This window comes from Sphingobium sp. PAMC28499 (assembly GCF_004795815.1).
GTDB classification, from domain to species: domain Bacteria; phylum Pseudomonadota; class Alphaproteobacteria; order Sphingomonadales; family Sphingomonadaceae; genus Sphingobium; species Sphingobium yanoikuyae.
In genome coordinates, this window is record NZ_CP039248.1 from 3,718,024 (window position 1) to 3,775,309 (window position 57,286).

Sequence of the window (57,286 nt, forward strand, 5' to 3'; positions counted from 1 at the left end):
GCACCCATAGCTCAGCTGGATAGAGCGTTGCCCTCCGAAGGCAAAGGCCAGTGGTTCGAATCCACTTGGGTGCACCAAACCTCGCATAGATCGGCCGGCTGACGCGCAGTTTCCTATTTTAGCGTTACGGAACGCTGGCGCCGATTGGTCGATTTCTGAGCCGTGATGCGATCAACGCATGATGACGAGGCGGCCTAAACCGATCTCGCTCCGGCATCGGCAAGCGGCATTGGCGCGAACGAAAAAAGATTGTCCCCGCCCTGCTCCAGGTCGAGCAGATATTTCTTGGTCTCGACGCCGCCGGCAAAGCCGGTGAGCGCGCCATTGCTGCCCACCACCCGGTGACAGGGCGCGATGATCGAGATCGGGTTGCGGCCATTGGCGGCGCCGACGGCACGGGTCGCGGTCGGGCGACCGATGGTGCGGGCGATGTCGGCATAGCTGCGCGTCTCGCCGAACGGTATGTCGAGCAGCGCGGCCCAGACCTGGCGCTGGAAATCCGTGCCCTGAAAATGCAGCGGGATGAAGAAATGCCGCCGCTGGCCGGCGAAATATTCCGATAGCTGGGAAGCCGCGTCGCGCAGCACCGGGTGGTCGGTCGCTTCGGACCGGGCGCCCAGGCGGACGCGGGCGGGATCATCGTCGGGCCACAGGACCGCCATCAATCCTTCGTCACTCGCGACCAGCGTCAGGTCGCCGACCGGCGAGGGCATCGTCATACAGGCCAGGGTCATCGTCATCCTCCATGCGTCATCGCTGGAGATAGGCGATGATCCCCGCCCCCGCTTCCTGCCGCTTGCGGTCAAAGTCCGCAAGCGGCAGGAAGCATCATTTCAGGCCGCCACCCATGGCGCGATACAGTTCGATCATGTTGGTGAGCCGCGCCAGCCGCGTCGTCACCAGGCTCTGCTCCGCGCTCGACAGGGTCCGCTGCGACACCAGGGTCGGCAGGAAGCCGTCGACACCCGCGCGGAAGCGGGCCTGCGTCAGGTCATAGGCCTTGCGCGCAGCATCGCGCTGCGAGGTCTGCGCCTCGACCTGATCGGTCATCGTGCCGCGCCGGGCAAGCGCATCGGCGACTTCGCGGAAGCCGGTCTGCACGCTCTTTTCATAAGTGGCGAGCATCGCGTCATAGGTCGCCCTGGCGTAACGCAGATTGCCCTTGTTCCGGCCGAAGTCGAAGATCGGCAGGGTCGCACTGGGCGCCACCGACCAGGTATCGCTGCCCGACTTGAACAGGCCGGACAGGCCAAGGCTGACCGTGCCCAGCGCCGCCGTCAGCGACAGCTGCGGGAAGAAGGCCGCCCGCGCCGCACCGATATTGGCGTTGGCCGCGATCAGTTGATGCTCGGCCGACGCGATGTCGGGCCGGCGCAGCAACAGGGTCGAGGGCAGTTCCGCCGGCAGATTGTCGAGCGTGACATGGCCTTCCGGCAGGGCCGAGGGCAGATCCTCGCTGCCCAGCGTCGTGCCCGCCAGCAGGTTCAGTGCATTCTGGTCCTGCGCGACCAGCGTGGTAGCGCTGGCGATGGCGGCCCGCGCCTGATCATAGCTGGTCTGTGCCTCGCGCACTTCCAGTTCGGACGCGATGCCCTTGTCGAAGCGGGCCTTGTTGAGGTCCAGCGTCTCCTTGAACGCGGTCGCCAGCGTGCGCGCGATCGACAGCAATTCCTGATCGGCGGCCATGTTCACCCAGGCCGTCGCCACTTCCGCCACCAATGCGGTCTGGGCCGCATTGCGGTTTTCGACCGAGGCGAAATATTGCTCCTGCGCCGCCTTGGTCAGGTTGCGCACCCGACCGAACAGGTCGATTTCCCAGGACGAGATGCCGACCTGCGCCTGATAGACGTCGGTGTTGAGGCGCTGGCTCTGGCCGAACTGGACCAGCGGCTGTTCCGAATAGGTCGCCGTGCCGGTGGCCCCGACGGTCGGCAACAGATCGGCCCGCTGCACCTTATACTGTGCCCGTGCCTGCTCGACATTGGCCACCGCGATCCGCAAATCGCGATTGTTGGCGAGACTGGTCTCGATCACCCGCACCAGGCGCGGGTCGGTAAAGAAATCGCGCCAGGCGGTATCGGCCGGTACGATCGCCGCGCCGCCGTCCGCCGCGGCCGCATAGGCCGGCCCCTGGGGGCTGGCCTGCGGCACCGGCAGTTCGGGGCGGGCATATTTGGGCGCCATGTCACAGGCGGCCAGCGTCAGCGCCAAAGAGGCGACCGACATTGCTTTGATATTACGCAACATTCTTATGCCTCCTGCGGTGCGTTCGGCGTTTCACCGTCGGCGTTACGCTGTTCTTCCCCTTCATGATGTTCGCGGAACAACCGCTTCACCACGGTGAAGAAGACCGGCACGAAGAAGATGGCGAGGACGGTGGCGGACAGCATGCCGCCGACCACGGCCCAGCCGATGGCGTTCTGGCCACCCGCACCCGCGCCCTTCGACACGGCCAGCGGCAGCACGCCGAAGATGAAGGCGAAGCTGGTCATCAGGATCGGCCGCAGACGCAGCTTGCCCGCTTCCAGCGCCGCCTTGGCGGGCGGCAGCCCTTCGCGCATCTTCTCTTCGGCAAATTCCACGATCAGGATCGCGTTCTTCGCCGACACGCCGATGGTCGTGATCAGGCCGACCTGCAGATAGATGTCGTTGTTGAGGCCCGCCAGCGTCGCCGCGATCACCGCGCCGAGCACGCCCAGCGGCACGACCAGCATGACCGCGATCGGCACCGACCAGCTTTCATACAGCGCAGCCAGGCAGAGGAAGACAATCAGCATCGAGAGCGCATAGACATAGGGCGCCTGTCCACCGGAGGTCTGCTCCTCATAGGAAATGCCGTTCCAGGCATAGCCGATACCGGCCGGCAGCTTGGCCGCGAACTCTTCCATCGCCTGCATCGCGGTGCCGCTCGACACGCCGGGTGCCGGGGCGCCCTGGATGTTCATCGACGGCACGCCGTTGTAGCGCTCCAGACGGGCCGGGCCCTGGACCCATTCCGTGGTGGAGAAGGCGGAGAGCGGCGCCATCACGCCCGTGCTGCCACGCACATGATAGGCGTTGATCGCGTCGGCCGAGGTACGGAACGGCGCATCGGCCTGGACATAGACGCGCTTCACACGGTCGCGGTCGATGAAGTCGTTGACATAGGATCCGCCCAGATTGGTGCTGATCGTGTCATTGACGTCCGACTGGGCGATGCCCAGCGCACCGGCTGCGGCCTGATCCACATTCAGCTTCAGCTGCGGCGTATCTTCCAGGCCATTGGGACGGACCTGCGCCAGGCGCTTGTCGCCCATCGCCATGCCCAGCAACTGGTTGCGGGCTTCCAGCAGCTTCTCATGACCAAGATTGGCCTGATCGAGCAGCTGGAAGTCGAAACCGGACGCATTGCCCAGTTCCTGCACGGCCGGCGGCACGAAGGCGAAGGCCATGCCCGAAGAGATCTTCTGGAACGCCATATTGGCGCGCAGGGCGATCGCGGGCACGCGATTGTCCGCACCCGACCGTTCATGCCAGTCCTTCATACGGGCAAAGACGATGCCGACATTCTGGCCCTGGCCCACGAAGCCGAAGCCGGCGACCGTGAACACGGCCGAGACATTCTTCTTCTCGTCGACCAGATAATGGTCGCGCATCCGTGCCAGCGCACGCTCGGTCTCTTCCAGCGTCGTGCCCGCGGGCAGCGACACCTGGTTGATGATGATGCCCTGGTCCTCGTCCGGCAGGAAGCCGCTGGGCAGGCGCAGGAAGATGAAGGCCATGCCGACCACCACCAGGCCATAGACCAGCATGGTCCGGACCCAGCTGCGCTCGACCTTCTCGACGCCCTTGCCATAGCGCACCACGCCCTTGTCGAAGGTGCGGTTGAACCAGTCGAAGAAGCGGCCGAGGATCGAACCGATCGGCCCGTTCCAGCTATGCCCGTGCGAGGCGGGCTTGAGGATGGTGGCGCACAGCGCCGGGGTCAGGATCAACGCGACCAGCACCGACAGGATCATCGACGACACGATGGTGATCGAGAACTGGCGGAAGATGACGCCGGTCGAGCCGCCGAAGAAGGCCATGGGCAGGAACACCGCCGACAGCACCAGGCCGATGCCGATCAGCGCGCCGCTGATCTCGTCCATCGACTTCTTGGCCGCTTCCTTGGGGCTGAGCCCTTCATCCTGGATCAGACGTTCGACATTCTCGACGACAACGATCGCGTCGTCGACCAGCAGGCCGATCGCCAGCACCATGCCGAACAGGGTCAGGGTGTTGATGGTGAAGCCGGCTGCGCTGAGGATTGCCAGCGCGCCCAGCAGAACCACCGGCACCGCAATCGTCGGGATCAGCGTCGCACGCCAGTTCTGCAGGAACAGGAACATGACGACGAACACCAGCAGCACGGCTTCGAACAGGGTATGGACCACCTGCTCCACCGACAGCTTGACGAAGGTCGAGTTGTCGACCGGGAAGTCATATTTGACCCAGCTGGGGAAATTCTTCGACAACTGGTCGACGCGCGCCTTGACCGCTTCCACCGTGTCGAGCGCGTTGGCGCCAGGTGCCAGCTTGATGCCGAAGCCCGATGCCGGATGGCCGTTGAACTTCACGCCGAAACCATAGGTTTCCGCGCCCAGTTCGACCTTGGCGACATCCTTCATCAGCACGACCGAACCGTCGCTGTTGCTGCGCAGGCGGATATTCTGGAATTCCTCCGGCGTGCGCAGGCGCGACTGGGCGGTGACGGTGGCGTTGAGCGCCTGGCCCTTGGGCGAGGGCGAACCACCGATCTGGCCGGCCGACACCTGGGCATTCTGCGCGGTGATCGCCGACTTCACGTCGCCGGTGGTCACGCCCAGATTGGCCATCTTGTAGGGGTCGAGCCAGATGCGCATCGCATATTGCGAACCGAACAGCTGGGTATCGCCGACGCCGGTGACGCGGCTCAGCGGATCCTGAAGGCTGGACGCGATGAAGTCCGCCGCGTCCTCCTGGTCATGGATACCGTCGTCCGAATAGGCGGCCATGATGAGCAGGAAGCTCGACGTGGACTTGCCCACGCGCAGGCCCTGCTGCTGCACTTCCTGCGGCAACAAGGGGGTCGCCTGCGACAGCTTGTTCTGCACCTGCACCTGCGCAATGTCAGGATCGGTGCCCTGCTCGAAGGTCAGGGTGATGTTGAGATTGCCCGAACCATCGCTGGTGGACGAGAAATAGCGCAGATTGTCGATGCCCTTGAGCTGTTGCTCGATGATCTGCGTCGTCGTGCTTTCCAACGTCTGGGCGTTGGCACCGGGATAGGTGGTCTGGATCGTCACCGCCGGCGGGGCGATTTCCGGGAACTGCGCGACCGGCAGCGACCGGATCGCGAGCAGGCCCGCCAGCATGATGACGATGGCGATGACCCATGCGAAGATGGGCCTGTCGATAAAATAGCGGGCCATGGCTTAGTGCGCCTCGCCCGCGTTCGACGCGCCTTGTGCAGCGGCCGGCTTCGCGCCGCCCTGGGCGGCAGCGCCGCCTTCAGGCGCAGTCACCTGCTGCGGCGCACCGGGCTTCACCACCGTGCCGGGGCGCAGATTGACCAGCCCCTCGACGATCAGCTGATCGCCCGGCTTCAGGCCGCTGGTGACGATCCACTTGTCGCCGATCGCGCGGTCGACGGTGACCTGGCGCATTTCGACCTTGTTGTCCTTGCCAACGACCATCGCCGTAGCCCGGCCGCGCGCGTCGCGCGAAATGCCCTGCTGCGGGGCTAGGATCGCCTGGGTGCGCTCACCCTCGATCAGCTTGGCGCGGACATACATGCCCGGCAGCAACAGGCCGTCGGCGTTGGGGAAGATCGCGCGCAGCGTGACCGCGCCCGAGCTGGAATCCACCGTCACATCGGCGAACTGCAAGCGGCCTTCACCCGGATAGACGCTGCCATTGGGCAGGATCAGCTGGATGCGGGCGCCCTGCGCCTCACTGATGCCGCCTGCCTTCATCGCCTGCTTGAGGTCAATGATCTGCGCGGCCGACTGGGTCACGTCGACATAGACGCGGTCGGTGCGCTGGATGGTGGTCAGCGGATCGGCCTGGCCGGTCTGGACCAGCGCGCCCGGCGTCAGCAGCGAACGGCCGATACGGCCCGAAATCGGCGCGCGGATGCGGGTGAAATTCTGGTTCACCTGCGCTGCCTGCACCGCGCCCTGCTGCGCCGCAACATTGGCGCGGGCCTGCTGGGCCGCGGCCGCCGCGTCATCATATTCCTGCTTCGACACCGCATTGATGCCGACCAGATCCTTGTAGCGCTGCGCCTGCAGCCCGGTCGAGCGGATCGCCGCCTGAGCATTGGCCAACGAGCCCTGGGCCTGGGCGAGCGCCGCGCGATAGGGCGCGTCCTCAATCTCGTAGAGCAGTTGCCCGGCCTGGACATTGCCGCCTTCGGTAAACAGGCGGCGGCGGATCACGCCGCTGATCTGCGGCCGGACTTCAGCCGTTTCAAAGGCCGAAATGCGGCCCGGCAGTTCGTTCAGCAACGGTGCCGACTCGGTCTTGAGCGTCACCACGCCCACGCTCGGCGGCGGCGGTGCGGGCGGCGCTTCCTGACCGCAAGCGCTCAGCGCAAGGGCCGAAACACAGGCCAGCAATCCGAAGAAGTTCCCCTTTTGCATCAATTTTCCCAATCCGATAAATATCGCAGGACCGGAATGAACGTTCATTCCGCTTGCCGCGCACCTAAGAAGCTGTCAGAGGGAATTCAAGAGAAAAACAATTTTCCGAGGGTAAAATGGTTGCAGCGCAGCATGAAAAAAGCAGTCGCGACCGTGTACTTGCAGCGGCGCGAGACCTGTTCAACAGCCATGGTTTCCACCAGACGTCCATGGCCGAACTCGCTTCCGCCGCACAGGTATCAGTGGGGCAAATATATCGGCTTTTCAAAGGAAAGGAAGATATCATCGAGGCTATCGTCCATGCCGACGCCGACCAGTGGGCGGAGGACGTTGATATCCTGCGCAAACGACTCGACAGTGGCGAGTTGAGCATCGACGATACGTTCGAGCAACTGATGCTGCACGTCATTGACGAAAAGGATGAGGCGCTGTCGTTCGACATCCTGGCCGAAAGCTTCCGCAATCCGACGGTCGGCGAGATGATCGGCACCATGTGCGGCCGCTTCCGCGACGATATTCGTGACTTTGCCTGCGCCGCCAACCCGGAGCTTTCGGGCGAGGCGCTGGACGGCGCGGAGGAGATGATCCTGGCCTGCATGTTCGGCCTCGGCCATCGCAGCCTGTCGCGCCCCAATCTCAGCCCGGAGGCGTCGGCCCGGCGCGCCGCCCAGATGATCGTGGCAGGCCTGAAGGCCGTGCGCTGATCGCAGCGAAAGCCGGTTCACGCCGATCGTGAACCGGCAGCGGCGGATCACTCCACCAGTTCGCCGCCCTTCACCACATCGCTGACATGCTGCAGCAAGGTGACGTCCTTGAGCGGATCACCCTCCACCGCGACGATGTCGCCATAGCGGCCGACGGCAATCGCGCCGACATCGGCTTCCCAGCCCAGCGCCCTGGCGCCGCTGACGGTCGCCGCCTGGATCGCCTGCATCGGCGTCATGCCCCATTCAACCATCTTGGCGAACTGCTTGCCATTGTCGCCATGGGGATAGACGCCCGCATCGGTGCCGAACAGCATCGGCACGCCCGCCTTCACCGCCTTGCGAAAGGTTTCCCGCTGGAGACGCCCGATCAGCTTTTCCTTGTCCAGGCTTTCCTGTTCGGTGCCATTGGCCGTGCCGGTCGCCAGGATATAATCGTCATTATAGATATCCATGTCGAACCAGGTCTTCTTGCTGGCCGCCAGCTTGATCGTCTCGTCATCGGCCAGGCTGCAATGTTCGATCGTGTCGATCCCGGCCTCGATCGCGGTGCGGATACCGTCATTGCCATGGGCGTGCGCCGCCACCTTGAGGCCCAGCATATGCGCCTCGTCGGCAATCGCCTTCATCTCGTCAAAGCTCAGTTGCTGGGCACCAACCGCGTCGCCCAGCGAGAAGACGCCGCCGGTCGCACAGATTTTGATCACGCGGGCGCCATATTTGTGCAGCCAGCGCACCTTGGCGCGGCCCTCTTGCGGGCTGTCGACCACCGAGGGTTCCTTGCGGTCCATCGAGGGCGGCAGGCCGCCGCCATCGCAATGGCCGCCAGTTGCACCGATTGCATAGCCGGCCGGAATGATCCGCGGCCCGACAATCTGCCCCTCCTCGATCGCCTGCTTGAGGCCCACATCGGCGAAATCGGCCGACCCGACATTGCGCACCGTGGTAAAACCGGCCTTCAGCGTGATCCGCGCATTCTTGACGCCCACAGCGGTCCAGAAACTGTCGGTGTAGCGGAGCCCCTGATAGCCGCCCACTTCCGCCAGGCTGGTCAAATGGACATGCATGTCGATCAGGCCCGGCAGGATGGTCTTGCCCGACAGGTCGATATGGCGGACGTCGCTGCCCCAGCGCACGGTGCGCGCGTCGGCAATGCCGGTAATGCGACCATCGGTGATGAAGATGGCCGGATGATCGACCGTCTTGCCGGCCAGCACATCGACCATATGGTCCGCAGTGACGACCACCTGCTCGGCAAGCGCCGGCGCGGCAGCCAGCGGCAACAGGATGGTGGTGGCCATGGCCGATGCCCGGACAGTCTTCAACATGCGATGTAAATCCCCCTGGGCGATCGATGTCCAGACCGTGCATGGCCGGATCATCATTGCCCCAAGCCCCTGACCTAGCGACCAAGGCCAGCCGGCATCAAGGGCAAAGATGGATGGCGGCATCGCGCCGCCCACCCCCGTTTCACCCCCGTCCACCGCAAGCCCCTGCCCTGCCCGCAACCTGTTGGCGCCCCGCCCATTGGAGGATCAATCGAGGGAGGTATTTCATGGATCTGGAAGCGAATTTCGGCCGCGCCTATTTCGAGCAGCGACGCGACCGCAATCGCCAGTTGGCGGCGCGATCGGCCACACCGGCGCTCCGCAACATGCATCTGGAATATGCGCGGCTCTACGAGCAATTGCTGCAGGCGGAGGACGCGCAAACCGCCTCCGCCTGATCCAGCCGTCTATTTGGCAGCGACGCCCTGAGGCAGCACCACGGCCGACCAGCTCTTGCCCGGCACCAGATATTTGGTCGCCAGCGCCTGGATATCGGCCGGCGTGACGTTGAGCAGATCCTGGCTCATGGTCTGCATCGCCTGCACATAGCGGGGATCATGGGTCGATCCCTCCATCTGCCCCATCCAGAAGGCATTGCCGGTGCTGGCGCGCATCAGCAACTGCCGCATCGGCGCCACCGCCCGTTGCAGTTCGTCGGCGCTGATCGGCGTCTTCGCCAGATCGGCAGCCGTTTCCTTCACGACGCTGTAGAAATAATTGACCCGGTCGGGCCGCACCTGGCTGGTCACCAAGATATAGCCGCCGCTATCATAGGAGAAGGGCCAGCTATTCTGCACGCTGGGCGAATAGGCAGCGCCCTCGGTCGAGCGCAGCTTGTCGAACAACCGGTCATTGAAGATCTGGGTCAGGATTTCGAGCTGGCGCGCCTCCTTCGTCAGCGCAAAGCCGCCCGAAGTCGGCCAGGCCATGACGGCGGCCGCCTGCTCCTTGTCGCCATCATGGCGCAGGATGACCGGCTGTTCGACATGGGCGGGGAAACGCTGCACCTTGTTCGCGGCCGGCACCGGCACGTCCGGGCGAGCCGGCATCGCGCCAAAGGTCGCCGCCACGGCCTGGATCGCTTCTTCGGCCTTCACCTGGCCGAAAATCTGGATCTCGATCGGCCCCGAAGCCAGGATCGGCTCCCAGGTCTGGCGGAAGCTTTCGGGCGTCAGCGCGTTGATTTCCGCCTTGGACGGGGTACGGAACCGCACATCCTTGTCATGCAGCAGCCAGTTGAGGTCACGCCCCAATACGCCATCGGGCGCGCGCGACATCGCGTCGTAGGCGACCGAGGCTCCGGTCTTCACCCGCGCGATCGGCGCGGGATCCCAGCCGGGCTGGTACAGCTTGGCGGCGAACAGGCGCAACTGGTCCTTGTAATCGGCCGGACGGGTCACCGCCTGCAATTCGAACGCGTCATCGTCGGTCGAAAACTGCATGCCCATGCGCCGGCCATTTGTCAGGTCGTCCAGCTCCCGCTGGCCCAGCTTGCCGATGCCGCTCGCTACCAGCGCATAATCGCCGGCCCAGCTTGCCATCGGCTTGGTGGGTGAAAAGGCCTGCTGCCCATGACCGAAGCGGACATTGATGCGCACCTTCTCGGTCTCCGCATCATTGGCAAACAAGGTCAGCTTGACGCCATTGGAGAAGGTGATGCTCTCCATGCCCTGCAACCCAACCGGCGTGCGCGACACGACGGTCGCGGGCGCACCGAATTTGGGCAGGTCGTCCATCGTCACCGCCTTGTCGGCCAGCCGAGCATTGGTCGCCGCCTTGACCGGCGCGGCGAGCGCAGCAGCCAGCTTCTGGTCCTGCCCCGCCTCGACCTTGCCGGTGATCAGCATCGCCCGGAACACCCCGGCGGAAAAGAGGCGGCGGGTGCAATCCAGTATCTTCTGCGGCGTCATCGCCGGCTTGCCAGAACGGAAGATGTCGAGCGCCGCCTGCGGGCTGACCGTGGTTTCGCGAATGTCCACCGCGCTCACCAGATCGCTCGCCTGCTTCGCCCCGGCTTCCGTGTCGGCATTTTCGACCTGGATCGCCAGCGCCGTGTCAAGCTGTGCATATTCGCGGTCGATTTCCTGCTGGGTCGGCGGCGCGGCCTTGGCATCCTCGATGATCGCGCGCACATCGGCCAGCGCCTTCTCCCAATTCTCGCCGGTGGGCGTGATGGTGATGAAGGTGCCGTCGGCCGACCGGCTGATATCCTGCTGATCGACACCCGCCGCCAGGAAGCTGCCCCCTGCCCGTGCTGCCTGCTCCAGCCGCCGGCTGACGATCTGCAGCGCCAGCATATCGGTCAGCTTGTCCTGATTATAGACGATCGTGTCGGCATGGGGCTTCCAAGGACGCAGCCAGGCCATGGTGAGGCCCGTCGGCGAGCCCGGTTCCACCACGACGCGGGTAGCCGGCGCCTTGGCGTCCGGTTCTCCGAAATCGGGCTGCTCGGCCCCCTTGCCGCTATCCTGCCAGCTGGCAAAATTATCCTTGAGCAACTGTTCGGCCAACGCCGGGTCGATATCGCCGGCAATCGCAATCACCGTGTTTTCCGGGCGATACCAGCGCTGGTGGAAGGCTTCGGCCTTGGCCGCGGTCACCGCGTTGAGCGTCGCGACCGTGCCGATCGGCGCATGGTCCGCCAAGGGCTGGCCGGCGAAGAAATGCTGGCGGCTGGCGTCAGAAATCCGCATCTGCGGCCCGTCGCTCTCGCGCCGTTCAGCCAGCACCACCGCCCGCTCGGCATCGACCGCGCTGTCGACGATATTGGGGTCGGTCATCATGCCGGCCAGAATTTTCAGGCTTTCGCCAAGGCTCGCCTGATTGGCTTGGGGCAGGTCCAGCGCATAGGTGGTGCCGGTCGGCGTGGTCGCGGCATTGCTGTCGCTGCCGAAGGTTACGCCCAGCCGCTGCCAGATGCGCTTCGACTCGCCATCGGGCACATGGCGCGACCCGCGCATCGACAGATGCTCCATGAAATGGGCATAGCCCTGCTCATCGGGACGCTCCATCAGCGATCCGGCGTCGATGCGCAGGCGGATCGACACCTGCCCCGGCGGCACGCCGTTGCGGCGGATGGCATAGCGCAGCCCGTTGGACAGCGTGCCAAACCGCCACGCCGTGTCGATCGGCACATCACTATTTTCGTAGAGCCAGGGGCGGATATCCGCCTGGCTGCCGCCTGGCGCAGCCTTTGCCCCGGCGACCGAAGGATCGGTCCTGGCCGCCAGCGGCAGGGGAGAGCCCGACAGAAGCAGGGCAAGAATGGTGAGCGAAGCGGCCGAACGGCGAGAGGTCAAACGCATAGGCAGGGGAGCCTAACGGCATTTTCCTGAATGACCACTGACAAAGATGGTCACGCCGCGGCATCGGAGCATTGCACATAGAAGGGGGAACCGCTCTTGCGCCCCAAGCGATGCGACAATGAAAATATGGCGCGCACGCAAAATTGCGCGCGCCAGACCGGTTGGTCCCGGACGCTCCATGGGGGGAGCGCCCGGAACGCCTCAGCTATTAGCCGCGCGGTGCGCCGGTGCGCTGGACCGCGCCCTTGTGCGTGCCGACGGCGCCACCGCCGCCACCGCGACGACGACGGAAATTCTTCTTGGCGCCGGCACCATCGCCTTCGCCACGATGCGCGCCCTCGCCACGATGGCCCCCTTCACCACGGCGAGCCTTGTCGGGCGCGCCGCGCTGGGCCTTCTGCCCTTCCTGATAACGACGCTGGCCTTCGGCACGCTTGGCCTGCTGGGCCGGGCTCTGGCTGGGCCCCTTGCGCTGCGGCGCGGGCTTGGGAAGGTTGCGCACGGCCTCCAGGAAATTCTCCGGCAGGGGCACGATCTCGGGCTTCACCTTGGTCGCCCGCTCGATTGCCTTGAGGTAAGGCCGTTCATCATCCGCCACGAAGCTGATGGCGATACCGTCCGCGCCGGCGCGCGCCGTCCGGCCGATGCGGTGGACATATTGTTCCGGCACATTCGGGATTTCAAAGTTGATGACGTGGGACACGCCCGACACGTCGATGCCGCGCGCGGCGATGTCGGTCGCGACCAGCAGCTTGCAATGGCCATGACGGAACGCCTGCAGCGCGGTGGTGCGCTGCGCCTGGCTCTTGTTGCCATGGATCGCGAAGGCCTGGATGCCCGCGCCCTCCAGGAAGCGCACGACGCGGTCGGCGCCATGCTTGGTGCGGGTGAAGATCAGCGCGCGGTCGATCTCCTCGGTCTTCAGCACGATATGCAGCAGTGCCTGCTTTTCTGCCTGGTTGACGAAGGTCAGCTGCTGGCGGACGCGCTCGGCCGTGGTCGACTGCGGCGCGACGCTGACCTTGACCGGATCATTGAGGAACTGGCCGGCCAGCGCCTCGATCTCCTTGGGCATGGTGGCCGAAAAGAACAGGTTCTGGCGATCGCGCGGCAGCAGCTTGGCGATGCGCTTCAGCGGATGGATGAAGCCCATGTCCATCATCTGGTCGGCTTCGTCGAGGACGAAGATTTCCGTGTCCTTGATGGTGAAGGCGCGCTGGTCGATCAGGTCGAGCAGGCGGCCGGGGGTGGCGACGACGATGTCGACGCCGGCCGACAGGGCACGGATCTGCTTGTTGACCGGCACGCCGCCGAACACGGTTTCCACCGACAGGCGCAGGAAGCGGCCATAGTCGCGGAAGCTCTGGGCGATCTGGGCAGCCAGCTCGCGGGTCGGCGACAGCACCAGCATGCGACAGCCCTTGATCGGCGTCGGCTTGGGATTGCGCGCGAAATAGTCGAGGCTGGGCAGCGCGAAGGCTGCGGTCTTGCCGGTGCCGGTCTGGGCGATGCCGCACAGGTCGCGGCCTTCCAGCAGGACCGGAATGGCCTTTTGCTGGATCGGCGTCGGCTCGGCATATTTCTTGGCGGTCAGCGCCTTGATGATCGGCTCGGAAAGACCAAGTTCATTGAAATGCATGAGAAACTCACAAGTCGGCCGGGCGCCAACCTGTCTGCGGACGCAGCAAGGGCGCAAGGCGGGTTAGGAAACGACCCGCGTGAATAGGGAAGCCTCAAGCTTGGCGCAGACTGTCATTGGCCGGTTCCCAGGGCCTGTCAGAGCCGGGAACGATCACGCTGCCAATCGCTATCGGGCCCCAAGGGCCATGCTGCGCTGCCGCACATATGGGGCAAATGCCGCCGAAAAGCAAGCGGCCACGGGATTTCGCCCGCGGCCGCCCAACATCATGCCAATCCTTTAAAGACTGACCTCGGCATGCTTGTCGCGCAACTCCGCACGGACATCGCCGCCGAACATCATCTTGAACACGCCGCCGATCGACAGATCGGCGCGCCAGATCTCCGCCGTGCCAAGGTCAAAGCGCAGCATCAGCAGGTTGGGATCCTGCCGTCCGCCCGGATACCAGGCCTCGACCTGCTTCGACCAGTAACGGTCGATCACCGCCTCGTCGGTCTCCGGCACCAGCGTGCCGTTGATGCAGGCGAACAGATAATGGTCCTTCGCCGCGAACTGCGCCATGGCCGGGCCGCCGGGCGCCAGCCGATTGTCGCGACTGGTGTAGAACCAGAAGCAATGATCGGCATCCTTGTCCAATTGCGCGGTCATCGGCACGCTGTGCGCATGGGCACCCTGCAACCCCACCATCAGGAACGGGCTGCTCGACAGATCCGTCCAGAAACGTTCGCGAATATCCTTGTCGTCGCTCATCTTTCCATCTCCTTATCTGGGGCTTCACCAAAGGAAATGGCTCGACGCCGCCGAAGTTCCGTTTGACCGCTTGATCTCGCGCGCGCACGTCGCCACATAGCGGCCATGCTGATCGAGACCGAACTCACGCCCAATCCGGCGACCGTCAAATTCCTCCCCGGCCAGGCCGTCATGGGCGCTGCGGGCACCCGCGACTTCGCCACCCCCGAAGAGGCGGAAGCCTCGCCGCTGGCTGATGCGCTGTTCGGTCTGGGTGACGTGACCGGCGTCTTCTTCGGCGCCGACTTCATTTCGGTGACGATCGCGCCGGGCGCCGAGTGGAGCGACGTGAAGCCGGAAATTCTCTCGATCCTGCTCGACCATTTCTCGGCCAACATGCCGCTGTTCGCCGCCGGCACCGCCGCAGGCTTCAGCGTCCCGGCTGAAGAAGAGGCTTTCACCGACGATCCGGAAGATGCCGAGATCGTCGACCAGATCAAGGATTTGATCGAAACCCGCGTGCGTCCGGCCGTCGCCAATGACGGCGGCGACATCATCTATCGCGGCTTCGACAAGGGCACCGTTTATCTGCGCATGCAGGGCGCCTGCGCCGGCTGCCCCTCCTCCTCCGCCACGCTCAAGAACGGCATCGAGCAGCTGCTCAAACATTATGTGCCGGAAGTGACGGAAGTCCGCGCGGTCTGACGCTGCGATGACCGGATTTGGCAAATCGCCCCGGATCGATTAACCGCAGCCATATCCATATCGGCACCGCGGCTTCGGGGGAGTGAATTTGCGCATATTGGTCATCGACACGGCCACACAGGCGCTGTCCGTTGCGCTGCTGGAAGACGGCCAGCCAATCGGCCATTTTCATGAAATCGTCGGCCGCGGCCATGCCGAGGCGCTGCTGCCCGCTATCGCCGCGCTGCCCGATGGCGGGCGCGCCGATGCGATCGCGGTCGATGTCGGGCCGGGCAGCTTCACCGGCGTGCGCATCGGCATCGCCGCCGCCCGCGCTTTGGCACTCGCCTGGTCGGTGCCGCTCCATGGCTATAGCGCCTTTTCGCTGATCGCCGCGATGGCGGCGCTCGACCATCGGGACGGCCCGGTCGCCGTCACCATCACCGGCGGCCATGGCGAACTCTTCTGGCAATTGTTCGAGGCCGATGGCCGCACCGCCACGACCCAGCCCGCCTCCACGCCGATCGCCACGCTCGCGACCCAGCTCGACATGGCGCAATTTTACGGCACCGGGGCCGAGGCGCTGGTCACCGCGCGCGGCGACGGCACCGCGATTACCCTCTATCCCGAAGCCGCGCGCTACAGCCTGATCGCAGAGCTGCCGCCACTTGCCCCCTCCCCGCTCTATGGCCGCGAGGCCGACGCCAAGACGATCGCGGAGCGCGCCGCTTCATGATCCCCGCCGGCCTGACGCTCGACACCTATGATGAGGGCGAGCGCAATGCGCTCGCCGACGCCATGGAAGTGATGACCCGCGCCTTCGACCCGCTGTTCGGCGAGGCCTGGACCCTGCCCCAATTGTCGGGGGTCATGACCATGCCGGGCACCTGGCTGACCATCGCCCATGTCGATGCGGCCCCGCTCGGCTTCGCCCTGGTCCGCTCGGTACTGGATGAATGCGAACTGCTACTGCTGGCGGTCGATCCGCTGTGGCGTGGCCGTGGCATCGGCCGGTCCCTGCTGGGACACAGCCTGACGCTGGCGCGTCGCCGCGGCATCACGTCGATGAACCTGGAAGTCCGCGCATCGAACATGGCGGTCAAACTTTATGAGACTATTGGTTTCGAATATGTACATCGTCGCCCCGGTTACTATCGGGGCAATGATGGAAAGCTTCATGACGCTTTGAGTTTTCGCATCGACATGCTTGTTTAAGGCAATCTTCTCTTGCGAAGGCAGGCCACAGGGTCTAGCCAAGATATACCGCTCTGAATCCATTTCCTCAGGCGGGTCGCACAATAGAAGCCTTTGCAGGAACCAAGAAAAATGGAAAACGAATCGGCACAGAGCGAACTGCTCGTCACTCTGACCTCCGACATTGTCGCTGCGCATGTCTCGAACAACAGTGTTGCTGTTTCCGACGTCGCAACCCTGATCCAGAATGTTCATGCCGCGCTGACCGGTCTTTCGACCCCGGCGCCCGCCCCCGAAGTCAAGCCGGAACCGGCTGTTTCGGTGCGCGCATCGATCAAGCCGGATTACATCATCTGTCTGGAAGATGGTAAGAAGCTGAAGATGCTCAAGCGTCACCTGATGACCCATTATCAGATGACCCCCGAAGATTATCGCGCCAAGTGGGGCCTGCCCGCCGATTACCCGATGGTCGCCCCCAATTATGCCGAACAGCGCCGCTCGCTGGCCAAGAAGATCGGCCTGGGCACCAAGCGCCGCCGGACCCGTGGCGGCAAATAAGCCCCACAACTTCGGCATTTACCTATTGCGAAAGGGGCGCATCGACGATGCGCCCCTTTTCCGTTGGAACAAAAGCGGCTAGGCAATGTCCGACTTTTCCATTTTTGAAGCGAGCCAGCCCCCCGCATGAACCGCAAGATCGACGTCGAAGCCCTTTGCCACGAAAAGGGCCTGCGCATCACCGAACAGCGCCGGGTCATCGCCCAGGTGCTGAGCGACGCGACCGATCACCCCGATGTCGAGGAACTGCACAAGCGCGCGTCCACCATCGATCCGGGCATCTCGATCGCCACCGTCTACCGCACCGTGCGCCTGTTCGAGGAAGCCGGCATTCTGGAGCGCCACGATTTTGGCGACGGCCGCGCCCGCTACGAAGCCGCCCCGGAATCGCATCATGACCATCTGATCGACGTCGAAACCGGCAACGTCATCGAATTCGTCGACCCCGAACTGGAACTGCTGCAGAAGCAGATCGCCGAAAAGCTCGGCTTCCGCCTGGTCGACCACCGCATGGAACTGTACGGCGTCGCCCTCGACCGCAAGGACTGACGCCTTGGCGCCATTGCGCCGGGCAGGCCGCATCGCCGCCCTGCTGGGCAGCCTGCTGCTCTGCCTGCCCCCGCACCTCTTGTGGCGCCTGCTTCGCCGTCCATCCCCCTGGCCGCGCCGCTTCCTGGGGATGGCGGCCCGCTCGGTCGGCGCCCGCGTCCGGATGGAGGGGCGCCCGGTCGACAGCGACATGTTCCTGGTCGCCAATCATGTCAGCTGGATCGACATTCTCGCCCTGGCTGACGCCACCGGCGCCGCTTTCGTCGCCCATGACGGCATTGCCAGCTGGCCGGTGATCGGCTGGCTCGCGGCCCAGAACAACACTTTGTTCGTCTCGCGTGAGAAGCGCGGCAGCCTGTCGGGCCAGCTCGATGCGCTGCGCGCCGCGCTCGCCGGTCATCAGCCCATTGCCCTCTTCCCTGAAGGCACGACCAGCGATGGCAGTGGCCTGCTGCCCTTCAAGCCCTCGCTGCTCGCCGTGCTGATGCCGCCGCCGCGCGCGGTGATGATCCAGCCGGTCCATATCGATTATGGCGCGGCCACGGCGGAAATCGCCTGGCATGGCGACGAGCCCGCCGGCGCCAATGCGAAGCGGCTGCTTGAGCGCAAGGGCCGCCTGCCCGTCACCATCCGGTTCCTGGAGCCGTTCGACCCGGCCAGTTGCGCCGATCGCAAGGTATTGGCCGCCACCGCGCACCAGCGGATCGCCGCGAGCATTGCCGCGCACCTGCCACCTTCCTCTTCGGGCCAAGCGCCTGTATAGCTGGACGGCATGAATCGTAACGACGCCCCCGAACATAAAGCCGGCAAGGGCCCGGCCACCTTCCAGGTCAAATCCTTCGGCTGCCAGATGAACGTCTATGATGGCGAACGCATGGCCGAAATGCTGGGCGAGCGCGGCATGACCGCTGCTGCCGATGGCGCAGAGGCCGACCTCGTCATTCTCAACACCTGCCACATCCGCGAAAAGGCGGTGGACAAGGTCTATTCCGACATTGGCCGCCTGACCCGCGAGGATGGCACGCGCCCGATGATCGCCGTTGCCGGCTGCGTCGCCCAGGCCGAAGGCGGCGAGATCCAGCGCCGCGCCCGTAATGTCGACATCGTCGTCGGCCCGCAGGCCTATCACCGCCTGCCCGACCTGATTGGCAAGGCGCAGCGCGGCGAGGATGCGGTCGACACCGACATGCCGGCCAATTCCAAGTTCGCCGCCCTGCCCGGCCGCACCAAGCAGCCCCGGCCGACCGCCTTCCTGACGATCATGGAAGGCTGCGACAAATTCTGCACCTATTGCGTCGTGCCCTATACCCGCGGCGCGGAAATCAGCCGCAGCTGGACCGCGATCCTGGACGAGGCCAAGGCGCTGGTCGATGGCGGCGTGCGCGAGATCACCCTGCTGGGTCAGAACGTCAATGCCTGGACCGGCGAGGATGACAAGGGCCGGATGCAGGGCATGGATGGCCTGGCCCGCGAACTGGCGAAGCTCGGCGGGCTGGAGCGCATCCGCTACACCACCAGCCACCCCAACGACATGAGTGACGGCCTGATCGCCGCCCATGGCGACGAGCCCAAGCTGATGCCCTTCCTCCACCTGCCGGTGCAATCGGGCAATGACCGTATCCTCAAGGCCATGAACCGCAGCCACACGGTCGACAGCTATCTGCGCATCATCGAGCGCGTGCGCGAGGCCCGGCCGGACATCGCCTTGTCGGGCGATTTCATCGTCGGCTTCCCCGGCGAGACCGACGCAGAGTTCGAAGATACTCTGAAGATCGTCGATCAAGTGCGCTATGCACAATGCTATTCCTTCAAATATAGCCCCCGCCCCGGCACCCCGGCGGCGGACATGGATCACCAGATCCCGGCGGCGGTGATGGACGAACGGCTGGCCCGGCTGCAGGCCGCGATCAACCGCCATCAGGTCGATTTCAACAGCGCCACGGTGGGCCGCACCACCAGCATCCTGCTCGAACGCAAGGGCCGCTATCCCGGCCAGCTGATCGGCAAGACGCCCTGGCTGCAATCCGTCCATGTCACCGCGCCCGAATATGGCATTGGCGACATGGTCGATGTCGATATCATCAGCGCCGGCCCGAACAGCCTGGCCGGCGAAATCAGCAGGAGGAAAGCCGCTTGAACCAAAGCCTCGTCATTCCCGCACAGCCGGGAAGCCATCTCCCCGACCCACGGCGCCTGCCGGTCCTTACGAGATGCATGACGAGCCAGGGAGGCTTTTGAATGGGCAAGAAACCGCACCATCCCCGCACCGACATTGCCGAGCGCGCGCGCCTGGAAGTGACGTTCGAGAAGCCGCATCTTCTGGGTGCGCTGTTCGGCCAATATGACCAGAATCTGGTTGCGATCGAGAACCGCCTGGGCGTCTATATCGCCGCGCGCGGCAACAAGCTGCAGATCGAGGGCGAGGCCGAAGCCGCTGCCCGCGCCCGTGACGTGATGACCGGCCTCTACAACCGCATCGTCGCCGGGCAGGAAATCGACAATGGCGCAGTGGAAGCCGTGATCGCCATGTCGGCCGAACCGACGCTGGACGGCATCATCCGCCATGACGTCGCCGAACCGCCCAAGGTGATGATCCGCACCCGCAAGAAGACGATCGTCCCCCGTTCCGCCACCCAGGTCGCCTATATGGAGGCGCTGACCCGGAACGACATCATCTTCGCGCTTGGCCCGGCAGGCACCGGCAAGACCTATCTGGCAGTTGCCCAGGCGGTCAGCCAGCTCATCACCGGCAGCGTCGACCGCCTGATCCTCTCCCGTCCCGCTGTCGAGGCGGGCGAGAAGCTCGGCTTCCTGCCCGGCGACATGAAGGAAAAGGTCGATCCCTATCTGCGGCCGATCTACGATGCGCTGCACGACACGCTGCCGGCCGAACAGGTCGAACGGCGCATCGCCAGCGGCGAGATCGAGATCGCCCCGCTCGCCTTCATGCGCGGCCGGACGCTGGCCAATGCCTTCATCGTGCTGGACGAGGCGCAGAACACCACCATCGCCCAGATGAAGATGTTCCTGACCCGCTTTGGCGAAGGCAGCCGCATGGTCATCTGCGGCGATCCCAAGCAGGTCGACCTGCCGCAGCCGGGCATTTCGGGCCTGGCCGACGCGGTCGCGCGGCTGGACGGGGTCGAGGGCATCGCCATGGTCCCCTTCGGCATTGGCGACGTCGTGCGCCATCCGGTGGTCGGCCGCATCGTCCAGGCCTATGAGGGGCCGGATGCCTAAATCTTCACAACGGATCTTAACAATATGATCGAAGTCGCTGTCCTTCATGAAGAAGGCTGGCCCGGCACGGACTGGGAATTTCTCGCGCAACAGGCGGTTTCGGCCGCCATTGCGCACAGTCCCTATGCCGCCTTCGCGACCGACTCCACCCTCTATGAAGTTGCGGTCAAGCTGACCGACGATGATGAGGTGCATCAGCTCAACCGCGCCTATCGCGAGAAGGACAAGCCGACCAACGTCCTGTCCTTCCCGATGGTGCAGGAAGACCTGCTGGAAGTGACGGCGAACACCGACGATGGTGAGGTTCTGCTGGGCGATATCGTGCTGGCCGAGGGGGTCTGCGCCGCCGAAGCCGCGGAAAAGGGCATATCGGTCGCCGACCATGCCACGCATCTGATCGTCCACGGGACTTTTCATTTGCTTGGATATGACCATATGGACGACAATGAAGCCGAGGCGATGGAAGCGCTGGAAATCCGCGCGCTCCTCAGCCTTGGCCTGGCCGATCCCTATGGGGATCGGGACAATGGTTGATCATGCTTATTCGGATCCGGTCTATCACCGGCTTCGACAATGTTCTGAAACAGGGGAATAGGAAGTAAGATGGCTGAAGGCAGCCCGAAGGATAGCGCCGGTTCCAAGGAAGCGGACAGTAGTAACGAGGGCGGTTTATGGAGCGGCCTGAAGTCGCTCCTGTTCGGCGAGAATGAAGCCCCCAGCCTCCGCAAGGAACTGGAAGAGGCGCTCGACGAATATGATGAGGAAGAGCAGGAAGAGGGCGCGGCCCCGCCTGCCAAGGGCGATCTGTCCGCGATCGAGCGGCAGATGGTCCGCAACCTGCTGCATTTTTCCGAACATACGGTCGACGACGTCGCCCTGCCCCGCGCCGACATCGTCGCGATCGAGGAAAAGGCGAGCTTCGCCGAACTGGCGGAACTGTTCGCCGAGGCCGGTCATAGCCGCATCCCGGTCTATCGCGAGACGCTCGATACGATCGTCGGCATGGTCCATATCCGCGATGCCTTCGCCATCCTCGCCGGCAAGGCGCCGGTGCCCGACACGCTGGCGCCGCTGATCCGCCAGCCGCTCTATGTGCCCGAAAGCATGGGCGCGCTCGACCTGCTCGCCGAAATGCGCGCCAAGCGCACCCATCTGGCCATCGTGCTCGACGAATATTCGGGCACCGAAGGGCTGCTGACCTTCGAGGATCTGGTCGAGGAAATCGTCGGCGAGGTCGAGGACGAGCATGACGACGCGCCCGAAGCGATGCTGGTGCCGCTGGAAGGCGGCATGTGGGATGCCGACGCCCGCGCCGAACTGGACGACGTCGCCGAGGAAATCGACCCGCGTCTGGGCGAGATCGAGGAAGATGTCGACACGCTGGGCGGCCTCGCCTTCGTGCTCGCCGGCCGCGTCCCCGAACCGGGCGAGATCATCCCGCACGAACAGAGCGGCTGGAAACTGGAAGTCCTGGCCAGCGACGGCCGCCGCGTCACCCGCCTGCGGCTCCACCCGCCGGTCGAGCAGGAACTGGAAGCAGAAGAGGCCTGAGGGTAAAGCCTTCGCTATAGTAGTGATATTCAGTAGCGAGCGGATGTTACGCAATTCCTCTCCCGTTAACGGGAGAGGAAGGGGCCCGCACCGAAGGCGTGGGAGAGTGAGGGTCTTCTGGAGTAAGCAGCCCTCATCCAACTTCGCCTAGCCGGCTTTGCCGGCAAGGCTTCATATCCTTCTCCCGCTGGCGGGAGAAGGAAAGTTCGAAATGGTTGTTGCTTTCCCTGCCCTTCCCCCTTGCGAGTGTAGCGAGGCACTCCAGATCGCAACCATTCAACTTTCGTCTTTCGCATCGCAAAATGTTAACGGGGCATATCTAGGGCGTATCAATATTCAACCGAACGGCGGGCATGCGCAGCGAGCGATCTTCTTTCAGGAACCATCCTTATGCCGACATGGCGATCGCCGCGCCATGGTCGCGTCTCGAACGGATAGTATTTCTTGCGATCTGCCTCGCGACGTTGTTCTTCGCGATCCTGACGCCTCCCTTTCAGGCCCCGGATGAGAACCAGCATTATATGAAGGCGCTGGCCCTGTCGCAGGGCCATGTGGTGACGGAAGTCCATGGCGACCGGATCGGTGCGGAACTGCCGCGCGCGGCGGTCGATCTTCATGCCGTCGATTTCCCGACCGAACCGGACGGCAAACGCCACCGCTATGACAAGGCGATGATCGACCGGGCCTGGTCCGCCGACGCCGCCCGCCCCGGCACGCGCTTTGCCGAATTTCCCAATGTTGCCAGCTATGCGCCGACGCTCTATGCCCCCGGCGCCGTCGGCCTCGCGATCGGCGACGCGCTGGGCCTGCCGCGCATCGGCGCCTTCTATGCCGGCCGTATCGCCAATGCGCTGACCGCATTGCTCCTGCTCGCCGCCGCGCTGCGCCTTATCCCCTTCGGCCGGATGGCGCTGCTCGGTACCGCGCTGCTGCCGACCTTCTGCTATCAGATCGGCTCGCTCTCGCCCGATGCCGTCATCAACGGCGTCGGCTTTCTCGGCCTCGCTCTGGCGCTGCGGATCGGCTTCATGGCGCCGGACCGCGCCAGCACCGCCGCCACGCTGGTCACCACGCCGCTGCTGGCGCTGGCCAAGGGCGTCTACCTGCCGCTGATGGCCGCCGGACTGCGCTGGCCCAGCCGCGCCAGCCTACTTCGCAACGCGCTGATCCTGAGCGCGATGCTGCTGGGGGCTGTCATCTTCGCTGTCTGGATGAAAGCCAATGGCGGCAGCCAGGCGCTCTATCACATCACCTCGCGCAAGACCGGGGAGAGCGTGCTGACCGCGCCGCTGGCGCAGCAACTCGCCGTCATCCTGGCCGATCCAACCGGCTATGCCCGCATCCTCGCGTCCAGCATCATCGAACGCGCCCCGGTCTATGCGCTGCAAATCGTCGGCCGCTTCGGCTGGAACGCGATCCTGCTGCCGCTGCTCGCTTACCCCCTTGCCCTGCTGATGCTTGGCAGCGCCGTGCTGAGCGGATCGGGCGTGCGCTTCGGCCTCGGCCAGCGGCTCTGGTGGCTGGCGATCGCGCTCGGCACCGCGCTGCTGATTGAAACCGCCATGTATCTCACCGGCACGCCGCTTGGCGCCGATTATGTGCAGGGGACGCAGGGCCGCTATTTCCTGCCATTGCTGCCACTTGTGCTCCTGGCGCTGATGCCGGCCGATCCGCTGCGCGGCGCCCGCCTACTCTGCGCCGGCGCAGGCCTGACGCTGCTCATCATAGCGATGCTCAGCGCCTGGGACAGTTTCTGGGTCCATGGCTTCGTCACCGCCGACGGCATGCCGCCGCACAGCAGCATCGGCCGGGCCTTACTGCTGCCCTCGCCGCGCTGGTAGCCAGACCGCGCACAGCACAAGCCAGCCCAGCCCTTCGATCCATCCGGCCATCACGTCGCTTGGCCAATGTACGCCCAGCCATACCCGGCTGGCGCCGATCAGCGCGATCATCGCCCCGCCTGCACCATAAGCCCAGCGTCGGCCGGCCAGCATCGCCAGCGCACCGAAGAACATCATGTTCCCCGCCGCATGGCCGCTGGGGAAGCTGTAGCTATGCACGATGTCGAGATGCGGCAGCAGGTCGGGCCGGGGCGCGGCGAAAATCTGTTTGAGGATCAGGTTGAGCAGCGTGCCGCCAATCTCCACCCCGGCAAACCACAAGGCCGCTGCCCGCCGTCCGGTGAAGACCAGCGCCCCCAGCACGACCAGCGACAGGATGATGCGGATCGCCGTACCGCCGATCGCCGAAGCGAGCCGCATGACCATGGTGACAGGCCCGCCCAGCGCCGTCTCGCGCCCTTGGCCAGCCAAGCCCATCAGGCCGATATTCAGATCGTCAAGCAGACCATGGCGCTGCAACAGCGCGATTCCCAGCACGCAAAAAAGCGCGAGGATGAACATCCCCGCGCCTTTTTTCAGCATCTGCTGCCGATCAGATATGGAGCGCACGCCCATAAGCGGCGAGCACGCTTTCATGCATCGATTCCGAGATGGTCGGGTGCGGGAACACCGTCTGCATCAGTTCGGCCTCGGTCGTCTCCAGCGTCTTGCCGATGGTATAGCCCTGGATCATCTCGGTCACTTCCGCGCCGATCATATGGGCGCCCAGCAGTTCGCCGGTCTTGGCGTCGAACACGGTCTTGGTGAAGCCCTCGGCCTCGCCCAGCGCGATCGCCTTGCCATTGCCGATGAAGGGGAACATGCCTACCTTGACGTCGTAGCCCGCTTCCTTGGCCTTGGCTTCGGTCAGGCCGACCGACGCGATCTGCGGGTGGCAATAGGTGCAACCCGGAATGTTGCGCACGTCCATCGCATGCGGGTGGACATCCTTGTTGCCCAGCGCCTGCGCGATCGCCTCGACCGTGGTGACGGCTTCATGGCTTGCCTTGTGGGCCAGCCATGGCGGCGCGGTGACGTCGCCGATCGCCCAGATGCCGTCGACATTGGTGCGGCCATAGGCATCGGTCTTGATGTGGAAGCGCTGATCGGGCTCGACGCCAACCTCTTCCAGACCGATATTCTCGACATTGGGGACGATGCCGATCGCCACGATGACATGGCTATATTCGGCGGTGATGTCCTTGCCGGCCTTGTCCTTGATGGTCGCGGTCACGGCCTTGTCGGTCGCGGCGATCTTCTCGATCTTGGCGCCGGTCAGGATGGTCATGCCCTGCTTCTTGACCGCCTTTTCAAGGAACGCCGACACATCGGCATCCTCGACCGGCACGATCCTGTCCATCATCTCGACCACGGTCACATCAGCGCCCATGTCGTTGTAGAAGCTGGCGAATTCGATGCCGATCGCACCCGATCCGATGACCAGCAGCTTGGTCGGCATTTCCGCCGGGGTCATGGCGTGGCGATAGGTCCACACGCGCTTGCCGTCGGCTTTCAGCTGCGGCAGGTCGCGGGCGCGAGCACCGGTCGCGACGATGATATGCTTGGCGGTCAGCTCTTCGCTCTTGCCGTCCTTGGTGACGGTCAGCTTGCCCTTTCCGGTCAGCTTGCCATCGCCCATGTGAACGGTGATCTTGTTCTTCTTCATCAGGTGCGTGACGCCCTGATTGAGCTGCTTGGCGACGCCGCGCGAACGCTTCACCACCGCCTCGATGTCGGCGCTGATCTTCTCGGCAACCAGGCCATAATCCTTGGCATGCTGCATATAATGGAAGATTTCGGCCGAACGCAGCAGCGCCTTGGTCGGAATACAGCCCCAGTTGAGGCAGATGCCGCCCAGATTTTCGCGCTCCACGATCGCGGTCTTGAGGCCCAGTTGCGCCGCCCGGATGGCGGCAACATAGCCGCCCGGGCCGGAGCCGAGGACGATCAGGTCATAGGTATCAGCCATGGTCTCTCTCGCTATTCGATATCTTGGTCAGGCCGCGCCCTTATTGAGCAGGCAGCGGCGGCACGGAACGGGGTTGGCGATCCTCACCGATCGCCACGAAGGTGAAAGTCGCCTGGGTCACGCGATAGGATCGGTCGTCATGGCGGGCACGGCGCCACGCCTCGACATCGATCTTCATCGATGTGCGGCCGACCGACTTCAGCGTCGCGAACACCGACACCTCATCGCCGACGATGACCGGACGGTGGAAGGTCATGCCCTCCACCGCGATCGTCACCGCACGACCATGGCTGTAGCGTGCCGCGACCGAACCCGCAGCCGAATCCATCAGGCTCATCAGCCAGCCGCCGAAAATATCCCCGTGGGGATTGGTATCGGCCGGCATGGCGATGACGCGCACCGCCGGGCTATGCTCCGGCGGCTGCTCGTCGATCTTCGCCATCAGGCCAGCATGCCCAGCGGATTTTCGATGAGTTCGCGGAACGCCTTCATCAGGCGAGCGCCATCGGCGCCGTCGATCGCGCGATGGTCGAAGCTGCCGGTCGCCGACATGACGGTCGCGATCTGCAGGCTGTCATCGACCACGAAGGGACGCTTCTCGCCCGCGCCGATCGCCATGATCATGCCCTGCGGCGGGTTGATGACGGCTTCGAACTGCTTGATCCCGAACATGCCCATGTTCGACAGCGACGCGGTGCCGCCCTGATATTCGCTCGGCTGCAGCTTGCCGGCCTTGGCGCGATCGGCCAGATCCTTCATCTCGTTCGAGATGGCGGCCACGCCCTTGATGTCGGCGCCGGTCACGATCGGGGTGATCAGGCCACCGGGGATCGACACCGCCACCGAAATATCGGCGCGCTTGAACTGCAGCATCTGGTCACCGGCGAACTGCACGTTGCACTCGGGCACCTGCATCAGGGCCACGCCCAGCGCCTTGATCAGCAGGTCGTTGACCGACAGCTTGACGCCACGGCCCGACAGGCCGGCGTTCAGCTCGCCGCGCAGCTTCAGCAGCTTGTCGAGCTGAATGTCCACGGTCAGGTAGATGTGCGGCACCTGCTGCTTGGACTCGGTCAGGCGGCGCGCGATCGTCTTGCGCATGCCGTTGAGCTTGATGACTTCGTGCGGAATGCCGAAATCCTGCGCGGCGGCGGCCACCGGTGCCGGGGCAGCGGCAGGCGCGGCAGCGGCCGGGGCGGCAGCCGGCGCAGCGGCCTTGGCCGGGGCAGCAGCGGCGCCATCCAGGTCGGCCTTGACGATGCGGCCATTGGGACCAGAACCAGCGACAGCAGCCAGATCGACGCCCTTGGTTTCGGCCAGGCGACGGGCCAGCGGGCTCGCCTTCACGCGGCCTTCCGCCGGAGCGGCGGCAGGCGCAGCCGCCTTCGCCGGCACCGGATCAGCCTTGGCGGCGGGGGCGGCGGCTTCGGCCTTGGCGGGGACCGCATCGGCCTTGGGCGCGGGAGCGGCGCCACCGCTGGCGGCGGCTTCGGCGACATCCTCGCCCTCTTCGGCGATGATCGCGATGACGGTGCCGACCTTCACGCCTTCGGCGCCTTCCGACACCAGGATCTTGGCAACGGTGCCTTCATCGACCGCTTCGAATTCCATGGTCGCCTTGTCGGTCTCAATCTCGGCGAGAAGGTCGCCGGACGATACCTTGTCCCCTTCCTTGACCAGCCACTTGGCCAGCGTGCCCTCCTCCATGGTGGGGGACAGGGCAGGCATCTGGATCGTCTTGCTCATGCGTTCGGGGCCTCTTCTTGATTATCTGGCACGCGCCGTTTCGGAGCCCGTTTTCACCCTTTGGCCGGAACGGTCAAGGCCACGCCTTGCGCAAGGGCCCATAATGCCCCACATTTCACCTCGTTGGTTCGTCGGGGCAGTTTTGACGGGCCGGCAAGGCCGATTTTTGTTTCTCGGGGATATCGAACAATGCGGACATATCTGGTGGTCGTGGACGAATCGCCCGAAGCGGAAACCGCGCTGCGCTTCGCCGCACGCCGCGCCGCCAAGACGGCCGGGACGATCCGCATCCTGGCCCTCATCCCGCCGTCCGAATTCGTTCAGTGGGGCGGCGTCCAGGCGACGATGGAGGATGAGGCGCTGCAACGGGCCGAAGCGCTGGTGACCAGCGCCGCCGGCACGCTGACCGACGAATCCGGCATCCGCCCCAGCATCACCGTGCGCCAGGGCGATCCCGTCGCGGTCGTGCGCAAGACGCTGGAGGAAATGGACGATGTCGCCGCCCTGGTCCTGGGCGCCGCCGCCAGTGGCCCACCCGGTGCCCTGGTATCCCACTTCACCGGATCGGACGCGGGCAAGATGCCCTGCCCGATCATGATCATCCCCGGCGGTCTTGACAGCGACGCGATCGACCGGCTGAGTTGAACCAGAGCCTCAAGGTTTCTCCCCAGCAAAATGCGTCGTGTCGGCGCGTGCGTCCCATCAAGCGCAGACCTCTCCCCGCTGCCGACAATCTCATCATGCTGCACGGTTGCGTACCAGCGCGGCATCCGACAATCGCACAAGGAGAGAATGGCGCGCATCGAAGACCAGGCACGATCGAAACACCGCATTGCGATCTTCTTCATCGCATCAATGCGGAAACAGACCAGAAATCATTGCCGCAACCATTTTTCATCCAAATCGATATTTCCGCATCACCGTCTCAACTCAGCCCAGACAGAAAATAAACCTCTTATGGCCTGAAAATATACGGGAAGACGCGCATCTTGTTTAACGCGATCTTCAACCTTGCACGACAAGTTTGCGGCAATTCATCTCGTCATTGCGGAAGAACTTCCTCCATGAGCTTTGTTGCGCCGTCCAGTCTCGATCCTTTCGCCAGCGCCTATCCGCTGTCGCCGACCATGCTGCAGCATAGCCTGACGGACCATCCGCTGCTCTCGTTCGAAGCCCTGGCAAAAGCCAGCATCGACCTGCCGCCGCAATTTGTCGAACGCCGGATCGGCAACGCCCCCAATGGCGGCGAATTCGCGATGGACCGCTCCGACGACGCCGATGTCGCCACCGTCATTCGCTCTATCCAGACCAGCGGCAACTGGATCATGCTCCGCTTCGTCGAGCAACTGCCTGCCTATCGCGAGTTGCTGGCCAGGCTGATGGACCAGATCGGCCCCGCAATTTCTCCAGCGACCGGTCCGGGGCTGACGGTGCGAGGCTTCATCTTCGTTTCCGCGCCGGGAACGCTCACCCCGTTCCACTTCGATTGCGAATATAATATCCTCTTCCAGATCGCGGGCGACAAACAGTTCGCGACCTATCGCCCGATGGCACCATGGCTGCCGATCGACCGGCACGAAGCCTATTATGGTGGTGGCGACAATATGCTGCCCTGGAACGACGCCTATGAAGCGGATGCCGACATCCACCCCATGCAACCGGGCGACGGCCTGTTCATCCCCTACGCCTCGCCCCATTGGGTCAGGGCGGGTGCGGAGCCATCCATTTCGCTGTCGATCACCTGGCAGAGCCAGTGGAGCCAGGCGCTGGGCGACGCCATGCAGATCAATCCGCTGCTGCGGCGATGGGGCCTGCCCACCGGCGACGTGCCGATATGGCCCAAGGCCGCCAAATGGCGCTCGATCGGTTGCCGCGTGGCGCGCAAGGCCGGTCTGTTATGAGCCACCTTCCCGCCTCCGGCAATTTCCAATCGGACTCAAGCCTTGCCTGGCCGATGTCGGATGCCGACCAACCCGCCGTCCGCATCCTGCGCCATGCCGATCTGACGGCCGATGATCGCGCGCAGTGGGCAGCCCTGTCGGCACTGGCCGGGGCCGCCAATGTCTTCGCGCAGGACTGGTTCATGGACGCCGCCCTGAGCCACGCGCCTGATGGCGCTGACGTGCTTCTGGCCGTCGTGGCGCCCATCGATGGACCATGGCTGGGCGTCATGCCGCTGCTCGCCGTACCACGCTTCGGCCGGTGGCCCGTTCGCATCTGGCGCAACTGGTCGGCGACCAACCAGTTCCTAGGTACGCCGCTGGTCATCGCGCAGTCCGCCGATCTGTTCTGGAAGAGCCTGTTCGCCTTCCTGGACCAGCGCACAGGCGGGGAGATCATGCTGCATGTCTCCGGACTGGATGCCGACGATCCGGTCAGTATCGCCCTGTTCGACCGCTGCGAACGGGAAAGGCGAGCATTCCACACCATTCATTGCCATGATCGTCCAGCCTATCGCGCCGGCAAGGAAGGGGAAGGCCGCGGCGACGCGAAAATGCGGAGCCGACTGCGCAGCCTGTCGAAGCGGCTGGAACAGGAACATGGCCCGGTCACGATCGACATTCTGGCGCCGGACGCGCCATGCATAGCCTGGATCGACGCGTTTCTGGACCTTGAGGCATCGGGCTGGAAAGGCCGTAGCGGCAGCGCATTGGCAAGCGACAGCGCGACCCAGGCCCTGTTTTGCGAAGTGATTGAGCGCGGTCATGCGAACGGCAGCGCCCGCCTTGCCACCCTGTCGGTCGGGGGCCGCGCGATCGCCATGTCGAGCTGGTTTGAAGCCGCCATCTGGGGCCATGGCTTCAAGATGGCGTTCGACGAGGATTATCGGGCTTATGCGCCGGGCCAGCTTCTGATGCGCGACATCAGGGATCGCATCGGGGTCCGCCCCGGCATGTCCTTCGACAGCTGCGTCCCACGCTGCGCCGGGCACTGCCATCGACTTTGGGGCAGCAACCGGAAGATTGTCGATGGTGCCGTCGCGATCGGCTCGCCCTGGCACCATGTCCAGTTCGACGCCCTGATGAAGGCGAGAGCCGCCTATGCGGCGATCAAGGCCCTTTTTCCCGACCGACCGGGGCCCTGACGCCAGGTCGCAGCGACATGCCGCCTAGCTGCGATCCAGTCCCAGCGCCCGGTCATCGGCGGTTGCCGCCGCCATTTCGGCCTGGGCCGCGGCGATGCGCGCCTGCGCCTCGATCAGCTTGACCGCGGCATCGGTGGCCGCTTCCTCGCGACTATTGACCAGGAAGAAGTCGCTCGACCCCAGATCGAAGCGCCGCCGCTCGGCCTGGGCCAGTCGTTCGGCCAGGTCGCGCTGCCGCCGGGTCGTATCGACCAGCACGCGCGCGGCGTCGACCTCGATGCCGATGCCGGCCACTTCGGTGCGGATCTTTTCCGCCAGATAGCGCTGCTTGACGGTGAGTTCGTCGATCTTTGCCTGGCTCTCGGCAACCTTGCCCCTCGCTTTGCGGTTCTGCAGCGGCACCTTGAAGGTCACGCCGACGATCACCTCCAGCGGCGTACGGCTATAGCCTCCCAGCCCCTGGGCACCGACATCCTTGGCGACCTGCCCCTCGAAATCCAGCTTGGGGCGGGTGTCGTTCTCGGCCAGCGCCAGCTTGACCGAGGCGTTGTCGATTTCCTCCAGCAGGATGCCGAAGTCGGGGCGATCCTCTATTGCGAACAATGGGTTGATCCGCAGGCCGTCGAACGCGGCGGCGGACGCGGGCAGGCGCGCGGCATCGACGAGGATCGGCAAGCCGTCCGCATCGCGATAATAGAGTGAGAAGCTGTTGGCCGCCGCCATGAACTCCTGTCGCGCCTGCACCACCAGCGCTTCGCGCTTGACCATGTTGGCTTCATTCTCGGTCAGCAATATCGCGGACTTGGCGCCCAGTTGCACCTGACGCGCAATGCCCTGGCTACGGCTTTCGGCCAGATCGTAGAGCGCCTCATAGGCCTTGAGCTTGAGGCCGCTCGCGACCCATTTCTGATAGGCGGCAATGGCGCGCGCCTGCACGCCGATGGCGGTCGCCCGCGTTTCGAAGCGCGCGATGTCGATATCGTTGCCGGCGATTTGCGACGCGGATCGCCGCGCGTCGATTAGGCGATCGCGCATCAGGGCATAGAGCGCTCCGATCTTCAACTCGCCCGCCCGATTGGTATAGGCCTTGTCCTCATAGACCGGGAAATCCCCGCGCGAATTGCGATATTGGCCATAGACATAGCCGCCGTTGCCGGTCAGCGGGCGTTCGACCTTGCTGTCGATCAGCGTGCCGTCATAATAGCCCTCGACCCGGCTGCGGGCATCCACGGAAAACACCGTGTCGAAGGCGCCCTGTGCGCTGATCGCGCGCCCTTCGGCCTGACGCGCGCGCGCCAGAGCGGCAATGATATCGGGCGCCGAGCGGGCCGATGATTGCAGCACCTCGTCCAGCGTCAGCGGCGTCGAGGGCTGCCCTGCGGTCGGCGCGGGCGTCGCATCGACCGACAGGGCCTCACCAGCCGCGCACGGCAGGGTGCCCGCGCCCATGGCCGCGACCAGCATGGGCAGCGCCATCGCACGCCACATCGTCACTTCTTCTTCTCGATCGAACTCTTGTCGTCCTTGGGCGCTTTCGCCTCGCCCTTGCCGGCCACCTGATCCTGGCCAAAGTTGACCGGGAAATCGTTGAGCTGGCGCCACAATTCATACCAGACCGGCACCGTGTCGCCCTGCACCCAGCCCAGCACCTTGCTACCCTGACGGACAAAGCGTCGCTCCGGCCAGGCGGTCTTGCCCGGCGCCTGTTCCACCAAGATGCGGAACAACCCGTCGGTGCGCGGCGTGGGATCTACCGACCGCACCTGGCCGTCATAGATGCCAACAGCAAAAGCCGGCCAGCCGCTGAACTGGAAGGCCGGGAAGCCCTCAAATTCGAGCCGCACGGAGCGCCCCGGCTCGACCAGGGGCACGTCGCGCCCATCGACATACAGCTCGACCGCGCGGGTGATATTCTCGGGCGCGATCGTCGCCAGCACCGTTCCGGACGAGATCAGCGCGCCACCCGCTGCGGCGTTCAGATCCTGCACCCGGCCTTCGCGCGGCGCCGAGACGATCTGCGCCGAACTTTGCGCAAGCTTGATCTCGATCTGCTTGAGCTTCGCGCGCGCTTCGGCCAGCTTCGCATCGACATCGGCGACCTTGATCTGGGTCTGCTCATAATCGCGCCGGGCGGCCAGCCCTTCGGCATAGAGCTGGCTGGTGCGATTGACGTCGATCATCGCGGTCGCCCGCGCCTGCTGGACCGCCGCGATCTGCGCCTCGACCTGCGCCTTCTCGCCCGCCAGCCGGGCGAGGAAATCCGGATCGACATCGACCACCCGGACGATCGGATCGCCGGCCCGGACATGATCGCCATCCCTGACGTAGAACTCGGCGACGCGGCCGCTCACCAGCGAGGATACGTCGCGGGCGCGGTCCTGCGCACTCAGCGTCGTGACCTGGCCACCGCCCTGCGCCGTCTGCTGCCAGGGCACGAACAGGATCGCCAACACGAGCAGGACGCCCAGCAGGATGAGCCAGGCGACGGTCGTCACCAGTCGGGGCGGCCGCAACTGGGCGAGCGACGGGAAATGTTCGGCCTGGGCGCGGTCGAGCGTCATGCCTGCGCCTCCCGTGCCGCAACGAAGCGGGCAAATTCATCCTTGTCGGTGAACCGTTGCTGCGTGCGCGCGCCAACCCAATACCAGGCGTCGGGGTCGAGCGCTTCGGGGCGCCCGCTGCTGAGCAGCACGGTCGTGCCCGCTGCCCGCAACTCGGCCAATGTCGCCTTGAGGCTGGCAATCGGCATCATGTCGTAAAGTTGCGACAACAGCAGAACGCGCGGACGGCTGAGCAGGGCATTGGCGAGCTTGAGCTGCATCACTTCGACGATCGACAGCGGCGAGCCGGAGCTGGCGAGCTGGGTATCCAGCCCATGCGGCAGCCTGGCGAGCCGCGCGCCCAGGCCCACCCGTTCCAGCGCATTCATGATCCGCGCCCCATCCATGTCGCGACCTTCGGCGAACGAGAGATATTCGCGCAGGGTGACATCGATGATGGTCGGGCGATTGAGCACCATCACCGCCGATCGCAGCAGATACATGTCGAAACTGCCCAGTTCGCTGCCGCCGATCAGGACGATGCCGCTGTCGGGCGCGGCGTGGCGCTTGAGCAGCAGCGCCAGGGCGCTCTCCATGCCCGGTTCGGCCAGGATAACCGCCTGTTCGCCGCTCGCAATTTCGAAATTGATCTGGGCCTTGTCGATCTCGACATCGCGGAAGCGGACCGATCCGTCGCGTGGCGCCTCCCCGCGCTGGCCAAGGCGCTCCTGCGGGATGGCCAAAATCTGCGATAATTCCTCGCTGCTTGCGACCAGATCATAAAAGGTGTCGAGATAGGAACCGAGCTGGTAGATGCCGTAGAAGACGCCGGACAGGATCAGTTCCGCCGCAACCAGCTGCCCGATCGAAAGCTGGCCGGCCAGGATCAGATTACCGCCGAGCGCGAGCAAGGCAGCCGCCGCGAAGGCATAGACCAGAAAATAACCCAGCGTCTGCGCGAAACTGTAGCGGAAATAACGGCGATGCGCGGCGATATAGTCGGCAATGACCGTCTCGGACCGGTCCATCGCGAAATTCAGGTGCCGGGCCGATTTGTAGAAACCGTTCGAACCGCCGACGCTTTCCAGCCAGTGCGCGGCATTATGCTTGGCATGGCTGACGCCCACCGCACCGGTGATCGCGCCATGCCGCCAGGCCAGCCAGATCATCAGACACACCGTTACCAGCACCAGGTTGAAGGCCAGGAAGAAGGGATGGTAGAAGCTGGTCACCACCAGTCCCACCGCCCCCTGCAGCACGATGGTGAAGGCGCCGATCACCAGGCTGGGCACCGATTTCTGGACGATCACCATGTCGAAATAGCGGTTGAACAGGCTGCCCCGGCTTTCATCCACGAAGAAGGGGTTTTGCGCATGCACCGCGCGCACGGTGATTTCCGCGACCACCCGCGCAAAAATGCGGCGTTCGAAGATCGCCAACAGATAGACGCGCAGCGCGCTCAGCCCCGCCACGACCAGCAGCAGCGCCAGCAGCACGCCGGACAGGATCCACAAGGGCGCGACCAGCGCGGTACGCGCCACCGAGTTGATCAGCAGTTGCACGGAGATGGGGGTAGCCAGCGACAACAGGCTGATCGCCACCGTATAGACGATCCCGACATTCACATAGCTGCGGTCAGGCCCGACAACCTCCGACAGCCACGCGGCCGCCTGCCGCAAGCCGAAACGCTCACTCGCCAACTCGACACCTGTTCCCTGCCAGCCTCATCGAAAGCGCCCCTAACCGCGGCGATTACGGCCCACAATGGCTTATGCTGCACAGCAACATAAACTTATGAAGCGTTTGCAGAATGGTGCAGGCATCGGGGCAAATGCTGCCCTCCCGACCAGAAGTTCCCCGCTCTGGAGGGGACAGATCGGTCCTTCAGCCAAATTGCGCGAGGAAATCCCGCCCGGTCATTGGCAGCGAGAACATCGGAAAATCCTTGGTGATGGCCACGCGCTGTTCCTCCTCGCCGATGGTGGCGCAGCAGTCGATCAGCGTCGCGACATGATAGCCGCGTTCATAGGCGGAGCGCATGGTGGATTCGACGCAGCAATTGGTGAGAAAGCCGGCAATGGCCAGGTGCGTGATGCCGTGCTGACGCAGGATGAAGTCGATATTGGTGCTAGCGAAACAGTCCAGGCCGCGCTTGCCTTCCACCACGATCTCGCCATCGGTCGGCGCCATCGCATCGGCAATCTGCGCGCCCCAACTGCCACGGCGAAAGGCCCTGGCGGCGATCACGCCGGCAAGGATGCCATAGGGCCGGGTCGACAATTCGGGGTAGCCCTCCGCAAAGCTGATCGGCACATGAAGGATGGTGAGCCCCGCCTGGCGCGCGCCCTCCAGCAGGGCGATACTGTTCGCCAGCATGCTGTTGGCGCGCATCACGTCACGGACCGCCTCATGCTGGGCACCGCCCTCGCTGACGAAATCATTCTGATATTCGATCAGGACGATAGCGGTCTTGTCCGGCTTCATGGTCTTGCTCCGGTTGAGGGTCAGGCGATGTCGGGCATCTGGTCGAGATATTTGTCCAGCGTCAGGGGATAGTCACGCACACGGATGCCGGTGGCATTGTAGATGGCGTTGGCGATCGCCGATCCGGGACCGCATATGCCCAATTCCCCCACCCCCTTCGCCTTCAACGGCGAGACCACCGGGTCGAGCGTGTCGAGGAAGATGCATTCCTGATGCGGGATGTCGGCGTGGACCGGCACTTCATAGCCGGCAAGATCGTGATTGACGAAGAAGCCGAAGCGGGTGTCGACCGCCAGTTCCTCCATCAGGGCGGAGCCGGCCGACATGACCATGGCACCGATCACCTGGCTGCGCGCCGACAGCGGATTGAGGATGCGGCCGGCATCGCACACCGCCAGCATGCGGCGTATGCGGGTTTCGCCGGTATAGGCGTTGACCGCCACCTCGGCGAAATGGCCGGCATAGGTGCCGACATCATAGCCCTTCTTGAAATCGCCGAAGCTGATTTCATCCTCCGCCGTAAGGGCACCAGCATCGGTCAGCGCCATGCGGCGACCGCCCGCATCGATCCGGCCGTCGGCGAAGGTCGCGCTATCGGCGTCGAACCCCAGCTTCTGGCCGATCGCCCGGCGCAGCGCCACGCAGGCGGCATAGACGCCGGCGGTCGAACTGGCCGCGCCCCATTGGCCGCCCGAACCCGACGACGCGGGAAAATCGGAATCGCCCAGCACCACCTGGACCCGGTCGAGCGGCACGCCCATGGTTTCCGCCGCGGTCTGGGCGATGATCGTGTAGCTGCCGGTCCCGATGTCGGTCATGTCGGTTTCGATGGTGATACGGCCATCCGTGCCGAGCCGTGCGCGCGCACCGGACGTCGCCGTCGGCCCGCCGCGATAGCCCGCTGCGACGCCCATGCCGATCAGCCAGGCGCCCTCGCGGCGCTGCCCCGGCCTGACGCTGCGCTGCGCCCAGCCGAACCGCTCCGCCCCTTCACGCAGGCAGCGGACGAGGTTGCGGTCGGAAATGCGCTGGGTCGCGTTGGCAGGCACCGTCCCTTCGGGCTCATTGCGGATGCGCAGTTCGATCGGGTCCATGCCGAGCTTTTCGGCCAGTTCGTCGATCGCCACTTCCAGCGCCAGATGCCCCGGCGCCTCGCCGGGGGCGCGCATCGCATTGCCTTCCGGCAGGTCGAGCATGGCGACATGATTGGCGGTCATGCGATTGGCGCCGGCATAGACTTTGGGCGTCTGGGCCGTGCCATCCTCGCCATCGGCGCCGTTGATGTTGCTCGACCAGTTTTCATGACCGATCGCGGTGATCCGCCCGTCGCGCTCCGCGCCGATACGGATGCGCTGGATCGTCGCCTGACGATGGGTCGCGTTATTGGCCATCAGCGGGCGCTGCACGGCAATCTTGACCGGCCGTCCGGCCGCCTTGGCACCCAGCGCCGCCAGCACAGCATCCGCCCGCACGAACAGCTTGCCGCCGAAACCGCCGCCAATATAGGGCGAATCCACCCGCACATTGGCAGGGTCGATGCCCAGGATCTTGCCCATGCTCTGCTTGGCCCAGGCGATCATCTGGTTGGACGTCCAGAGCGTCAGCCTGTCGCCGTCCCAGGCGGCGATGGTGGCGAACGGTTCCATCATCGAATGGCTTTCGTTCGCGGTGCTGTAGCGCGCGTCGAGCTTCACCGGCGCCGCGGCGAAGGCGGCGGCGAAATCGCCCTGACTGCTCGTGTCGGGCTTGCCCCCCTGCCCCTTGGCCAGCGGCGCGGCCGGGGCGACGGCAGGAAAATCGAACACGCCCTTGTCCCGCACATAATCGGTGCGGATGAGCGCCGCGGCGGCGCGCGCCTGTTCGAAGCTTTCGGCCACCACGCAGGCGATCGCCTGATGATAATGATGGATGTCGCTGCCGCCGAACAGCGGGGCATAATTCATCATGCCCTTGCCGACCGGCTTGGTATCAGGGGCGGTGACGATCGCGATCACGCCCGGCGCCGCGCGCGCGAGACTGGTGTCCATCGCGGCGATCCGTCCCTTGGCGATGGCCGATCCGACGACGAAGCCATAGGCCTGGTTGGCGATGACATCATGGCGTTCGGCGGCATAGGGCGCCTGGCCGGTGGTCTTGAGCGGGCCGTCGATCCGGGGCGTCGACTTGCCGACGATCTTGGCCTGATCGAACAGATTGGCTTTGGCGGGGGCATCGAATTTCATGGGATCAACTCCTCGCCTGGGCCATGAGCGACGCCAGCGTCCGCTCGGCCAGTTTCAGCTTGAACCTGTTGTCCTCGGTCGGACGGGCATCGGCAAAGACCTTCTCCGTCACCGCGCGGGCGCCGCCTGGAAAGGCGGCTTCGGCCGCTTCCACTCGCCAGGGCCGATGGGCGACGCCGCCAAATGCCACGCGTCCGCTACCGTCCTTCTGGATGATGGTGGCGACCGAAACCAGCGCGAAGGCATAGGAGGCCCGATCGCGCACCTTGTAATAGAGCTGGGTGCCGCCGATCGGCTTGGGCAGGGTGACGGCGGTGATCAGTTCGCCAGCCTCCAGCACATTGTCGCGCTGCGGCTCATTGCCGGGCAGGCGATGGAAATCCGCCAAATCGATTGCGCGCTTTGCGCCATCGGCCTTCACCGTCTCGACCTTCGCATCGAGCAGGCGCAGCGCCACGCCCATGTCGCCGGGATAGGTGGCGATGCACTGATCCGACGAACCGATGACGGCCAGCTGCCGGGAAAAGCCGCCGATCGCCGCGCAGCCGGTGCCGGGCCGGCGTTTGTTGCAGGGCATGTTGGTGTCGTAGAAATAGGGGCAGCGGGTTCGCTGCAGCAGGTTCCCGGCCGTCGTCGCCTTGTTGCGCAGCTGGCCGCTGGCGCCGGCGACGATCGCACGGGCAAGGACGCCATAGTCGCGGCGGACCGCCATGTCCGACGCCAGCGCCGTGTTGGTGACGAGCGCGCCGATCCGCAGCCCGCCCTCCGCCGTCTTCTCGATCCGTTCGAGCTTCAGATCCTGGACATCGACCAGATGGGTCGGCGTCTCGATCTCCAGCTTCATCAGGTCGAGCAAATTGGTGCCGCCAGCCAGATATTTGGCGCCTGGCCGGCCGGCCACGGCGGCGGCGGCCTGTTCGGGCGTCTTCGCCCGCTCATAGGTGAAGCTCTTCATGCCTTTGCTCCCGCGACCTGCGCCATGGCCTGCGCGATGTTGGAATAGGCGCCGCAACGGCAGAGATTGCCGCTCATCCGCTCGCGCATCTCGATATTGGAATAGTCCGGGGCGCGGGTGATGTCCGTCTGGACGTGGCTGGGCACGCCCTGTTCGATTTCCTTGAGCACGGCGACGGCAGAGCAGATCTGCCCCGGCGTGCAATAGCCGCACTGATAGCCGTCATGGGCGATGAAGGCGGCCTGCATCGGATGGAGGTTGTCGGGCATGCCCAGCCCTTCGATCGTGGTGATCTCGTCGCCCTGATGCTGCAGCGCCAGGCTTAGGCAGCTGTTGATGCGGGTGCCGTTGACCATCACGGTGCAGGCGCCGCACTGGCCATGATCACAGCCCTTCTTGGTGCCGGTCAGCTTGAGATGTTCGCGCAGCGCGTCGAGCAATGTCGTGCGGGTGTCGAGCTTCAACTGCTGCCGCTTGCCATTCACGATGAAATCCACCGCCATCATCGGCGGTGGCGCAGCGGGAGACGGCTGCGCCTGCACTGGTGCTGGAATGACGGCAACCGTCGCGGAGGCGGCACCGCCCGCCAATATGCCACGTCGCGACACGCCCATATCCGGAAAATCGGCCATGAAAATCTCCCCTGCAGACGCTGGTTGCGCGCTCTATCGAAGAAAAAACTGGCGGCCATCTTCCGGCCTGCCATCTACCCAGATTGAGGATAACACAGGAGAGGCCGTTCAGGTTCATGCGATGATCGGCATGATGTCATGATCGGGAATCATGAATGCTATGGCGGCCGACGCTGATCGCCAAATAAATACCGCGGGGCCTTCCACACGAGACCTTCCACGCAAACCAGCATGGCGCTGCAACGACCGTTCCACGCGGCCCGTAGCTGTGCCATGGTGGTCGATCCTGTATAGAGGCCCCATGACCGACATCGACCAATTCATCACCGGACTGCCCAAGGCAGAGTTGCATCTCCATATCGAAGGGACGCTGGAGCCCGAACTGATGTTCGCGCTGGCCCGGCGCAACGACGTGACCTTGCCCTACGGCTCGATCGACGAGATCCGCCAGGCCTATGATTTCGGCAATCTCCAGGATTTCCTGGATATCTATTATGCCGGCACCAATGTGCTGCGCACGCCGCAGGATTTCCACGATCTCGCCGCCGCCTATTTCGATCGCGCGGCGCAGGACAATATCGTCCATGCCGAAATCATGTTCGATCCGCAGGCGCACACATCGCGCGGCGTACCCTTCGCCGATGTGATCGAGGGACTGCTGTCGGCCATGCGGAACGCGGAAGAACGCCATGGCATCACCAGCGACCTGATCCTCAGCTTCCTGCGCCATCTGAGCGAGGAAGAGGCGTTCGAGACGCTGCGCGCCGCCACCCCCTGGTTGCCGCAGATCAAGGCCGTGGGGCTGGACTCCTCCGAAGTCGGCCACCCGCCCGAGAAATTCGCTCGCGTCTTCGCCGCTGCAGCCGACGCCGGCCTCAAGCTGTGCGCCCATGCCGGTGAGGAAGGCCCGCCCGCCTATGTCTGGGAAGCGCTCGACCTGCTCAAGGTCGATCGGATCGACCATGGCAATCGCGCGCTGGAGGAGGATGCCCTGGTCGAGCGGCTGGTGGACGAGCAGATGGTGCTGACCGTCTGCCCGCTCTCCAACCTCAAATTATGCGTGATCGACGACATCGCCAGCCATCCGCTCGACCGGATGCTGGACATGGGCCTGCGCGCGACGGTCAATTCCGACGATCCGGCCTATTTCGGCGGCTATCTCAACGACAATTATCGCGCCGTCACCGCCGCACGCGACCTGACCCGCGAACAGATTGCCCTGCTGGCGCGCAACAGCATCATCGGCTCCTTCCTGCCGCAGCAGGCCAAGGACGCCCATCTGGCGACCATCGACGCCTATCTCGAACAGGCGCGTTGAGGCCCTGATTTACCGGCCCCTTCCCCGATGATATAGTCTGTCTCACAGGATGGCGGGCTTTTGGGGAAGGGCCGGACGCATGGCTGACTGGATAAGGGCAGCGACCGCGCTGGGCATCGGCCTGTCGCTCGCCTCCGTATCGATCGAACCTGCCTTCTCGCCCGCGACGCTTGCCGCGCTCGATCCCGTCCGCCTCGCCCGCAGCCTGTGCAGCGGCCCAAGGGTCGGCTCCGCCCTCGCCCGCGAATTGCTGATCGCGGCCGCCGCCGCCCAGCCGATCGCCCAAGCTCCGCCGATCCCGCTGTTCGACGATCTCACCCATTCGCGCTTTCCGCTGACCACCACCAATCCGCAGGCGCGCCGCTATTTCAGCCAGGGCCTGCTGCTCATGTACGGCTTCAACCATGCCGGCGCGGTCCGCTCCTTCCGTGCGGCACAGCGGCTCGATCCCGCCTGCGCGCTCTGCTGGTGGGGCGAGGCGGTGGCGCTCGGCCCCAATATCAACGCACCGATGGATGCCGGCGACCGGGGCGCGGCTCTTGCCGCGATGGACCGGGCGATAATACTGCACGATCAAGCGTCACCGATGGAGCGCGGCCTGATCGAGGCAACGGCGCTGCGCTATGCCCGTGATCCCGATGCCGACCGCGCTGCGCTCGACGACGCCTATGCCGATGCGATGCTGGCGCTCGCGGCGCGCTTCCCGGCCGATGACGATGTCGCCCTGCTGGCCGCCGAAGCGGCGATGGACACCAGCCCGTGGAATTATTGGGAGGCCGACCGCAAGACCCCGATCGGGCGCGCGGGCGCCGCCATCCGCCTGGTCGAAACGGTACAGGCGCGCAATCCCGCCCATGTCCAGGCGGCGCATCTGATGATCCACCTGCTCGAAGCGAGCGATGCAAAACGCGCCGAAGCTGCCGCCGACCGCCTCTCCGCCGATGGCATGCCCAGCGCCGCCCACCTCGTCCATATGCCCAGCCACATCTATCAGGTCGTCGGCCGCTATCGCGACTCGATCCGCGTCAACATCGCCGCCGCCCGCGCCGACGAAGCCTTCATCCGCGCCACCGACGACCACAGCCTGGTGCGCTACGGCTATTATCCGCACAATGTCCATTTCATCGTCGCCTCCGCGCAGATGGCGGGCGACATGGATGGCGCGATGCGGGAGGCGCGCCGGCTGCGCACCATCCTCGATCCCGAAACCTCGGCCGCCATCGCCTGGATCCAGGCGATCGACGCCGCCCCCTATCTGGCCATGGCGCAGTTCGCCGCGCCCGCCGACATCCTCGCCCTGCCCGCGCCCGATCCGCGCCTGCCCTATGCCATCGCCATGCGCCATTATGCCCGCGCCGTCGCCCATGCCCAGCAGCGCAATCAGCGCGGCTTCGATGCGGAGGTCGCAGCGATGAGCGCGATCGCCCGCTCCGATGCACTAGCCCCGATGATCGCGCAGGGCGTCCCGGCCCCTGACCTGATCGCGCTCGCCACCGCGGTCGCGCGCGGCCGTCTCGCCACCGCCCAGCGCCGCTATGCGCAGGCCGCCGACCATTATCGCGCCGCGATCGCGCTGGAGCGGAAGATCCCCTATCAGGAACCGGCCTACTGGTATTATCCGGTGCATCAGTCGCTCGGCGCCGCCCTCTTCCTCGCCGGCCGGCCCGACGATGCCAGCGCCGCTTTCCGCCAGGCACTGATCCAGGCCCCCAATAATGGCTGGGCGCTCTACGGCCTTGCCCGCGCGGAGGCAGCCCAGGGGCACAAGGCAGAGGCCGCCGCCGCCCGCAAGGCCCTGACCAGCGCCTGGTCCGGCGATCCCGACTGGCTGCGGATGAACCGGCTCTGAGGGGCGATCCGCTTGTCGATCGGGAAAATGGACAAATAGCCGGAAAATACTGGCCATCGCCCATTTTACTGGTAGGGAAGGCGCGTCCAGCCCACCGGGATCGATATTTCGCGCCATGGCATCCGCGCCGCCCCCTTTCCGCGTCCTGCGTCAATCGCGCCCCGGCGCGCAACGTCCATCATGAGCCGCCCCGGCCAGCGCTGGAGCCGCCGCCGCGCCCGCGCGCTGCTGCGCCATAGCGGGCCGACATCCTTGCTGTTCCGCCGCCGCCTCGCCCTGATCGGCGGCGCCGTGCTGGTCGGCCTCGCCGCCCTCGCCTTCGCCTGGGCCGCGGACGAAGCGACCGAGGCTTTCCATCGCCTGGCCACCGCCAATCGCTGGCTTCCGCTGCTGCTGACCCCGCTCGGCTTTGCCGCCCTCGCCTGGATCACCCGCAGCGTCGCGCCCTTTGCCGGCGGATCGGGCATCCCGCAGGTGATCGCCGCCACCCAATTGCCGGAAAAGGTCGGCCGCTGCCTGGTTGACCTGCGCATGGCCCTGCTGAAGGTCGTGCTGACCATCGCCGGCCTGCTGGTCGGCGCCTCGGTCGGCCGCGAAGGCCCCACCGTCCAGATTTCCGCTGCCATCCTTGCCCGCGTCCACGCTTTGCTGAACGTGCCGCTGCGCGCGTCCGTCATGGTCGCGGGCGGCGCGGCCGGCGTCGCCGCCGCCTTCAACACACCGCTCGCCGGCATTGCCTTCGCGATCGAGGAACTGGCCTCTGCCTATGAGCAGCGCATGACCCTGCTGGTCATCACCGCAGTCATCATCTCGGGCATGGTCAGCCTCGGCGTCGCTGGCGACTATGTCTATTTCGGCGCGGTCGCCGCTCATCTACCGCTGCAGTCGGCGGTTCCCGTCGCGCTCCTGGCAGGACTATTGGGCGGCATGTCCGGCGGGCTATTCGCCCGGCTGGCGCTCGATGCCGCCACTGCGCGCAATCGCATGACCGATTGGATGCGCGCCCATCCGGTGCTGTTCGCCGGCGGCTGTGGGCTGCTGGTGGCGGCGATCGGCGTGGCCACCGGCCTCACCTGGGGCACCAGCTATGCCCCGGCCCGCACCATGATCGCGGGCGGCGACCAGCCGCTCTGGTTCGCCCCCGCCAAATTCCTCAGCACCCTCGCCACCAGCGTCTCGGGCATTCCCGGCGGTATCTTCGCCCCCTCGCTCGCCACCGGCGCCGGCTTCGGCAATCTGCTGCGCTGGATTTTCCCCGGCGAACCGGCGAGCGCCGTCGTGCTGCTGGGCATGGTCGCCTATTTCACCGGCGTGGTGCGCGCGCCATTGACCGCCGTCATCATCATTTCGGAAACCACCGGCAGCCGCGGCTTCATGCTGCCGCTGCTGGGCGCCGCACTAGTCGCCGACGCATCCGCCCAGATCTTCTGTCGCGAGCGCCTCTATCACGGCCTGTCCCGCAACTTCCTGGAGCGGGCCAAGGCCGCCGAAGCAAGCCGCTGACATGGCGGCGCTCGGCTGCCTACTCCTGATGATATTGCCGATTATCGGCTTTCTCGCCGGCCAGCTGCTGGCCGGCATGGACGGCGCCTGGATCGGCGCCGCCATCGGCCTCACTGGCGCGATCGGCTTTTCGGCGGTGACCTTCTACGCCCTGCTCCAGGCCGGCCGCCGCCGCTAACTCAGCCCTCGGCGCGCAGCTTGTCCGCCAGTTGCTGGATTTCATCGGGATTGAGCAGCCAGGTCCGGGTCTTCTGCCCCTCGCGATGCACCGGCTGGGTCAGCAACACCCGCGCCTGTTCCTTGGCGAAGGGCTTGAACAGGCCATAATGGATGACGCAATCGCGCACCGTCGCGATCAGCGGCGCCTTGCCATCCAGGTCGATCATGGTGGCGGGCTGGTCCCAGGGGATGGTCGAGATAATCATGGATATGCCATGACCACCCACCGCGCGCGAAATCAAGGGAAAGCTTTCGCCGCCATGCGCGCGGAACCGCCCCGCCCCTTTACAGCGCTCGCATCCAGAATTGCATCGGGTGGCTGATCTTTTCGCTGCCGCCAATTTCCTTCCAGCTCATCTCGCACAGCGCGCCCTCGATCGGCGCATAGCCGCGCTTGCGCCAGAAAGGGGCCAGGTCACGGGCGTCGGCCGGGCGGCGCGGATCGTCCTCGCCGCGCACCACGCCACAGAAGATCGCATAATCGGCGCCAGCGTCGCGCGCCGCCGCCTCGCGCGCGTCGAAGAAGAGATGACCGATGCCGCGACCATGATAGGCCGGCAGCAGCACGGACTCGCCGAAATAGAAGCTGCGCGTGACATCGACGCCGGCTGCCACCAGCGGCGCGACCAGGCTGTCGGGCTGGCCGGCCAGCGGCGAGGCGGTGGCGATGCCGACCGGCTCCTCGCCGATCCGCGCCCGCACCAAAGTCGCACGCTCGCTCGCCAGGAAAGCGCGCAGATACGCCTCCTCATGCGCGGCATCGCCCTCATAAAGATAGGGCCACTCACGGAAGATGCGGATACGCAGCGTCGCCAGCGCCTCCAGCCCTTCCGCATCGCTGGTCACGCGGTCGACGATGATCGACGGCTCGGTCATTCTGCAATCTCCTGATCTTCGATTTGCGGCGCGGCCGGCGCATCGTCGCGCGCGGCATCGCTGGCCATCTGCGCGATCACGTCCGATCCCGCGCCATTCTGGATGATGTGGAAGGGCACATGCTGTTCGGGCCAGTGGCGGAAGGGCAGCACCGTGCCATCCGCACGCAGCTGGTCGACCATGGCAAGGTCGATGTCCGCCACCACCCAGGCCGGACCGTTCGCCTGCCCCAGCGCGATCACGCCATCGTCGGGCATTGTGCCGTCGGGCGGACCAAAGGCACCGGCGGCGCCGAAATTCTCGTCCATGCAAGGGAGCCAGGGCGCCATGCCGACGCTGGGCGACTGGACGACGAAGCATTGATTTTCCATCGCCCGCGCCTGCGCGCCGATCCGCACCCGCCAATAGCCCTGCATCGTGTCGGTGGCCGATGGCGTCAGGATCAGCTTGGCGCCCGCCTCCGCCTGCGCCCGCGCGATCATCGGAAATTCGACATCATAACAGATCGATATGCCGACCGGCCCGATCGGCGTGTGGATAAGGTTGATGCTGTCGCCGCCGCTGATGCCCCAGCGCTCGCGCTCGAACCGGGTCATCATGATCTTGTCCTGATGGCCGGTGGTGCCGTCCGGGCAGAAGAGCCGCGCACGATTGACGATCCGGCCGTCGCTTTCCCGCACCGGCCGGCTGCCCGCCAGGATCAGGATGTCGAGCCGCGCCGCAAGCTCGGCATGGACGCGGTCATAGGCCTCGCCAAACTGCATCACCAGGTCGAGCGAGGCGGTCAGATCCGCCGCCCGCTCGGGATCGATCCCGGCCAGCTCCATCGCCGCATATTCCGGGAAGATCGCCAGGGTCGCGCCCAGCGCGGCCGCCTCCTCCACCCAGCGGGTCAGCTTTTCCTGCCAGGCGGCAAAGCTCTGCACCTGCTCGATCGGATATTGGGCGGCGGCAACGCGAATGTGGGTCAAGGATACCTCAGGATGGAACGGCAACGGGACAGGCGGCGGTTTTAGCGCCCTTCGACCTGCGCGATCCAGTCGGCCAGATTATAATGGTTGGAAATGCGCGTGATCAGCCCCTCGACGATGTCGAAGAAGGCGCCAACGCGCAGATGATAGGTCTGGCCGGCGGCCGGCGGCAGCCCTTTGTCGGTTACCAGATAGCGGCCGTCCAGCATGAACTCGGCCGCCGCTCGCGTCCCTTCCGCATTGGCCAGCACGACCGGATCGATCACCGTCTCGGCATAGCAATGGTTCATATGGGCCAGGAAATCGGCGAACGCCGCCTTGCCGATGCGGGCCGCGCCCTGGCTCGGCTCATGCCGCACATCGTCGGCCAGCAGCGCCAGCATCCCCTCGGCATCCTGCCGGTTGAAGGCGTCATAATAAGCATGGACCAGGGCCAGGGTCGCTTCGGACACAGATTTCTCCTCGAACTGGGAAAACGGGCGGGATCAGCCGACCAGCCGCATGGCCGATCGGCGATGGCGGGTGCGATAGCCGTCCGACTTCGCCTCCATCCGCGCCAGATTATGGACGGTCAGCCCGGCAATGCCACTAATCGCGTCGACCTGATCGGCGCCCAGCGTGAAGTCGTCGCCCAGGAAGACGCGGGCCGCCTTGCCATCGCCGATCGGCGCCCGCACGAACACCTCACACCGCCCGCCCCGGCTGCCGGACAGGATCGCGGCCAGCTTGGCGACGGCCTCGACCATCTCGATGTCCAGCACCAGCTCCATGCGCGACACGTTGGCGATCTCGCGGAACGGCTCCATCCGGCGCACAGTGACGCGCGGCGTTTCCTCGCCCGGCAGGCGATCCAGCTCGACATGCAGCAGCGCGCAATCGCCCTCGCGCGCCAGTTCCTCGATCTGCTTGCAGGCATCCTCGTCGAAACAGCTCGCCTGGAACTGGCCGCTCTGGTCCGAGAAGGTGGCGTTGGCATAGCGCGCGCCCCGCCGCGTCTCGCGCCAGCGCACATCCTCGACCATCGCCGCCATGATACCCATCACCCGCCCTTCGGCATTGGGCATGCCCATTGGCTGCGAACAGATTTCGCCATAGCTTTTCGCGCCGCGCGCATCGGCCAGATGACGGAAACGGTCGACCGGATGGGCCGAGAAATAGAAGCCGAACGCCTCCTTTTCCTGCGCCATCCGGTCCGACACGGTCCAGGCCTGATGCGGCGGGATACGGACGTCGGCATGGGCCGTCTCGACATCGCCGAACAGGCCGCCCTGCCCGCTTTCGCGCGCCTGCGCCGCGCTTGCCGCGACGCTCAACAGGGTTTCGGCCGCCGCATGCACCCCGGCCCGATCGGCATGGATGGTGTCGAACGCACCGGCCGCCGCCAGGCTTTCGAGCTGGCGCCGGTTGAGCAGGCGCGGCTCGATCCGGTCGGCCAGATCGTCCAGATGCTTGAACGGGCCATTGGCTTCGCGCTCGGCGACGAGTTGTTCCATCGCCTTCTCGCCCACGCCCTTGAGGCCGCCCAGCGCATAGCGCACGGCAAAGCCCAGTCGCGGATCATCGCCCTCGAACGGCACCGCCTCGACGGTGAAGTCGGCCTCGCTCTGGTTGAGGTCGGGCGGCAGGCAGGTCATGCCCATGCGCCGCATATCGTCGACGAAGACGGTCAGCTTTTCGGTCAGATGGATATCGAAGGCCATCGACCCGGCATAGAATTCCGCCGGATAATGGGCCTTGAGCCAGGCGGTCTGATAGGCGAGCAGCGCGTAGGCGGCGGCGTGCGACTTGTTGAAGCCATAGCCGGCGAACTTGTCGATCAAGTCGAACAGCTCGTTGGCCTTGGCCGGCTTGATGTCGCTCTTGGCGCAGCCCTCGACGAAGCGCAGGCGCTGGGCGTCCATTTCCGCCTTGATCTTCTTGCCCATGGCGCGGCGCAGAAGGTCGGCGTCGCCAAGCGAGTAGCCGGCCAGGATCTGGGCGGCCTGCATAACCTGTTCCTGATAGACGAAGATGCCATAGGTTTCCTCGAGGATCGGCTTCAGCAGGATGTGCGGATATTCAATCTCTTCCTGGCCGTTCTTGCGGCGCCCGAACATCGGGATATTGTCCATCGGGCCGGGACGATAGAGCGACACCAGCGCGATGATGTCGCCGAAATTGGTCGGACGCACGGCGGCCAGCGTCTTGCGCATGCCTTCGGATTCCAGCTGGAACACGCCGACCGTGTCGCCACGCTGGAGCAGTTCATAGACCTTGGCATCGTCCCAGGCCAGTGTGTCGAGATCGACCGTGACGCCGCGCCCCTTGAGCAGCTGCACCGCCTTCTGCAGCACCGACAGCGTCTTGAGGCCGAGAAAGTCGAACTTCACCAGCCCCGCGCCCTCGACGAACTTCATGTCGAACTGGGTCACCGGCATGTCGGATCGCGGATCGCGATAGAGCGGCACCAGCTGGCTCAGCGGCCGGTCGCCGATCACCACGCCGGCCGCATGGGTGGAGCTGTGGCGCGGGAAGCCCTCCAGCTTCATCGCATAGTCGATCAGGCGCTTGACCTGATTGTCATTGTCATATTCCGCCTTGAACTCGGCGACGCCGTTCAGCGATCGCTCCAGCGTCCAGGGATCGGTCGGATGGTTGGGCACCAGCTTGGCGAGGCGATCGACCTGGCCATAGCTCATCTGCATCACGCGGCCGGTATCCTTCAGCACGGCGCGGGCCTTCAATTTACCGAAGGTGATGATCTGGGCGACATGGTCGCTGCCATATTTCTGCTGCACGTAGCGGATCACCTCGCCGCGCCGCGTTTCGCAGAAGTCGATATCGAAGTCGGGCATGGAGACGCGTTCCGGGTTCAGGAAGCGCTCGAACAGCAGGCCCAGTTGCAGCGGATCGAGATCGGTGATGGTCAGCGCCCAGGCGACCAGCGATCCGGCACCCGAACCACGGCCCGGCCCCACCGGAATATCATGATCCTTGGCCCATTTGATGAAGTCGGCCACGATCAGGAAGTAGCCGGGGAAGCCCATCTGGATGATGATGTCCATTTCGAACTTCAGCCGCTCGAAATAGGGCTGGCGCGCTTCGTCCGCGATGATCCCGGCCTTTTCCAGCCGGGCTTCCAGCCCCGCGATCGACTGGTCGCGCAGCATGATGCCCTCGCCCTCGATATCGCCGGCAAGGCTCGGCAGGATCGGCTTGCGCTTGGGCGCCATCACCGCGCAGCGCTGCGCCACGACCAGCGTATTGGCCAGCGCCTCGGGCAGATCCTCGAACAGCCGCTTCATCTCCGCCGCCGGCTTCATCCAGGCGTCGGGCGAACTGGTGCGACGGTCGGGCGTCTCGACATAGGCGCCATCGGCGATGCACAGCATCACGTCATGCGCCGCGTGAAATTCCGGCTCGGCAAAGCAGGTCGGGTTGGTCGCGACCAGCGGCAGATTGCGGTCATAGGCCAGGTCGAGCAGATGCGGCTCCGCCTTGCCCTCGATCGGGTCGAGCCGGCGGCAAATCTCGACATAGAGGCGATCGGGGAACAACGCCTGCAACCGGTCGGCATAAGCGAGCGCGGCGTCGGGCTGATCCTCGGCGAACAGGCGGGCGATCGCCCCCTCCCCGCCGGCGGTCAGCGCGATCACGCCATCGGTCCGCCCCTCCAGCATGTCGAGCGTGACATGGGGCACTTCCTCCAGCGGCCGGTCGAGATGCGCCATCGACACGAGCGCGCAGATATTGTCATAGCCGCCCGCATCCTGCGCATAGAGGGCGATCCAGTCATGCACCGCCGGCGCGTTGGATGGCCGACCCGGCCGCACCACGCCCAGCATGGCGCCGACGATCGGCTGCACGCCCTCGCCCTTGCAGCCATCGGAAAAGGCCATCGAACCATAAAGGCCGTTGCGGTCGGTGATCGCCGCCGCCGGAAAACCCAGGGCCTTGGCCTGCTTGGCGATCTTCTTGGGGTCGATCGCCCCTTCGAGCATGGTGAAGGACGAAAAGATGCGCAGCGGTACGAAGGCGGAATGAGACATCGCGGCAATCTAACGACGCCCGCGCCCGCGCGCCAGTCCCGCCCGGCGAAAAGCTGTGGACAAGATCACCACTTGTCGCTTGCCAAGGGCTGCGCTTGCTGATCCTATCGCGCCCAAAGAACAGGGAGAACGGTCATGTCGGACAGCAACCCGGTTTCCACCCCGCCCGGCATCGCCGACCGGGCCAAGGCGATCATCCTGCGGCCCAAGGACGAATGGCCGCTGATCGAGGCCGAACCGGCCAGCATCGGCAGCATCTATACCGGCTATGCCATGATCCTGGCGGCGATCCCGCCGCTCGCGACCCTGATCGGCGGACAGGTCTTTGGCCATGGCCTGTTCGGCATTACCTGGCGCCCGCCACTGATCGGCGCGATCGGCATGGCCATCGCCCATTATGTCCTGTCGCTGATCGGCCTCGCCGTGCTGGCCATCATCATCAACTTCCTCGCCCCCAGCTTCGGCGGCCAGCGCGACAAGCTGAAAGCGTTCAAGATTTCCGCCTATTCGGCGACCGCCGGCTGGCTGGCCGGCATCTTCTCGCTGCTACCGGGCCTTGGCATGCTCGGCCTGCTCGGGCTTTACAGCCTCTATCTCCTCTATCTCGGCCTGCCGCGCCTGATGAAGGTGCCAGAGCAGAAGGCGCTGCCCTACACCATCGTCACCATGGTCGCGGGCGCGCTGCTCTTCATCCTCGCCAGCCTGCTCGCCATGCCGTTCAGCGGCCTGCCGGGTGGCCATGCCGGGCCGGACGAGATCGGCGGTGAGATCACCGTGCCGGGCATCGGCAAGATCGACGTCGACAAGATGGACGCCGCGACAAAGCAGATGGAACAGGCCGCCAAGCGGATGGAGGAAGCGACCAACAATGGCCGTTCCGCAGCGATCGCGCCCGATGTGCTGCAGGCGCTGCTGCCCGAGAAGATCGGCCGCTTCACCCGCACCGAGATGGAAAGCAGCGGCATGTCCGCCGGCGCCCATGCCTCCGCCCGCTACCGTGCCGGCGACGACGAGATCGAGTTGGAGGTGAACGACATCGCAGTGGCCGGCGCCTTTGCCGGGATCGGCGCGGCGCTCAACGTCCAGTCGAACCGCCAGACCGCCAGCGGCTATGAGCGCACCCAGACGATCGACGGCCGCATCGTGACCGAGGAATGGGACAAGGACAGCCGCCACGGCAAATATGCCACCACACTGGCCGACCGCTTCATGGTCGAGGCGGAGGGCACCGTCGCCGATATCGGGGAATTGAAGGCCGCAGTGAACGCGCTCGATCTCGACCGACTGAGCGCGCTCGCCGCAAAATAGGCAATGTCATGAGGTCGCCCGCGTAACGAATTGCCAAGCTATAGGGCTTAGGTTAGGCGCCACCATGCGTTTATCCACGATCACCAACTGGGCCTATGGGGCCACCGTCCTGCTCACTTTGGCGTCGGGCACGACGATGCTGTTCGCGTCCGGCGCGGAACAGCGCGAGCGCGCCGCGGTCGCCCAGCGTGCCAGTTTCGACCAGTTGACCTCCACCTTGGAGGAGGATGTCTATCGCCTCACCGAGCAGGCGCGCGGCTATGTGATTTCGGGCGATCCCAGCCATCTGGTCGTCTATCGCCGCGAGAAGGAAGCGCTGCGTTCCGTCGAGGACCGTATCCGGCATCTCAAGGACGCCGGCGCCAACGAGAATGAACTGAATGCGCTGCGCCAGGCGATCCAGTGGGCCGACGCCCTGTCCGACGAACAGGATGTCGCGATCAAGGCGGCGCAGGCGGGCGATGACAAGACCGCCCGCACCATCCTCTTCGGCGACGAATATGGCCGCGAACTGGACCGGGTGGCGGCGCAGGTCGGCCGCTTCCAATATATGCTGGACCATCGCACCGACACGGCGGTGCAGGGCGCGACCGATACCGCGCGCCAGTGGCGGACCATGTCGGAAATCATGCTGGGCGTCACCGCCCTGCTGTTCCTGTGCGTCCTCTATTTCGTGCTGAAGCAGCGCATCCTGCATCCCGTCGTGCGCCTGAGCGATGTCGTCACCCGCCTTGCCGCGCAGGATTTTGCCGCGATCCCGCCTGACTTCCCGCAGGTGGACGAGATTGGCGACATGGCGCAGGCGATCCGTATTTTCCGTGAAAATGGCCTGGAGCGGCAACGGCTGGAGCAGGAGCGCGATGTCGATCGCACCATGCGCGACCTGCTGTCGCGCATGACCCAGCGCCTGCAGGGCTGCGACAGCACCGCCGATCTGGTCGAGGTGGTGCGCCGCTTCACCCCGGAAATCACGCCCGACTTCCCCGGCCGCCTCTATATCCACGACATTCGCCGCAACATGATGCTGCAGGCCTGCGACTGGCTCGACCCCAAACAGTCGCGCAACGATTTCCCGGCCTCGGCCTGCTGGGCGCTGCGACGCGGCCAGGTCCACAAGCCGCGCGGCGGCATGGTCGACATTGCCTGCGAGCATCTGGAAGGCGAAACCGCCGTCCCGACCATCTGCATCCCGCTGGCGGCACAGGGGGAAAGCATCGGCCTGCTCTATTTCGAACAGACCCGCGACATGGATGCCGATCATCTCGACCGGGCGGAAAAATATCTGGAAATGCTGGCGGAGAATATCGGCCTGGCGCTCGCCAATTTGCGCCTGCGCGACGCGCTGCGTGAAATGGCGATGGCCGACGCGCTGACCGGCCTGCCCAACCGCCGCCATTTCGACGCCATGTTCGAAGCGCTGGTGGACGAGGCGGAACGCAACCATGCCCCGCTCGCCTGCCTGATGGTCGACATCGACCATTTCAAGCGGTTCAACGACAGCTATGGCCATGATGCCGGCGACGCGGTGCTGCGCGCGGTTGGTGCGGTGCTGGGCGACTCGCTGCGCGAACAGGGCTTTGCCTTCCGCCTGGGCGGCGAGGAATTTGTCCTCCTGATGCCCGGCTTCACGCTGGAGCAGGCGCTCACCCGGTCCGCCCAGATCCAGCAGCGCATCCGCGACCTGCGGGTCGAGCATCGCGGTCAGGAACTGGGGCCGATCACCGCCTCCTTTGGCCTGGCCGCCTGGCCCGACCATGGCGCCGCCGTCCGACTGGTCACTACCGCCGACGCCGCGCTGCTGCGCGCCAAGGGCGAGGGCCGCGACCAGATCATGGTCGCGACCGCGCGCGAGGGGATGTTACCGGGCTGACGCCTCTTCCAGCCGCCCTTCGTGCAGGCGGACCACCCGGTCCATCTTTTCCGCCAGCCGCTCATTATGGGTGGCGACCAAAGCTGCCGATCCTTCGCCCCGCACCAGGCGCAGGAATTCGGCCAGCACCACGTCGGCAGTGCGCTCGTCCAGATTGCCGGTCGGCTCGTCCGCCAGCACCAGCGCCGGGCGATTGGCCAGCGCGCGGGCGACCGCGACACGCTGCTGCTCGCCACCCGACAACTGGCTCGGCCGATGGTCGAGCCGATGCCCCAGCCCCAGCGCCGTCAGCAGCGATTCCGCGCGGGTCCGCGCCGCGTCCATGGTCGCGTCCTTGATCACCTGCGGCAGCACGACATTCTCGGTCGCGTTGAAATCGGGCAACAGGTGGTGGAACTGATAGACGAAGCCCAGCGCATCGCGGCGCAGGCGGGTGCGCCCGTCATTGTCCAGCTTGGCCGCTTCCTCGCCAGCGATGCGGATCGATCCGTCGAACCCGCCCTCCAGCAAGCCGACCGCCTGCAACAGCGTCGACTTGCCCGAGCCCGACGGGCCGAGCAACGCGACGATCTCGCCCGGCCCAACCGTCAGGTCGACGCCGCGCAGCACGTCGATCGTGACGCCGCCCTGGGTGAAGCTGCGGGACAGGCCGCTGACCTTGAGGACATCATTCATAGCGCAGCACCTGGACAGGATCGGTATTGGCAGCCTTGAAGGCCGGATAGAGGGTGGCGAGGAAGCTGAAGACCAGCGCCATCAGACAGATGATCACGATCTCAACCGGATCGGGCTTGGACGGCAATTCGGTCAGGAAGCGGATCGAGGGATCCCACAGATTCTGCCCGGTCACGAACTGGATCACATTCACCACGCTCTGGCGGAAGAAGAGGAAGGTGAAGCCCAGCACCATGCCGGCGACCATGCCCAGCGTGCCGATGGTCACACCCACCGTCATGAAGATCTTCACCAGCCCGCTCCGGCTCGCCCCCATGGTCCGCAGGATCGCGATGTCGCGGGTCTTGGCGCGCACCAGCATGATCAGCGAAGACAGGATGTTGAACACCGCGACCAGCACGATGATCGACAGCACGACGAACATCGCCACCCGCTCGACCGCCAGCGCCTCGAACAGGCTGGCATTCATCTGGCGCCAGTCCTGCACCACGGCGCGGCCCGCGACCTTGGCCGCCAGCGGCTCCAGGATCGACCCGACCCTGTCGGCATTGACCGTTTCGACCTCGATCATGCTGACGACATCGCCCAGCAGCAGCAGCGTCTGCGCATCCTCGATGGGCATGACCACGAAGGCCTTGTCATAATCATAGACGCCGACCTCGAAGATCGCCGCCACCTGATAGGAAATCTGGCGGGGAACGGTGCCGAACGGCGTCGACCGGCCCGCCGGGTTCATGATGCTGATATGGTCGCCGACCTGGATACCCAGATTTTCCGCCAGGCGCACGCCGATGCCGACCTTCTCGCTATTGGCGGTCAGCGCGTTGAGATCGCCGGCGACGATCTTGCCCTTGAGCGTCGTGTTGCTGCGAATGTCGGGCACGGTCATGCCGCGCACCAGCACGCCTTCCACCCGCCCCTGATAGCTGCCGAGCAGGGGCTGCTCGATCAGCGGTGTCGCGCTGGTGACGCCCGGCGTCGCCTTCGCTTCCTTCAGCACATCGCGCCAGTCGGGCAGGCGCCCGCCATAGCCCTGCACCACGGCATGGCCGTTGAGGCCGACAATCTTGTCGAACAGCTCCGCGCGGAACCCGTTCATGACGCTCATGACGATGATGAGCGCGGCGACTCCGAGCATGACCGCGGCCAGGCTGATGCCGGCGACGAGGAAGATGAAGCCTTCCCCCTTGCCCGGCAGCAAATAGCGCTTGGCGATCATGCGTTCGTAGCGGGATAGAATCATGGTGGCGCGAATGGCCCTTCTGGTAGTGATGCGGCCGGTCTAGCAGGCTGAGCCTTAACGGCAAGGATTGCGGAATTGTTGCACACGGGACACAGGCCGATACAGAAAATCACAGAGCCCGGATTTTGCCCGTGACAGCAGGCTGCGCCAGTCATAGCAAGGCTCCCGAGGCACAGGCAAAAGGCCGTGGTTCAGGGATACTGCTTCCCACTTCAAGCTTAGGGGGCTGAGAAGTCGGTAGAGGCAGGCCAAGGGGGAGACGAGCAATCGTCCATTAAGTGCCCGGATCGCGAAAGCGGCCCGGGCACTTTTTTGTTCAGCGACTCTTGGGCCCTCTTCCCGCTTAACTTCGCACATTTCCCGCACATCTTGGCATTTTCGGATTCGAGACGGAAATTTTGTTACGCTTCCGTCCATTTCCCGCGCCCTCTTCTCGCCAGTCTATCGCCTGCGGGCGCTGTAGGACAGGCGGCGCGATGCTTCGCCCTGTCCCCTCTTGAACAACGCAAAGAGCCAACCATATCAATCCCGTCCGGCCGCCACATGGGGCCGGGCGCAAGCATAGGCCGGACGCCGAAGACCGGGTCCGGCAGGATCATTTTGCTCTGTTGGAGATTATGAGCATGCGTGGTTTCGACCTTACCCCCTATCGCCGCTCGACCGTCGGCTTCGATCGTCTGTTCGACCTGATCGAGAATAATGCCCGTCTGGCGCAGGGCGACAATTACCCGCCCTTCAACATCGAACGCCTGGCCGAGGACCGCTATCGCGTCACCCTGGCCGTCGCCGGCTTCCGTCCCGAGGAAATCGACATCACCGCCCAGCAGAATCTGCTCCAGGTGATCGGCCGCAAGGACGAGACCAATGCCGACCGTTCCAAGTTCCTGCATGTCGGCATCGCCAATCGCAGCTTCGAACGCCGCTTCGAACTGGCCGATTTCGTCCGCGTCGAAAAGGCGGACCTGGCCGACGGCCTGCTGGTGATCGAACTGGTGCGCGAAGTGCCCGAAGCGATGAAGCCCAAGAAGATCGCCGTGAATGGCGGCCATCTGGTCGACATCAACAAGGATCGCGACGCCGCCTGATCCGGCCATCCGAAACAAGCACAGGGCGCGACCGCAAGGTTGCGCCCTTCTTGCTGCCCGCCGTTCAGCGAACCTGTTGCGGTGGCGGCATCGGCATGGCGCTGATCGCGACATTGCCGAACATCACCAGCCCCGCGACGATCATCAGCACCCCGCGCTTGCGGTCGCCGCGCTTCACGATCGCGTAAATTCCCCCGCCGGTCAGCAGGATACCCGCCAGCATCAATATCGAAAGGATCATGCCCGCCATGGGCCAGTCCATAGGCGCCTAGCTGGACTGTGGCAATTGGCCGCCCATGCCCCTATGAGGCGCGCAGAAACGAATCACCCCAAGCCGCAGGGGACCGCACCCATGAAAATCGCCATCGCTTCCGATCATGCCGCCGTCGACCTGAAGGCCGAACTTGCGCAGTGGTTGCGCGACGAGGGCCATGAGGTCGCCGACCTCGGCCCGGCCACCGCCGACCGCGTCGATTATCCCGATTTTGGTTACAAGCTCGCGACCGCCGTCGCATCGGGCGAAGCGGAACGCGGCATCGCGCTCTGCGGTTCGGGCATCGGCATCTCGATCGCCGTCAATCGCAACCCGGCCTGCCGCTGCGCCCTGGTAGGCGAACCGCTGTCGGCCGCGCTGTCGCGCGAGCATAATGACGCCAACGTCCTGGCCATGGGTGCGCGCCTGACCGGCGTCGACATGGCCAAGGCC

Annotated in this window: 51 protein-coding genes and 1 tRNA gene (1 of these 52 cut by a window edge); 25 read left to right on the top strand and 27 right to left on the bottom strand. The window is 65.1% G+C overall.

The annotated features are described in order from the left end of the window. Positions 1-77, top strand: a tRNA-Arg gene (locus tag E5554_RS17700). 117 nt (positions 78-194) lie between these two features. Here the strand turns inward: E5554_RS17700 and E5554_RS17705 are convergent. The 4 genes from E5554_RS17705 to E5554_RS17720 all read right to left on the bottom strand — a co-directional run bounded on the left by E5554_RS17705 (position 195) and on the right by E5554_RS17720 (position 6,641). Then, a complete protein-coding gene (locus E5554_RS17705) occupies positions 195-734 on the bottom strand; it encodes a methylated-DNA--[protein]-cysteine S-methyltransferase (RefSeq protein WP_136187597.1) in 540 nt (179 codons plus the stop codon). A gap of 94 nt (positions 735-828) precedes the next feature. After that, the gene (locus E5554_RS17710; protein ID WP_185705428.1) at positions 829-2,247 is read right to left on the bottom strand and encodes an efflux transporter outer membrane subunit; all 1,419 of its coding nucleotides are present in this window, start codon (positions 2,245-2,247) and stop codon (positions 829-831) included. Between the two features lie 2 nt (positions 2,248-2,249). Next, on the bottom strand, positions 2,250-5,429 hold the full coding sequence (locus E5554_RS17715; RefSeq protein ID WP_004207583.1) for an efflux RND transporter permease subunit: 3,180 nt from the start codon (positions 5,427-5,429) through the stop codon (positions 2,250-2,252). A gap of 3 nt (positions 5,430-5,432) precedes the next feature. Continuing rightward, positions 5,433-6,641 (bottom strand): efflux RND transporter periplasmic adaptor subunit, encoded by a 1,209-nt coding sequence (locus E5554_RS17720; RefSeq protein WP_010336036.1) that lies wholly within the window; start codon positions 6,639-6,641, stop codon positions 5,433-5,435. A 116-nt stretch (positions 6,642-6,757) separates the two neighbouring features. Between E5554_RS17720 and E5554_RS17725 the strand changes: the two genes are divergently transcribed. Next, positions 6,758-7,345 (top strand): TetR/AcrR family transcriptional regulator, encoded by a 588-nt coding sequence (locus E5554_RS17725; RefSeq protein WP_004207585.1) that lies wholly within the window; start codon positions 6,758-6,760, stop codon positions 7,343-7,345. A 47-nt stretch (positions 7,346-7,392) separates the two neighbouring features. Here the strand turns inward: E5554_RS17725 and E5554_RS17730 are convergent, their stop codons facing one another. Beyond that, the gene (locus E5554_RS17730) at positions 7,393-8,673 is read right to left on the bottom strand and encodes an amidohydrolase family protein (RefSeq protein WP_281729006.1); all 1,281 of its coding nucleotides are present in this window, start codon (positions 8,671-8,673) and stop codon (positions 7,393-7,395) included. A gap of 227 nt (positions 8,674-8,900) precedes the next feature. On the opposite strand from E5554_RS17730, the gene E5554_RS23120 reads away from it, so the two are divergent. Continuing rightward, positions 8,901-9,071, top strand: a complete 171-nt coding sequence (locus E5554_RS23120) for a hypothetical protein (RefSeq protein ID WP_168708735.1) — start codon at positions 8,901-8,903, stop codon at positions 9,069-9,071. Positions 9,072-9,080: 9 nt separating this feature from the next. Here E5554_RS23120 and E5554_RS17735 read toward each other — a convergent pair whose 3' ends face one another. The 3 genes from E5554_RS17735 to E5554_RS17745 form a co-directional block, all read right to left on the bottom strand. Next, a complete protein-coding gene (locus E5554_RS17735) occupies positions 9,081-11,978 on the bottom strand; it encodes a M16 family metallopeptidase (RefSeq protein ID WP_136187599.1) in 2,898 nt (965 codons plus the stop codon). Positions 11,979-12,186: 208 nt separating this feature from the next. After that, positions 12,187-13,617: a DEAD/DEAH box helicase gene (locus tag E5554_RS17740; RefSeq protein WP_004207589.1), complete on the bottom strand. Its 1,431-nt coding sequence runs from the start codon at positions 13,615-13,617 to the stop codon at positions 12,187-12,189. Positions 13,618-13,896: 279 nt separating this feature from the next. Further along, on the bottom strand, positions 13,897-14,367 hold the full coding sequence (locus E5554_RS17745) for a pyridoxamine 5'-phosphate oxidase family protein (RefSeq protein WP_136187600.1): 471 nt from the start codon (positions 14,365-14,367) through the stop codon (positions 13,897-13,899). A 105-nt stretch (positions 14,368-14,472) separates the two neighbouring features. On the opposite strand from E5554_RS17745, the gene E5554_RS17750 reads away from it, so the two are divergent. From E5554_RS17750 to E5554_RS17800, 11 genes are all read left to right on the top strand, one after another. Beyond that, positions 14,473-15,051 carry a NifU family protein gene (locus tag E5554_RS17750; RefSeq protein WP_136187601.1) on the top strand — a complete coding sequence of 193 codons (579 nt, stop codon included), beginning with the start codon at positions 14,473-14,475 and terminating at the stop codon, positions 15,049-15,051. 88 nt (positions 15,052-15,139) lie between these two features. Beyond that, positions 15,140-15,766, top strand: a complete 627-nt coding sequence (tsaB, locus tag E5554_RS17755; protein ID WP_168708736.1) for a tRNA (adenosine(37)-N6)-threonylcarbamoyltransferase complex dimerization subunit type 1 TsaB — start codon at positions 15,140-15,142, stop codon at positions 15,764-15,766. After that, positions 15,763-16,245 (top strand): GNAT family N-acetyltransferase, encoded by a 483-nt coding sequence (locus E5554_RS17760; protein WP_037511585.1) that lies wholly within the window; start codon positions 15,763-15,765, stop codon positions 16,243-16,245. The genes tsaB and E5554_RS17760 overlap by 4 nt, the downstream gene beginning before the upstream one ends. A gap of 111 nt (positions 16,246-16,356) precedes the next feature. Next, complete coding sequence (locus E5554_RS17765; protein WP_004207595.1) at positions 16,357-16,782, top strand: MucR family transcriptional regulator; 426 nt, start codon at positions 16,357-16,359, stop codon at positions 16,780-16,782. Positions 16,783-16,908: 126 nt separating this feature from the next. Further along, a complete protein-coding gene (locus E5554_RS17770; protein WP_004207596.1) occupies positions 16,909-17,331 on the top strand; it encodes a Fur family transcriptional regulator in 423 nt (140 codons plus the stop codon). A 4-nt stretch (positions 17,332-17,335) separates the two neighbouring features. Then, positions 17,336-18,094: a lysophospholipid acyltransferase family protein gene (locus tag E5554_RS17775; protein WP_136187602.1), complete on the top strand. Its 759-nt coding sequence runs from the start codon at positions 17,336-17,338 to the stop codon at positions 18,092-18,094. Positions 18,095-18,103: 9 nt separating this feature from the next. After that, positions 18,104-19,468 (top strand): tRNA (N6-isopentenyl adenosine(37)-C2)-methylthiotransferase MiaB, encoded by a 1,365-nt coding sequence (gene miaB, locus E5554_RS17780; RefSeq protein ID WP_136187603.1) that lies wholly within the window; start codon positions 18,104-18,106, stop codon positions 19,466-19,468. Between the two features lie 101 nt (positions 19,469-19,569). Then, the gene (locus tag E5554_RS17785) at positions 19,570-20,571 is read left to right on the top strand and encodes a PhoH family protein (RefSeq protein ID WP_010336027.1); all 1,002 of its coding nucleotides are present in this window, start codon (positions 19,570-19,572) and stop codon (positions 20,569-20,571) included. A gap of 24 nt (positions 20,572-20,595) precedes the next feature. Next, on the top strand, positions 20,596-21,105 hold the full coding sequence (ybeY, locus tag E5554_RS17790; protein WP_010336026.1) for an rRNA maturation RNase YbeY: 510 nt from the start codon (positions 20,596-20,598) through the stop codon (positions 21,103-21,105). 69 nt (positions 21,106-21,174) lie between these two features. Further along, positions 21,175-22,122: a hemolysin family protein gene (locus E5554_RS17795; protein ID WP_004207601.1), complete on the top strand. Its 948-nt coding sequence runs from the start codon at positions 21,175-21,177 to the stop codon at positions 22,120-22,122. Positions 22,123-22,520: 398 nt separating this feature from the next. Next, on the top strand, positions 22,521-23,963 hold the full coding sequence (locus E5554_RS17800; RefSeq protein ID WP_136187604.1) for a DUF2142 domain-containing protein: 1,443 nt from the start codon (positions 22,521-22,523) through the stop codon (positions 23,961-23,963). On the opposite strand, the gene E5554_RS17805 is transcribed toward E5554_RS17800, so the two are convergent. Genes E5554_RS17805 through E5554_RS17820 form a run of 4 tightly spaced genes read right to left on the bottom strand, consistent with a single transcriptional unit; the run spans position 23,937 to position 27,717 of the window. Beyond that, a complete protein-coding gene (locus E5554_RS17805) occupies positions 23,937-24,578 on the bottom strand; it encodes a phosphatase PAP2 family protein (protein ID WP_136187605.1) in 642 nt (213 codons plus the stop codon). The genes E5554_RS17800 and E5554_RS17805 overlap by 27 nt on opposite strands. After that, entirely contained in the window at positions 24,556-25,971 is a 1,416-nt protein-coding gene (lpdA, locus tag E5554_RS17810; protein ID WP_010336022.1) for a dihydrolipoyl dehydrogenase, read from the bottom strand. Before lpdA ends, E5554_RS17805 begins: the two co-directional genes overlap by 23 nt. A 40-nt stretch (positions 25,972-26,011) precedes the next feature. Then, positions 26,012-26,413, bottom strand: a complete 402-nt coding sequence (locus E5554_RS17815; RefSeq protein WP_004207606.1) for an acyl-CoA thioesterase — start codon at positions 26,411-26,413, stop codon at positions 26,012-26,014. Continuing rightward, positions 26,413-27,717, bottom strand: coding sequence for a pyruvate dehydrogenase complex dihydrolipoamide acetyltransferase (locus tag E5554_RS17820; protein WP_136187606.1), 1,305 nt, complete (start codon positions 27,715-27,717; stop codon positions 26,413-26,415). Before E5554_RS17820 ends, E5554_RS17815 begins: the two co-directional genes overlap by 1 nt. 189 nt (positions 27,718-27,906) lie before the next feature. Between E5554_RS17820 and E5554_RS17825 the strand changes: the two genes are divergently transcribed. The 3 genes from E5554_RS17825 to E5554_RS17840 all read left to right on the top strand — a co-directional run bounded on the left by E5554_RS17825 (position 27,907) and on the right by E5554_RS17840 (position 30,802). Next, complete coding sequence (locus tag E5554_RS17825; RefSeq protein ID WP_004207608.1) at positions 27,907-28,362, top strand: universal stress protein; 456 nt, start codon at positions 27,907-27,909, stop codon at positions 28,360-28,362. 419 nt (positions 28,363-28,781) lie between these two features. Then, positions 28,782-29,618, top strand: a complete 837-nt coding sequence (locus E5554_RS17835) for a transcription factor jumonji, JmjC (RefSeq protein WP_136187608.1) — start codon at positions 28,782-28,784, stop codon at positions 29,616-29,618. Beyond that, positions 29,615-30,802, top strand: coding sequence for a GNAT family N-acetyltransferase (locus E5554_RS17840; RefSeq protein WP_136187609.1), 1,188 nt, complete (start codon positions 29,615-29,617; stop codon positions 30,800-30,802). The genes E5554_RS17835 and E5554_RS17840 overlap by 4 nt, the downstream gene beginning before the upstream one ends. A gap of 24 nt (positions 30,803-30,826) precedes the next feature. On the opposite strand, the gene E5554_RS17845 is transcribed toward E5554_RS17840, so the two are convergent. From E5554_RS17845 to paoA, 7 genes are all read right to left on the bottom strand, one after another. Further along, the gene (locus E5554_RS17845) at positions 30,827-32,290 is read right to left on the bottom strand and encodes a TolC family protein (RefSeq protein WP_029547467.1); all 1,464 of its coding nucleotides are present in this window, start codon (positions 32,288-32,290) and stop codon (positions 30,827-30,829) included. 2 nt (positions 32,291-32,292) lie between these two features. Further along, a complete protein-coding gene (locus E5554_RS17850; RefSeq protein WP_136187610.1) occupies positions 32,293-33,363 on the bottom strand; it encodes an HlyD family efflux transporter periplasmic adaptor subunit in 1,071 nt (356 codons plus the stop codon). Continuing rightward, positions 33,360-35,042 (bottom strand): ABC transporter ATP-binding protein, encoded by a 1,683-nt coding sequence (locus E5554_RS17855; RefSeq protein WP_136187611.1) that lies wholly within the window; start codon positions 35,040-35,042, stop codon positions 33,360-33,362. The genes E5554_RS17850 and E5554_RS17855 overlap by 4 nt, the downstream gene beginning before the upstream one ends. Before the next feature lie 184 nt (positions 35,043-35,226). Next, a complete protein-coding gene (locus E5554_RS17860) occupies positions 35,227-35,826 on the bottom strand; it encodes a cysteine hydrolase (protein ID WP_136187612.1) in 600 nt (199 codons plus the stop codon). Between the two features lie 20 nt (positions 35,827-35,846). Beyond that, positions 35,847-38,048: an aldehyde oxidoreductase molybdenum-binding subunit PaoC gene (paoC, locus tag E5554_RS17865; RefSeq protein WP_136187613.1), complete on the bottom strand. Its 2,202-nt coding sequence runs from the start codon at positions 38,046-38,048 to the stop codon at positions 35,847-35,849. A 4-nt stretch (positions 38,049-38,052) separates the two neighbouring features. After that, the gene (locus tag E5554_RS17870) at positions 38,053-39,003 is read right to left on the bottom strand and encodes a xanthine dehydrogenase family protein subunit M (protein WP_136187614.1); all 951 of its coding nucleotides are present in this window, start codon (positions 39,001-39,003) and stop codon (positions 38,053-38,055) included. Further along, a complete protein-coding gene (paoA, locus tag E5554_RS17875; protein WP_136187615.1) occupies positions 39,000-39,635 on the bottom strand; it encodes an aldehyde dehydrogenase iron-sulfur subunit PaoA in 636 nt (211 codons plus the stop codon). The genes E5554_RS17870 and paoA overlap by 4 nt, the downstream gene beginning before the upstream one ends. 301 nt (positions 39,636-39,936) lie before the next feature. On the opposite strand from paoA, the gene E5554_RS17880 reads away from it, so the two are divergent. The 4 genes from E5554_RS17880 (at position 39,937) to E5554_RS23125 (ending at position 44,483) form a co-directional block, all read left to right on the top strand. Beyond that, complete coding sequence (locus tag E5554_RS17880; RefSeq protein ID WP_136187616.1) at positions 39,937-40,953, top strand: adenosine deaminase; 1,017 nt, start codon at positions 39,937-39,939, stop codon at positions 40,951-40,953. A gap of 79 nt (positions 40,954-41,032) precedes the next feature. Next, complete coding sequence (locus E5554_RS17885; protein ID WP_136187617.1) at positions 41,033-42,802, top strand: tetratricopeptide repeat protein; 1,770 nt, start codon at positions 41,033-41,035, stop codon at positions 42,800-42,802. A gap of 180 nt (positions 42,803-42,982) precedes the next feature. Beyond that, positions 42,983-44,305 carry a chloride channel protein gene (locus E5554_RS17890; RefSeq protein WP_010337357.1) on the top strand — a complete coding sequence of 441 codons (1,323 nt, stop codon included), beginning with the start codon at positions 42,983-42,985 and terminating at the stop codon, positions 44,303-44,305. A 28-nt stretch (positions 44,306-44,333) separates the two neighbouring features. Beyond that, positions 44,334-44,483, top strand: a complete 150-nt coding sequence (locus tag E5554_RS23125) for a hypothetical protein (protein WP_168708657.1) — start codon at positions 44,334-44,336, stop codon at positions 44,481-44,483. A 1-nt stretch (position 44,484) separates the two neighbouring features. Here the strand turns inward: E5554_RS23125 and E5554_RS17895 are convergent, their stop codons facing one another. From E5554_RS17895 to dnaE, 5 genes are all read right to left on the bottom strand, one after another. Then, on the bottom strand, positions 44,485-44,730 hold the full coding sequence (locus E5554_RS17895; protein ID WP_010337356.1) for a hypothetical protein: 246 nt from the start codon (positions 44,728-44,730) through the stop codon (positions 44,485-44,487). Positions 44,731-44,809: 79 nt separating this feature from the next. Further along, on the bottom strand, positions 44,810-45,400 hold the full coding sequence (locus E5554_RS17900) for a GNAT family N-acetyltransferase (RefSeq protein ID WP_136187618.1): 591 nt from the start codon (positions 45,398-45,400) through the stop codon (positions 44,810-44,812). Then, positions 45,397-46,371: a carbon-nitrogen hydrolase family protein gene (locus E5554_RS17905; RefSeq protein ID WP_136187619.1), complete on the bottom strand. Its 975-nt coding sequence runs from the start codon at positions 46,369-46,371 to the stop codon at positions 45,397-45,399. The genes E5554_RS17900 and E5554_RS17905 overlap by 4 nt, the downstream gene beginning before the upstream one ends. A 41-nt stretch (positions 46,372-46,412) precedes the next feature. Further along, positions 46,413-46,823, bottom strand: coding sequence for a ketosteroid isomerase-related protein (locus tag E5554_RS17910; RefSeq protein WP_136187620.1), 411 nt, complete (start codon positions 46,821-46,823; stop codon positions 46,413-46,415). Positions 46,824-46,856: 33 nt separating this feature from the next. Continuing rightward, positions 46,857-50,399, bottom strand: a complete 3,543-nt coding sequence (gene dnaE, locus E5554_RS17915) for a DNA polymerase III subunit alpha (protein WP_136187621.1) — start codon at positions 50,397-50,399, stop codon at positions 46,857-46,859. Positions 50,400-50,534: 135 nt separating this feature from the next. Between dnaE and E5554_RS17920 the strand changes: the two genes are divergently transcribed. Both E5554_RS17920 and E5554_RS17925 read left to right on the top strand, forming a co-directional pair. Further along, a complete protein-coding gene (locus tag E5554_RS17920) occupies positions 50,535-51,707 on the top strand; it encodes a Yip1 family protein (protein WP_136187622.1) in 1,173 nt (390 codons plus the stop codon). A gap of 64 nt (positions 51,708-51,771) precedes the next feature. Next, positions 51,772-53,577 (top strand): diguanylate cyclase, encoded by a 1,806-nt coding sequence (locus E5554_RS17925; protein ID WP_136187623.1) that lies wholly within the window; start codon positions 51,772-51,774, stop codon positions 53,575-53,577. Here E5554_RS17925 and E5554_RS17930 read toward each other — a convergent pair. Next, on the bottom strand, positions 53,566-54,252 hold the full coding sequence (locus E5554_RS17930) for an ABC transporter ATP-binding protein (RefSeq protein WP_004211993.1): 687 nt from the start codon (positions 54,250-54,252) through the stop codon (positions 53,566-53,568). The genes E5554_RS17925 and E5554_RS17930 overlap by 12 nt on opposite strands. Continuing rightward, entirely contained in the window at positions 54,245-55,495 is a 1,251-nt protein-coding gene (locus E5554_RS17935; protein ID WP_136187624.1) for a lipoprotein-releasing ABC transporter permease subunit, read from the bottom strand. The genes E5554_RS17930 and E5554_RS17935 overlap by 8 nt, the downstream gene beginning before the upstream one ends. Positions 55,496-56,112: 617 nt before the next feature. Between E5554_RS17935 and E5554_RS17940 the strand changes: the two genes are divergently transcribed. Further along, a complete protein-coding gene (locus tag E5554_RS17940) occupies positions 56,113-56,580 on the top strand; it encodes an Hsp20 family protein (RefSeq protein WP_010337347.1) in 468 nt (155 codons plus the stop codon). 64 nt (positions 56,581-56,644) lie between these two features. Here the strand turns inward: E5554_RS17940 and E5554_RS17945 are convergent, their stop codons facing one another. Then, on the bottom strand, positions 56,645-56,830 hold the full coding sequence (locus E5554_RS17945) for a hypothetical protein (protein WP_136187625.1): 186 nt from the start codon (positions 56,828-56,830) through the stop codon (positions 56,645-56,647). 102 nt (positions 56,831-56,932) lie between these two features. Here E5554_RS17945 and rpiB point away from each other — a divergent pair, with 102 nt between their 5' ends. Beyond that, positions 56,933-57,286 carry the 5' portion of a ribose 5-phosphate isomerase B gene (gene rpiB / locus E5554_RS17950; RefSeq protein ID WP_017501826.1) on the top strand. Its footprint extends 84 nt past the window's final position, so 354 of the gene's 438 nt are visible here — the first part of the coding sequence; the start codon lies at positions 56,933-56,935; the stop codon falls past the right edge of the window.

Excerpts from the sequence above, each read along its gene's own strand:
- E5554_RS17880 (WP_136187616.1), top strand. The coding sequence starts at position 39,937 with ATGACCGACATCGACCAATTCATCACCGGACTGCCCAAGGCAGAGTTG.
- E5554_RS17820 (WP_136187606.1), bottom strand. The coding sequence starts at position 27,717 with ATGAGCAAGACGATCCAGATGCCTGCCCTGTCCCCCACCATGGAGGAG.
- lpdA (WP_010336022.1), bottom strand. The coding sequence starts at position 25,971 with ATGGCTGATACCTATGACCTGATCGTCCTCGGCTCCGGCCCGGGCGGC.
- E5554_RS17795 (WP_004207601.1), top strand. The coding sequence starts at position 21,175 with ATGGCTGAAGGCAGCCCGAAGGATAGCGCCGGTTCCAAGGAAGCGGAC.
- E5554_RS17765 (WP_004207595.1), top strand. The coding sequence starts at position 16,357 with ATGGAAAACGAATCGGCACAGAGCGAACTGCTCGTCACTCTGACCTCC.
- E5554_RS17940 (WP_010337347.1), top strand. The coding sequence starts at position 56,113 with ATGAGCATGCGTGGTTTCGACCTTACCCCCTATCGCCGCTCGACCGTC.
- E5554_RS23125 (WP_168708657.1), top strand. The coding sequence starts at position 44,334 with ATGATATTGCCGATTATCGGCTTTCTCGCCGGCCAGCTGCTGGCCGGC.
- E5554_RS17710 (WP_185705428.1), bottom strand. The coding sequence starts at position 2,247 with ATGTTGCGTAATATCAAAGCAATGTCGGTCGCCTCTTTGGCGCTGACG.
- E5554_RS17860 (WP_136187612.1), bottom strand. The coding sequence starts at position 35,826 with ATGAAGCCGGACAAGACCGCTATCGTCCTGATCGAATATCAGAATGAT.
- E5554_RS17750 (WP_136187601.1), top strand. The coding sequence starts at position 14,473 with ATGCTGATCGAGACCGAACTCACGCCCAATCCGGCGACCGTCAAATTC.
- E5554_RS17800 (WP_136187604.1), top strand. The coding sequence starts at position 22,521 with ATGGCGATCGCCGCGCCATGGTCGCGTCTCGAACGGATAGTATTTCTT.
- E5554_RS17815 (WP_004207606.1), bottom strand. The coding sequence starts at position 26,413 with ATGGCGAAGATCGACGAGCAGCCGCCGGAGCATAGCCCGGCGGTGCGC.
- E5554_RS17845 (WP_029547467.1), bottom strand. The coding sequence starts at position 32,290 with ATGTGGCGTGCGATGGCGCTGCCCATGCTGGTCGCGGCCATGGGCGCG.
- E5554_RS17935 (WP_136187624.1), bottom strand. The coding sequence starts at position 55,495 with ATGATTCTATCCCGCTACGAACGCATGATCGCCAAGCGCTATTTGCTG.
- E5554_RS17725 (WP_004207585.1), top strand. The coding sequence starts at position 6,758 with ATGGTTGCAGCGCAGCATGAAAAAAGCAGTCGCGACCGTGTACTTGCA.
- E5554_RS17895 (WP_010337356.1), bottom strand. The coding sequence starts at position 44,730 with ATGATTATCTCGACCATCCCCTGGGACCAGCCCGCCACCATGATCGAC.
- E5554_RS17920 (WP_136187622.1), top strand. The coding sequence starts at position 50,535 with ATGTCGGACAGCAACCCGGTTTCCACCCCGCCCGGCATCGCCGACCGG.
- E5554_RS17945 (WP_136187625.1), bottom strand. The coding sequence starts at position 56,830 with ATGGCGGGCATGATCCTTTCGATATTGATGCTGGCGGGTATCCTGCTG.
- E5554_RS17705 (WP_136187597.1), bottom strand. The coding sequence starts at position 734 with ATGACCCTGGCCTGTATGACGATGCCCTCGCCGGTCGGCGACCTGACG.
- E5554_RS17770 (WP_004207596.1), top strand. The coding sequence starts at position 16,909 with ATGAACCGCAAGATCGACGTCGAAGCCCTTTGCCACGAAAAGGGCCTG.
- E5554_RS17885 (WP_136187617.1), top strand. The coding sequence starts at position 41,033 with ATGGCTGACTGGATAAGGGCAGCGACCGCGCTGGGCATCGGCCTGTCG.
- E5554_RS17925 (WP_136187623.1), top strand. The coding sequence starts at position 51,772 with ATGCGTTTATCCACGATCACCAACTGGGCCTATGGGGCCACCGTCCTG.
- paoC (WP_136187613.1), bottom strand. The coding sequence starts at position 38,048 with ATGAAATTCGATGCCCCCGCCAAAGCCAATCTGTTCGATCAGGCCAAG.
- E5554_RS17890 (WP_010337357.1), top strand. The coding sequence starts at position 42,983 with ATGAGCCGCCCCGGCCAGCGCTGGAGCCGCCGCCGCGCCCGCGCGCTG.
- E5554_RS17720 (WP_010336036.1), bottom strand. The coding sequence starts at position 6,641 with ATGCAAAAGGGGAACTTCTTCGGATTGCTGGCCTGTGTTTCGGCCCTT.
- E5554_RS17930 (WP_004211993.1), bottom strand. The coding sequence starts at position 54,252 with ATGAATGATGTCCTCAAGGTCAGCGGCCTGTCCCGCAGCTTCACCCAG.
- ybeY (WP_010336026.1), top strand. The coding sequence starts at position 20,596 with ATGATCGAAGTCGCTGTCCTTCATGAAGAAGGCTGGCCCGGCACGGAC.
- miaB (WP_136187603.1), top strand. The coding sequence starts at position 18,104 with ATGAATCGTAACGACGCCCCCGAACATAAAGCCGGCAAGGGCCCGGCC.
- E5554_RS17850 (WP_136187610.1), bottom strand. The coding sequence starts at position 33,363 with ATGACGCTCGACCGCGCCCAGGCCGAACATTTCCCGTCGCTCGCCCAG.
- E5554_RS23120 (WP_168708735.1), top strand. The coding sequence starts at position 8,901 with ATGGATCTGGAAGCGAATTTCGGCCGCGCCTATTTCGAGCAGCGACGC.
- E5554_RS17900 (WP_136187618.1), bottom strand. The coding sequence starts at position 45,400 with ATGACCGAGCCGTCGATCATCGTCGACCGCGTGACCAGCGATGCGGAA.
- E5554_RS17785 (WP_010336027.1), top strand. The coding sequence starts at position 19,570 with ATGGGCAAGAAACCGCACCATCCCCGCACCGACATTGCCGAGCGCGCG.
- paoA (WP_136187615.1), bottom strand. The coding sequence starts at position 39,635 with ATGGCCGATTTTCCGGATATGGGCGTGTCGCGACGTGGCATATTGGCG.
- dnaE (WP_136187621.1), bottom strand. The coding sequence starts at position 50,399 with ATGTCTCATTCCGCCTTCGTACCGCTGCGCATCTTTTCGTCCTTCACC.
- E5554_RS17760 (WP_037511585.1), top strand. The coding sequence starts at position 15,763 with ATGATCCCCGCCGGCCTGACGCTCGACACCTATGATGAGGGCGAGCGC.
- E5554_RS17805 (WP_136187605.1), bottom strand. The coding sequence starts at position 24,578 with ATGGGCGTGCGCTCCATATCTGATCGGCAGCAGATGCTGAAAAAAGGC.
- E5554_RS17745 (WP_136187600.1), bottom strand. The coding sequence starts at position 14,367 with ATGAGCGACGACAAGGATATTCGCGAACGTTTCTGGACGGATCTGTCG.
- E5554_RS17715 (WP_004207583.1), bottom strand. The coding sequence starts at position 5,429 with ATGGCCCGCTATTTTATCGACAGGCCCATCTTCGCATGGGTCATCGCC.
- E5554_RS17735 (WP_136187599.1), bottom strand. The coding sequence starts at position 11,978 with ATGCGTTTGACCTCTCGCCGTTCGGCCGCTTCGCTCACCATTCTTGCC.
- E5554_RS17825 (WP_004207608.1), top strand. The coding sequence starts at position 27,907 with ATGCGGACATATCTGGTGGTCGTGGACGAATCGCCCGAAGCGGAAACC.
- E5554_RS17840 (WP_136187609.1), top strand. The coding sequence starts at position 29,615 with ATGAGCCACCTTCCCGCCTCCGGCAATTTCCAATCGGACTCAAGCCTT.
- E5554_RS17730 (WP_281729006.1), bottom strand. The coding sequence starts at position 8,673 with ATGTTGAAGACTGTCCGGGCATCGGCCATGGCCACCACCATCCTGTTG.
- E5554_RS17870 (WP_136187614.1), bottom strand. The coding sequence starts at position 39,003 with ATGAAGAGCTTCACCTATGAGCGGGCGAAGACGCCCGAACAGGCCGCC.
- E5554_RS17740 (WP_004207589.1), bottom strand. The coding sequence starts at position 13,617 with ATGCATTTCAATGAACTTGGTCTTTCCGAGCCGATCATCAAGGCGCTG.
- E5554_RS17835 (WP_136187608.1), top strand. The coding sequence starts at position 28,782 with ATGAGCTTTGTTGCGCCGTCCAGTCTCGATCCTTTCGCCAGCGCCTAT.